General features: G+C 70.1%; 52 protein-coding genes (2 of these 52 running past the window's edge). 19 read left to right on the top strand and 33 right to left on the bottom strand.

Annotated features, from left to right (window positions below; translation table 11 throughout):
• A protein-coding gene (locus AC1PMG_RS07120) for a DMT family transporter (protein WP_481111123.1) crosses the window boundary here: on the top strand, positions 1-34 show its 3' portion. The gene continues 893 nt to the left of window position 1, outside the view; 34 of the gene's 927 nt are visible here — the last part of the coding sequence; the start codon falls outside the window, past its left edge; its stop codon occupies positions 32-34.
• A gap of 51 nt (positions 35-85) precedes the next feature.
• Entirely contained in the window at positions 86-598 is a 513-nt protein-coding gene (locus AC1PMG_RS07125) for a DinB family protein (RefSeq protein ID WP_481111124.1), read from the top strand.
• A gap of 25 nt (positions 599-623) precedes the next feature.
• On the opposite strand, the gene AC1PMG_RS07130 is transcribed toward AC1PMG_RS07125, so the two are convergent.
• Entirely contained in the window at positions 624-1,544 is a 921-nt protein-coding gene (locus AC1PMG_RS07130; protein ID WP_043092498.1) for a peptidylprolyl isomerase, read from the bottom strand.
• 101 nt (positions 1,545-1,645) lie between these two features.
• Positions 1,646-3,415 carry an XVIPCD domain-containing protein gene (locus AC1PMG_RS07135; RefSeq protein WP_481111125.1) on the bottom strand — a complete coding sequence of 590 codons (1,770 nt, stop codon included), beginning with the start codon at positions 3,413-3,415 and terminating at the stop codon, positions 1,646-1,648.
• 171 nt (positions 3,416-3,586) lie between these two features.
• Here AC1PMG_RS07135 and AC1PMG_RS07140 point away from each other — a divergent pair, with 171 nt between their 5' ends.
• Positions 3,587-3,952, top strand: coding sequence for a PadR family transcriptional regulator (locus AC1PMG_RS07140; protein ID WP_481111126.1), 366 nt, complete (start codon positions 3,587-3,589; stop codon positions 3,950-3,952).
• The gene (locus AC1PMG_RS07145) at positions 3,949-4,878 is read left to right on the top strand and encodes a sensor domain-containing protein (RefSeq protein ID WP_481111127.1); all 930 of its coding nucleotides are present in this window, start codon (positions 3,949-3,951) and stop codon (positions 4,876-4,878) included. Before AC1PMG_RS07140 ends, AC1PMG_RS07145 begins: the two co-directional genes overlap by 4 nt.
• A gap of 50 nt (positions 4,879-4,928) precedes the next feature.
• Here the strand turns inward: AC1PMG_RS07145 and AC1PMG_RS07150 are convergent, their stop codons facing one another.
• Both AC1PMG_RS07150 and AC1PMG_RS07155 read right to left on the bottom strand, forming a co-directional pair.
• Positions 4,929-6,239 (bottom strand): polyhydroxyalkanoate depolymerase, encoded by a 1,311-nt coding sequence (locus AC1PMG_RS07150; RefSeq protein WP_209029763.1) that lies wholly within the window; start codon positions 6,237-6,239, stop codon positions 4,929-4,931.
• Positions 6,240-6,302: 63 nt separating this feature from the next.
• Positions 6,303-6,908, bottom strand: coding sequence for a class I SAM-dependent DNA methyltransferase (locus tag AC1PMG_RS07155; protein WP_010344055.1), 606 nt, complete (start codon positions 6,906-6,908; stop codon positions 6,303-6,305).
• A gap of 81 nt (positions 6,909-6,989) precedes the next feature.
• Between AC1PMG_RS07155 and AC1PMG_RS07160 the strand changes: the two genes are divergently transcribed.
• A complete protein-coding gene (locus tag AC1PMG_RS07160; protein WP_481111128.1) occupies positions 6,990-7,445 on the top strand; it encodes a CopD family protein in 456 nt (151 codons plus the stop codon).
• A 155-nt stretch (positions 7,446-7,600) separates the two neighbouring features.
• Here the strand turns inward: AC1PMG_RS07160 and AC1PMG_RS07165 are convergent, their stop codons facing one another.
• The 24 genes from AC1PMG_RS07165 to AC1PMG_RS07280 all read right to left on the bottom strand — a co-directional run bounded on the left by AC1PMG_RS07165 (position 7,601) and on the right by AC1PMG_RS07280 (position 35,830).
• Positions 7,601-8,560, bottom strand: coding sequence for an acetyl-CoA carboxylase carboxyltransferase subunit alpha (locus AC1PMG_RS07165; protein WP_342072258.1), 960 nt, complete (start codon positions 8,558-8,560; stop codon positions 7,601-7,603).
• A gap of 115 nt (positions 8,561-8,675) precedes the next feature.
• Positions 8,676-9,545, bottom strand: a complete 870-nt coding sequence (locus AC1PMG_RS07170; protein WP_481111129.1) for a hypothetical protein — start codon at positions 9,543-9,545, stop codon at positions 8,676-8,678.
• Between the two features lie 55 nt (positions 9,546-9,600).
• Complete coding sequence (gene dnaE, locus AC1PMG_RS07175) at positions 9,601-13,191, bottom strand: DNA polymerase III subunit alpha (RefSeq protein WP_481111130.1); 3,591 nt, start codon at positions 13,189-13,191, stop codon at positions 9,601-9,603.
• A gap of 159 nt (positions 13,192-13,350) precedes the next feature.
• Positions 13,351-14,034: a ribonuclease HII gene (locus tag AC1PMG_RS07180; protein WP_481111131.1), complete on the bottom strand. Its 684-nt coding sequence runs from the start codon at positions 14,032-14,034 to the stop codon at positions 13,351-13,353.
• On the bottom strand, positions 14,031-15,341 hold the full coding sequence (lpxB, locus tag AC1PMG_RS07185; RefSeq protein WP_481111132.1) for a lipid-A-disaccharide synthase: 1,311 nt from the start codon (positions 15,339-15,341) through the stop codon (positions 14,031-14,033). Before lpxB ends, AC1PMG_RS07180 begins: the two co-directional genes overlap by 4 nt.
• Positions 15,338-16,129 carry an acyl-ACP--UDP-N-acetylglucosamine O-acyltransferase gene (gene lpxA / locus AC1PMG_RS07190; RefSeq protein WP_481111133.1) on the bottom strand — a complete coding sequence of 264 codons (792 nt, stop codon included), beginning with the start codon at positions 16,127-16,129 and terminating at the stop codon, positions 15,338-15,340. Before lpxA ends, lpxB begins: the two co-directional genes overlap by 4 nt.
• Positions 16,130-16,148: 19 nt before the next feature.
• Entirely contained in the window at positions 16,149-16,604 is a 456-nt protein-coding gene (fabZ, locus tag AC1PMG_RS07195; protein WP_242159360.1) for a 3-hydroxyacyl-ACP dehydratase FabZ, read from the bottom strand.
• Positions 16,601-17,623 (bottom strand): UDP-3-O-(3-hydroxymyristoyl)glucosamine N-acyltransferase, encoded by a 1,023-nt coding sequence (gene lpxD, locus AC1PMG_RS07200; protein WP_342072253.1) that lies wholly within the window; start codon positions 17,621-17,623, stop codon positions 16,601-16,603. The genes fabZ and lpxD overlap by 4 nt, the downstream gene beginning before the upstream one ends.
• Before the next feature lie 502 nt (positions 17,624-18,125).
• Positions 18,126-20,546 carry an outer membrane protein assembly factor BamA gene (bamA, locus tag AC1PMG_RS07205; RefSeq protein ID WP_342072252.1) on the bottom strand — a complete coding sequence of 807 codons (2,421 nt, stop codon included), beginning with the start codon at positions 20,544-20,546 and terminating at the stop codon, positions 18,126-18,128.
• 80 nt (positions 20,547-20,626) lie between these two features.
• Positions 20,627-21,985 carry an RIP metalloprotease RseP gene (gene rseP / locus AC1PMG_RS07210; RefSeq protein ID WP_481111134.1) on the bottom strand — a complete coding sequence of 453 codons (1,359 nt, stop codon included), beginning with the start codon at positions 21,983-21,985 and terminating at the stop codon, positions 20,627-20,629.
• A 26-nt stretch (positions 21,986-22,011) separates the two neighbouring features.
• Complete coding sequence (dxr, locus tag AC1PMG_RS07215; protein WP_481111135.1) at positions 22,012-23,217, bottom strand: 1-deoxy-D-xylulose-5-phosphate reductoisomerase; 1,206 nt, start codon at positions 23,215-23,217, stop codon at positions 22,012-22,014.
• 4 nt (positions 23,218-23,221) lie between these two features.
• Positions 23,222-24,046, bottom strand: a complete 825-nt coding sequence (locus AC1PMG_RS07220) for a phosphatidate cytidylyltransferase (RefSeq protein WP_017911571.1) — start codon at positions 24,044-24,046, stop codon at positions 23,222-23,224.
• Positions 24,043-24,783: a polyprenyl diphosphate synthase gene (gene uppS, locus AC1PMG_RS07225; protein ID WP_160970844.1), complete on the bottom strand. Its 741-nt coding sequence runs from the start codon at positions 24,781-24,783 to the stop codon at positions 24,043-24,045. The genes AC1PMG_RS07220 and uppS overlap by 4 nt, the downstream gene beginning before the upstream one ends.
• A gap of 38 nt (positions 24,784-24,821) precedes the next feature.
• Positions 24,822-25,379, bottom strand: coding sequence for a ribosome recycling factor (frr, locus tag AC1PMG_RS07230; protein ID WP_048491231.1), 558 nt, complete (start codon positions 25,377-25,379; stop codon positions 24,822-24,824).
• Between the two features lie 203 nt (positions 25,380-25,582).
• Entirely contained in the window at positions 25,583-26,305 is a 723-nt protein-coding gene (gene pyrH, locus AC1PMG_RS07235) for a UMP kinase (protein ID WP_160970848.1), read from the bottom strand.
• An 81-nt stretch (positions 26,306-26,386) separates the two neighbouring features.
• Positions 26,387-27,883, bottom strand: coding sequence for an HDOD domain-containing protein (locus AC1PMG_RS07240; RefSeq protein WP_481111136.1), 1,497 nt, complete (start codon positions 27,881-27,883; stop codon positions 26,387-26,389).
• 118 nt (positions 27,884-28,001) lie between these two features.
• Entirely contained in the window at positions 28,002-28,880 is an 879-nt protein-coding gene (gene tsf, locus AC1PMG_RS07245; protein ID WP_267102341.1) for a translation elongation factor Ts, read from the bottom strand.
• A 151-nt stretch (positions 28,881-29,031) separates the two neighbouring features.
• A complete protein-coding gene (rpsB, locus tag AC1PMG_RS07250) occupies positions 29,032-29,829 on the bottom strand; it encodes a 30S ribosomal protein S2 (RefSeq protein WP_295953284.1) in 798 nt (265 codons plus the stop codon).
• A 276-nt stretch (positions 29,830-30,105) separates the two neighbouring features.
• Positions 30,106-30,831: a fimbrial biogenesis chaperone gene (locus AC1PMG_RS07255; RefSeq protein WP_481111137.1), complete on the bottom strand. Its 726-nt coding sequence runs from the start codon at positions 30,829-30,831 to the stop codon at positions 30,106-30,108.
• A complete protein-coding gene (locus AC1PMG_RS07260; protein WP_481111138.1) occupies positions 30,831-31,151 on the bottom strand; it encodes a hypothetical protein in 321 nt (106 codons plus the stop codon). Before AC1PMG_RS07260 ends, AC1PMG_RS07255 begins: the two co-directional genes overlap by 1 nt.
• 81 nt (positions 31,152-31,232) lie before the next feature.
• Positions 31,233-32,255 (bottom strand): Csu type fimbrial protein, encoded by a 1,023-nt coding sequence (locus AC1PMG_RS07265; RefSeq protein ID WP_481111139.1) that lies wholly within the window; start codon positions 32,253-32,255, stop codon positions 31,233-31,235.
• Positions 32,252-34,621: a fimbria/pilus outer membrane usher protein gene (locus AC1PMG_RS07270; RefSeq protein WP_481111140.1), complete on the bottom strand. Its 2,370-nt coding sequence runs from the start codon at positions 34,619-34,621 to the stop codon at positions 32,252-32,254. The genes AC1PMG_RS07265 and AC1PMG_RS07270 overlap by 4 nt, the downstream gene beginning before the upstream one ends.
• On the bottom strand, positions 34,572-35,312 hold the full coding sequence (locus AC1PMG_RS07275) for a fimbrial biogenesis chaperone (protein ID WP_481111141.1): 741 nt from the start codon (positions 35,310-35,312) through the stop codon (positions 34,572-34,574). The genes AC1PMG_RS07270 and AC1PMG_RS07275 overlap by 50 nt, the downstream gene beginning before the upstream one ends.
• A gap of 14 nt (positions 35,313-35,326) precedes the next feature.
• Positions 35,327-35,830 (bottom strand): Csu type fimbrial protein, encoded by a 504-nt coding sequence (locus AC1PMG_RS07280; protein ID WP_481111142.1) that lies wholly within the window; start codon positions 35,828-35,830, stop codon positions 35,327-35,329.
• 226 nt (positions 35,831-36,056) lie between these two features.
• On the opposite strand from AC1PMG_RS07280, the gene map reads away from it, so the two are divergent.
• The 10 genes from map to AC1PMG_RS07330 all read left to right on the top strand — a co-directional run bounded on the left by map (position 36,057) and on the right by AC1PMG_RS07330 (position 47,346).
• Complete coding sequence (map, locus tag AC1PMG_RS07285; protein ID WP_267083159.1) at positions 36,057-36,833, top strand: type I methionyl aminopeptidase; 777 nt, start codon at positions 36,057-36,059, stop codon at positions 36,831-36,833.
• 29 nt (positions 36,834-36,862) lie between these two features.
• Entirely contained in the window at positions 36,863-39,463 is a 2,601-nt protein-coding gene (locus tag AC1PMG_RS07290; RefSeq protein WP_481111633.1) for a [protein-PII] uridylyltransferase, read from the top strand.
• Positions 39,463-40,458 (top strand): 2,3,4,5-tetrahydropyridine-2,6-dicarboxylate N-succinyltransferase, encoded by a 996-nt coding sequence (gene dapD, locus AC1PMG_RS07295; protein WP_152238599.1) that lies wholly within the window; start codon positions 39,463-39,465, stop codon positions 40,456-40,458. The genes AC1PMG_RS07290 and dapD overlap by 1 nt, the downstream gene beginning before the upstream one ends.
• Before the next feature lies 1 nt (position 40,459).
• Positions 40,460-41,329: a hypothetical protein gene (locus tag AC1PMG_RS07300; protein WP_481111143.1), complete on the top strand. Its 870-nt coding sequence runs from the start codon at positions 40,460-40,462 to the stop codon at positions 41,327-41,329.
• A gap of 349 nt (positions 41,330-41,678) precedes the next feature.
• Entirely contained in the window at positions 41,679-42,455 is a 777-nt protein-coding gene (locus AC1PMG_RS07305) for a hypothetical protein (RefSeq protein WP_481111144.1), read from the top strand.
• A gap of 230 nt (positions 42,456-42,685) precedes the next feature.
• Entirely contained in the window at positions 42,686-43,042 is a 357-nt protein-coding gene (locus tag AC1PMG_RS07310) for an arsenate reductase (RefSeq protein ID WP_481111145.1), read from the top strand.
• On the top strand, positions 43,039-43,497 hold the full coding sequence (locus AC1PMG_RS07315) for an N-acetyltransferase family protein (RefSeq protein WP_481111146.1): 459 nt from the start codon (positions 43,039-43,041) through the stop codon (positions 43,495-43,497). The genes AC1PMG_RS07310 and AC1PMG_RS07315 overlap by 4 nt, the downstream gene beginning before the upstream one ends.
• Positions 43,498-43,659: 162 nt before the next feature.
• Complete coding sequence (gene dapE, locus AC1PMG_RS07320; RefSeq protein ID WP_481111147.1) at positions 43,660-44,790, top strand: succinyl-diaminopimelate desuccinylase; 1,131 nt, start codon at positions 43,660-43,662, stop codon at positions 44,788-44,790.
• Positions 44,791-45,040: 250 nt separating this feature from the next.
• Positions 45,041-46,732 carry an asparagine synthase B gene (gene asnB, locus AC1PMG_RS07325; protein WP_481111148.1) on the top strand — a complete coding sequence of 564 codons (1,692 nt, stop codon included), beginning with the start codon at positions 45,041-45,043 and terminating at the stop codon, positions 46,730-46,732.
• Positions 46,729-47,346: a LysE family translocator gene (locus tag AC1PMG_RS07330; RefSeq protein ID WP_481111149.1), complete on the top strand. Its 618-nt coding sequence runs from the start codon at positions 46,729-46,731 to the stop codon at positions 47,344-47,346. Before asnB ends, AC1PMG_RS07330 begins: the two co-directional genes overlap by 4 nt.
• A gap of 76 nt (positions 47,347-47,422) precedes the next feature.
• Here AC1PMG_RS07330 and AC1PMG_RS07335 read toward each other — a convergent pair whose 3' ends face one another.
• The 4 genes from AC1PMG_RS07335 to AC1PMG_RS07350 form a co-directional block, all read right to left on the bottom strand.
• Positions 47,423-48,508, bottom strand: coding sequence for a GGDEF domain-containing protein (locus tag AC1PMG_RS07335; protein ID WP_481111150.1), 1,086 nt, complete (start codon positions 48,506-48,508; stop codon positions 47,423-47,425).
• Between the two features lie 267 nt (positions 48,509-48,775).
• Complete coding sequence (locus AC1PMG_RS07340; protein ID WP_481111151.1) at positions 48,776-49,852, bottom strand: GGDEF domain-containing protein; 1,077 nt, start codon at positions 49,850-49,852, stop codon at positions 48,776-48,778.
• 253 nt (positions 49,853-50,105) lie between these two features.
• The gene (locus AC1PMG_RS07345; protein ID WP_481111152.1) at positions 50,106-51,152 is read right to left on the bottom strand and encodes a right-handed parallel beta-helix repeat-containing protein; all 1,047 of its coding nucleotides are present in this window, start codon (positions 51,150-51,152) and stop codon (positions 50,106-50,108) included.
• An 82-nt stretch (positions 51,153-51,234) separates the two neighbouring features.
• Positions 51,235-53,619, bottom strand: coding sequence for a penicillin acylase family protein (locus AC1PMG_RS07350; protein ID WP_481111153.1), 2,385 nt, complete (start codon positions 53,617-53,619; stop codon positions 51,235-51,237).
• A 191-nt stretch (positions 53,620-53,810) separates the two neighbouring features.
• Between AC1PMG_RS07350 and bfr the strand changes: the two genes are divergently transcribed.
• Positions 53,811-54,302: a bacterioferritin gene (gene bfr, locus AC1PMG_RS07355; protein WP_026143459.1), complete on the top strand. Its 492-nt coding sequence runs from the start codon at positions 53,811-53,813 to the stop codon at positions 54,300-54,302.
• Between the two features lie 152 nt (positions 54,303-54,454).
• On the opposite strand, the gene AC1PMG_RS07360 is transcribed toward bfr, so the two are convergent.
• Positions 54,455-54,718, bottom strand: coding sequence for a hypothetical protein (locus AC1PMG_RS07360; protein WP_481111154.1), 264 nt, complete (start codon positions 54,716-54,718; stop codon positions 54,455-54,457).
• 168 nt (positions 54,719-54,886) lie between these two features.
• On the opposite strand from AC1PMG_RS07360, the gene AC1PMG_RS07365 reads away from it, so the two are divergent.
• From AC1PMG_RS07365 to AC1PMG_RS07375, 3 genes are all read left to right on the top strand, one after another.
• The gene (locus tag AC1PMG_RS07365; protein ID WP_481111155.1) at positions 54,887-55,312 is read left to right on the top strand and encodes a DUF2147 domain-containing protein; all 426 of its coding nucleotides are present in this window, start codon (positions 54,887-54,889) and stop codon (positions 55,310-55,312) included.
• A gap of 116 nt (positions 55,313-55,428) precedes the next feature.
• On the top strand, positions 55,429-56,322 hold the full coding sequence (locus AC1PMG_RS07370; protein WP_481111634.1) for a TorF family putative porin: 894 nt from the start codon (positions 55,429-55,431) through the stop codon (positions 56,320-56,322).
• A gap of 3 nt (positions 56,323-56,325) precedes the next feature.
• Positions 56,326-56,607, top strand: the 5' portion of a protein-coding gene (locus AC1PMG_RS07375) for a xylulokinase (RefSeq protein ID WP_481111156.1). 1,362 nt of this gene lie beyond the right edge of the window; only the first 282 of its 1,644 coding nucleotides appear in the window; its start codon is at positions 56,326-56,328; the stop codon falls past the right edge of the window.

Below are 56,607 nucleotides of genomic sequence, written 5' to 3' on the forward strand. Positions count from 1 at the left end.
GGGGAGCGTCGCCTTCAGCCAGCGCGCACGGTAGGGTTCGGCGCACCGCAATCGCCGTGTCCCCCTTCGCCTGGAGAACGACGCAATGACCGATTCCCTGCTCGCATCGCAGTTCGCGTTCAAGGCCTGGGCCAACGCCGAACTGCTGCAGGCGCTGGCGCAGATCGACGGCGCCGCGTATCCGGCGCAGCGGGAACGCGCGATCCGGCTGTTGAACCACACCTACGTGGTGGACCGGATCTTCGCCGCGCACCTGGACGGCGGCACGCATGCGTTCACCGCGAGCAACACGCCGCAGACGCCGGAACTGGAGGCGCTGGGTGCGGCGGTGGCCGAATCGGACCGGTGGTATGCCGACTATGTCGCCCGGATCGACGCACCCGCCTTGCAGCAGATGCTGGCGTTCCGTTTCACCGATGGCGATGCCGGCCGCATGAGCCGGCAGGAGATGCTGTTCCACGTGCTCGCGCACGGCGCCTTCCACCGCGGCAACATCGCCATGCTGCTGACCGAATGCGGCGTGGAGCAGCCGCGCGAACTGTTCACCCGCTTCCTGCACGCGCAGCAGCCGCAGCGGCGGGCCGCCGTGGGCGCCTGAGCGCGCGCGGTCGCGCCTGTCGCGACTACTTCGGCGGCGTGCGCACCGGCAGCGGCACGTTGCACAGGTCGATGTGCCCGGCCGGACGCTTGTAGAAATCGTCGCGGCGGTTGCGTCGCGCCTCGACGACCTCGCGGAAGGTGCGCGTATCCGTGCGCAGCAATTGCAGCGGGGTGCGCTCGTTCTCCGGCACATCGCTGGCCAGGCGGATCGCTCGGATCGGCGTGCGTTGCTCGGGTTTCTCGTAGAAGCCCATCGGGTCCGGCCCGCGCGGGATCACGCTGAGCAGTTCCATGCCCTTGACCACGCGGCCGACCACGGTGATGTTGCGGTCCAGTTGCCGCGGCGATTGCCCGGTGACCACGTACAGTTCGGCGCCGATGCTGCTGTCCTCGTCGTTGTTGCGGCCGGCGCCGAGGGTGCCGTAGCAGTGCGCCAGCCAGGCGGTGCCGGCCTTGGGATCGCGCGCCACCGGAAAGCCGTCGACGAAGCCCACCTGCGGCGCCCAGCCGTCGCGGTCGGGCAGGGGCTGGAACGCCAGGCCCGCGGCCGGGCGCTGGAATTCGGCGGGCAGGTGGGTCTTGGCGCTGCCCAGCGACCTGGCCTTGCCCGGCTCCTCGCCGTCGGGGTCGCCGAACTGCACCACGAAGTTGTCCTGCGCGCGGTAGATGCTCAGGCCGTCCCAGAAGTGCTCGTGGGCCAGGGTGCGAATGTTGCCGACATGCTGCGGCGCGAACGCCGGCGCCAGTTCGATGATGACCCGGCCGGTGTCCAGTTCGAGGTACAGCGTGTTCGCCGGATCCAGCGTGCGCCAGTCGCTGGGCTTGGACGCATCCAGGATCTGTTGCGGGCTGCGGTAGGGCACGGCCGGCGGCGGTGCTCCAGCCGACGCGGCGAAGGTGGACAGCGACAACGCGAGGGCGAGCAGGGAAGTGCGCAGCGGCATGAGGGCGGCCCGGTCGGTGAGCGCCCGATTCTCACCGAAGCGGCGGCCGCTGCCAATGTGCCGGCGGCATGGCGCGATCGCCGTGCCGCCGACAGCGCTGTCTACGACAGCGCGCGCTTCTGCGGTTCCTGCGCGTCCTGCAGCGGCGCCTGGTGCTGCGCCGGCGGCAGCGCGGCCAGTTGCCTGGCGCTTTCCGCTGCCGGGATGGTGGCCGCTTGTGCGGCGTCCACGTAGGCCACGCGCTTGTCGCCGGCGCTGGGATCGCCCTGCACCGCGAACACGCGGCCGTTCTCGTTGCGCAGGACGTGATCGACCTGGGTCAGGCCGTCGCGTCTGGCCGCCAGCAGCAAGTTGCTGGCGACGTTGGCGTCGTACGGGGTGAGCTTGCGCTCGATCGCCTGCTGCATCGCCTGTTGCTGCGGGTCGGCGGCGGCAGCGGCGTGCGGCTCCGGCCCGCTGCCGGTGGCGCGTGTCGGCGCCGTCGGCGACTTCTGCTCTGGCGTTTCGGCCTTGGCGTCGATGCGTTGCAGATCGCCGCCCGGCGTGCCGCCGGCGCTGTCGGCCACGCGGAACAGGCGCTCGCTCAGGCCGTACTGGGAATTGCCCAGGTTGCGCGCCAGGCCGATCGCGAAGTCCTGCGGACTTTGCTTGGCGTACTGCGCCGCCTCGTGCGCGGTCATCGGGCTGGCCTGCGCCGCGCGCTGGTACTGCTGGCGCAGCGCATCCATCTGCCGCTCGGAGAAGTGCAGGGTGAGGTCCTGGCCGGCCTTCGCCGGACCCGCGGCACCGGCCTTGCCGGCGAGCACCGAGTTGAGCAGTTGCGCCTGGTTCTCGTCGACCTTGTCGAACTTGAACTGGTAGCTGCGTTCGTCCACGCGCTCGTTGCCCGCGGCGTCGAACTGGCGGGTCATGGTCATCGGCACGTTGCCGGCGTACTGCACCTTGCCGACCAGGCTGTAGCTGCCGTCGGCATAGGTGGTGCGCACGTTCTCCCCGGTGTTGCGCTGACCGCCCAGCTCGGCCTTGAACGGGCCTGCCGCGAGTTGGGCGCGGGTTTCCGAACTCATCGTGAGGCTCTCGACCTTCTGTACGTCGCTGACGCCGGGTACGTTGGCGGCAAGCTTGCCGCTGGCCAGGAAGTCGCGATAGGCGCCCTGCGCCTGCGGCTCGCGCAGGTCGAAGCTGGCGGTGCGCATGGTCGCCTGGCCGAGCGCGTCCTGGCGGCCGAGCATGGCCTGGGCGACGTCGGTCTTGAATCCGACCGCCTCCAGCCGCTCCAGCGCCTGGGTCGGGCCGACCGCCACGCGCACGCTGTGCTCGTCCACGCGCTGCACGGCGTAGCTCATGCCGGCCGCATCGGTGCGCTCGCTGGAGGTGGCCAAGCCGCGAAACGTCGCCTCCATCGAGGTCTTGGCGAAGGCCTGGCCATCGAGCTTGACGCTACCGTCCACCGGGATGGTCTGCGGGTCGAACGGATTCACCTGGGCAGCGGCTTCGGCCTTGGCCTCGCCGGGCAGGCGCACCTCGTAGCGGCCGCGCTCGCCGACCGCCTGGGTCAGGCTGCCGTCGGCGGCCAGGCGCCCGGCCTTGAATGCGCCCTCGATGCGATGGCCCTGGGTGAACTCCATCTCCACGTTGAACACGGTCTTGCCGTCTTCCTGTTTGCTGCCGGCGCCGACCTTGCCGGTGTGCACCAAGGCGTACTCCAGCGGGCCACGCTTGGCCTCCACGGCGGTGCGGCTGTACTCGACCGAACCCGAGCCGGCCTCCGGGTCGCGCTTGACCCCACCGACTGAGAACTGGTTGCCGGAACTGGCGAAGCTGGCCTCGGTGGTCTGTCCGGGCTGTGGGGTAGCGGGCGTCGAACTCATGCGTGACCTCCTGGATGGCATGCGGAAACGGATCGGCAGGCAGTGTAGTCAGCGCCGCGTTGTCGAAACGTTTGTCGCAGCTGCGCCGGCCAGGGCGGGCGCACATGACCAACGGCACAGTGACTATGTCGAACTCGGTACTAGTATCCAGCTCAACCTAGTGAGGACGCCATGGTCGAGCCGGATGCACAGCTGAAGAAATTCCAGAAGGAGCTGAGCGCCGGCACCGTGTCGCTGGCCCTGCTGGCGGTCTTGGCCGCGGCCGAGGCGCCGCTGTACGGCTACCTCATCGCCAAGCGCCTGGAGCAGGTGGGCGAGGGCGTGCTCAGCGGCAAGCAGAGCGCGCTGTACCCGGTGCTGCGCAACCTGGAGGCGGCGGGGCTGCTGTCCAGTCATGTCGAGCCGTCGGTGGCCGGGCCGCCGCGGCGTTACTACCGCATCACCGCGGCGGGCCTGGCCACGCTGCGGCAATGGGCCGCGGCGTGGCGCGCCACCCGCGATTCCGTCGATTCCGTGCTGAAGGGGGTTTCAGAATGAGCAGCGCACACGCCACACCGCAGTCCTTGCCGACCACCATTCCCGATTACCTGGCGCAGCTGCGCGCGGCGCTGGCCGGCGCCGACCCCGCGTTGATCCAGGATGCGTTGTACGACGCGGAGGAATACCTGCGTTCGGAACTGGCCGAGCAGCCGGGCAAGAGCGAAGCCGAGGTCATCGCCTGCGTCGCCGGCAGCTACGGCGCGCCGGAGGAAGTGGCCGAGATCTACCGCGAGACCGAAGTGACGGTCAGTCGCGCGCTGAAGCCGCCGGCGCCGCCCAAGCGCAAGTCGTTGCCCGGCCGCTTCTTCGGCGTGGTCGCCGATCCGCGCGCCTACGGCAGCCTGTTCTACATGCTGCTGTCGCTGGTCACCGGCATCTTCTACTTCACCTGGTTTGTCACCGGCGTCAGCGTGTCGGCGGGCTTGCTGATCCTGATCGTCGGCGTGCCGCTGCTGGTGCTGTTCTTCGGGTCGGTGCGGCTGCTGTCGCTGGTGGAAGGGCGCGTGGTGGAAGTCCTGCTGGGCGAGCGCATGCCGCGGCGGCCGCTGTACAGCGCGCCGCAACAGCCGTGGCTGCAGCGCATCGGGCAGATGTTCACCGATGCGCGCACCTGGACCACGATGCTGTACTTCCTGCTGATGCTGCCGCTGGGCATCGTCTACTTCACGGTGTTCGCGGCCTTGCTCAGCACGTCCTTCGCCCTGCTGTTCTCGCCGGCGGCCTTGCTGGACCCGGACATCGCGCACCTGACGATCAACATGGGGAGCACGCAGTGGAGCGGCGGCGAGACCTGGTTGCCGCTGGTGCTGATGAGCGTGCTCGGCGGCCTGTTGTTCTTCGTCACCCTGCACCTGTCGCGCGGCTTCGGCAAGGCGCATGGCCTGCTGGCCAAGCACCTGCTGGTGCGCAGTGCGGCGCCCTGATGTGCTGATGCTGGATCGCCCGCGGCAGGTTGCCGCGGGCGATCCGCCGCTCAGCCGGCCTTGCGGCTGCCGCGACGCTTGAGCGGGGTGACATTGCCGGCCGCCGGCGCGCGGCTGGCGCCGGCGTTGGCGGCGATGAAGCTGCGCACCTGCGGATACACGATGTCGCGCCAGCGACGGCCGCTGAAGATGCCGTAATGGCCGGCGCCTTGCACTTCCAGGTGCTGGCGGCGCGCGGCGGGGATGCCGGTGCACAGGTCCTGCGCGGCGGCGGTCTGGCCCAGGCCGGAGATGTCGTCCAGTTCGCCTTCGATGCTGAGCAGCGCGGTGTCGCGGATCGCGGCCGGGTCGACCCGTTCGCCGTCGATCACCCATTCGCCGCGCGGCAGCAGGAACTCCTGGAACACCACGCGGATGGTGTCCAGGTAGTAGGTGGCCGGCATGTCCAGCACCGCGTTGTACTCGTCGTAGAAGCGGCGGTGCGCCTCGGCGTCCTGCAGGTCGCCCTTGACCAGGTTGGCGTAGAAATCCCAGTGCGACATGAAGTGCCGGCTCGGGTTCATCGCCAGAAAGCCGATGTGCTGCAGGAAGCCCGGGTAGACCTCGCGGCCGTGGCCGGGGTAGGCCGGCGGCACGGTGTGGATGACGTTGTGCTCGAACCAGGACAGCGGGTTGCGCGTGGCCAGGTTGTTGACTTCGGTGGGGCTGCGGCGCGCGTCGATCGGGCCGCCCATCATCACCAGCGAGCGCGGCGTGGTCTCGCCGCGCCCGGCCATCAGCGACACCGCGGCCAGTACCGGCACGGTCGGCTGGCACACGCTCATCACGTGCAGCGACTCGGCGCCGATGTGGCGGATGAAGTCCTGCACGTAGCGCACGTAGTCGTCCAGGCCGAAGTCGCCCTCGGCCTGCGGCACCATGCGCGCGTCGATCCAGTCGGTGACGTAGACCTTGTGGTCGCGCAGCAGGGTGCGCACGGTGTCGCGCAGCAGCGTGGCGTGGTGGCCGGACAGCGGCGCCACCACCAGCACCGCCGGCTGCTTCTTGAGGCCGTCCACGACCTTGGCGTCGTCGCTGAAGCGCTTGAAGCGCAGCAGGCGGCAGAACGGCTTGCGCAGCACTTCCTGCTCGACGATCGGCAGCGCGTGGCCGTCGACCTCGACATGGTCCAGCGCCCAGGCCGGCTTCTCGTAGTCCTTGCCCAGGCGGTGCATCAACTCGTTGCTGGCGGCCAGGCGCTCGGCGCCGGGCAGCGTCGACCACAGGCTGTTGGGGTCGGAGAAGATCTTGGCGTTGGCTTCGGCCTGGTGCACCCAGGGGGCGAGCAGGTTACGGGTCAGTTCGTGCCACTGGTAGAGCATGCCGGTGTTTCCATCCTGAGCGTATGCTGCCGTGCAGCATAACGCATCCGCGCTGTTTGCACCTTAATGGGGCACCAGACCAATCGTCTCCAGGGCCGCCGCATCCCCCGCCAGCGCTGGCGCCAGCCAGCAATGACTGCCGACCGGGCGCAGCCCGAGCGCACCGAACTGGCGCCGGTACCAGCGCGCCGCGCGGGGCTGGAAGCCGGCGTGGTCGCCGTCGAAATCGTCCTCGGCGGCGAAGGTCTCCAGGAACGCCACGCCGCCGCACAGCTCCACCAGGCCGGGCAGACCCTGGCGCAACTCGCGGCTGGGCACGTAGTGCAGCACGTCCGAACACACCAGCAGGTCCACCGGTGCGCACGGCCGCAGCCAGGCGAAATCGCCGAAGCGCGCCGGGTGCAGGTTGCGGTGGCGGCCGTAGCGGGCGACCGCGTAGTCGCTGCTGTCGAAGCCGAGATAGCGCAGTTTCGGCCGCAGCTTCAGCAGCGGCGCGCGCCAGGCGCCTTCGCCGCAGCCGATGTCGAGCACGCTGCGGATCGGCCGTTCCAGGTAGTACTCGGCCTGGGCCACGGCGAGCGCGACCTTGCGCGCCAGGCGCGCGGCATCGCCGATGCCGTCGCGGCGATACCAGCGCTGGAAGTAGTCGGCGTCGTACTGTTTGTCCATGCGGGCGTGTGATCCGTGCGGGCGCCGGACGAATCGGCGAAAATGGCCGCACATCCTACGCCAGCGACACGGAGCCAGCGCATGCAACTCTACCTGTGGATCAAGTCCCTGCATCTGCTGTTCGTGATCGCATGGATGGCGGCGGTGTTCTACCTGCCGCGGATCCTGGTCAACGTCGCCGAGAGCGCGGGCCAGCCGCAGGTGCAGGAGCGCCTGGCGCTGATGGGCCGGCGCCTGTACCGCTTCGGCCACAGCATGTTCGGCCTGGCGCTGGTGCTGGGACTCACCTTGTGGCTGGGCTACAAGGTGCTGCCGGACTTCCCGACCATGGTCGCCCCCGGCCACAGCGGCTGGCTGCACGCCAAGCTCGGCCTGGTGGCGCTGATGCTGGCCTACTACATCTTCACCGGCCGCTGGCTCAAGCGCGTCGGCCAGGCGCAGCCCCTGCCATCCTCGCGCGCGCTGCGCCTGTTCAACGAGGTGCCGGTGCTGGCGCTGCTGGTGGTGATCTGGTTGGTGCTGGCGAAGCCGTTTTGAGCGGGGATTGGGGAGTGGGGATTAGGGATTCGTAAAAGCGGGTCCCGTGCTCCGTGTTGCATCGCGGAGCAACCCATAGCAGTTCGGTGCCCATGGGATTCGCTCTTGCGAATCCCCAATCCCGACTCCCCAATCCCGAGGCGCCGCCCGGCGCCTCAGGCCGTCTCGTACGCGCCGTAGCTGCGCAGGCGCGCGTAGCGCTTCTGCAGCAGTTGCTCGATCGGCAGCTGTTCCAGCGCGTCCAGTTCGTTGAGCAGGACCGCCTTCAGGCGCTTGGCCATCTGCGTGGGGTTGCGGTGCGCGCCGCCGATCGGTTCGCGGATCACCTTGTCGACCAGGCCCAGCGCGGACAGACGCTTGGCGGTCAGGCCGAGTTGTTCGGCGGCGTCCTTGGCCTTGGAGGCGTCCTTCCACAGGATCGAGGCGCAGCCTTCCGGCGAGATCACCGAGTAGGTGCCGTATTCCAGCATCAGGGTGCGGTCGCCCACGCCGATCGCCAGTGCGCCACCGGAGCCGCCTTCGCCGATCACGGTGCAGATCACCGGCACCTTCAGCTCGGCCATCTCCAGCAGGTTGCGCGCGATCGCTTCGCTCTGGCCGCGCTCCTCGGCGCCGATGCCGGGGTAGGCGCCGGGGGTGTCGATGAAGGTCAGCAGCGGCAGCTTGAAGCGCTCGGCCAGCTTCATCAGGCGCAGCGCCTTGCGGTAGCCCTCCGGGCGCGGCATGCCGAAATTGCGCGCGATTTTGCTCTTGGTGTCGCGGCCCTTCTGGTGGCCGATGATCACCACGGCGCGGCCGTCGATGCGGCCGAGGCCGCCGACGATGGCCTTGTCGTCGGCGAACGCGCGGTCGCCGGCCAGTTCCTGGAACTCGTCGCAGAACACGTTGATGTAGTCCAGCGTGTACGGGCGCTGCGGATGCCGCGCCAGCTGCGAGATCTGCCACGAGGACAGGTCGCGGAAGATCTGCGCGGTGCGCACCCGCAGCTTGTCCTCCAGCGCACCCACCTCGGCGTCGACGTTGACCGCCGGGCCGGTGCTGGCGTTGCGCAGTTCCTGGATCTTGGCTTCCAGATCGGCGATGGGTTGCTCGAAGTCGAGGTAATTCGGGTTCATTGGAAGCCGTCGGATGGATCAAAGGTGGGGAAGCTTAGCCGAATGTACGGCAACTGCCCGTACGCTCCGGTGTGGAAAGGCCGGCGGGGTGCGGCTGGCTGGGGGCGGCGGCGGTTCAGGGAACGACCAGCGCACTGCGCCCGGTCAGCTCGCCGAAGGCGTGCACGAAGGTGTTGTAGGCCTCGTTGGCCGAGGGCGGCAGCGAGGCGCCCAGCGTCGCGGTGGCGGCGGTGAACGCCATCTGCGCCTGGAAGGCTTCCTTGCGCAGGGCACGCTGCGCGTCGGCGCCGGTCGCGCGCAGGTGGCGCGCGTAGAGCGCGCGCAGCGGGCCGGCATGGGCCTCGTAGGCCGGGTCCAGCGGCGGCAACGTCGCCGGGGCCTTCTCCAGCGCGAAGCGCGGCGTCACGTAACGGCCCGGCCGCGCGCGCGCGAACGCGCCGGGCTGGCCCATGCCGGTCTCGACGTAGGCGATGAAGTCGGGCGCAGTGAAGATCTTGCTGGAGATCTTGCCGCCGCTGGCATCGACATGCGCGACGACCTGCTCGTCCGGGAACGGCTCGCGCACGCCGAAGGTCCAGTCCTTGTCGATGAACAGGTCGTGGGTCTGTTTGAACGGGCCTTCGAAGGTGACGCCGTTCAGTTCGATCCGCGCGTTGATCGAACCGAAGTTCTTCGCCTTGTCCGGGCCGGTGAGGTAGATCGCGTTCGCGGTCACGTACTCGCTCAGGGTCGGATTGATCAGCCCGCCCCTGGTATCGGCGTAGACGATGAAGCGCACATCGCCCAGGCGTTCGCTGCGCAGATGGTGCTCGCCGGCCGCCAACGTCACCGGCTGCGCCTGCTGCGCCGGCACCTGCAGGGTCTTGCCGTCGAGCGTGATCGACAGCGGCGCGGCGGTGGGGTTGTCGATCTGGAAGTCGACCTTGGACGAGGAGCACGCCGCCAGCGCGAGCGCGGCAGCGAACGGGAACAGCACGGTCTTCATCGCGGCATCCTTCCTTCGGCCATGTGCAACGGGCGCGCCGCGCTGCGCGCCAGGCTCAGTTCGCCCATGGCGGGTTGTATTTGACCTTCACCGCGCGCACCGCCGGGTCGCCGCGCAGGGCATCCAGCAGTTGCGGGTCCACGCGCACCGAATGGCTGCCATTGAGGTCGAGCATGCCGGCGATGCCGCCCTGCGCCGACTGCAGCAGCAGGTCCAGGCGCAATGGCGTCTTGCCCGGGCGGTGGCGGGCGAGCAGGCCGTCGATGCGCGGCCAGGCGCTGCGCTGGCGCAGGTCCAGGCGCAGCGACAGGCGCTGCGCGTGGTGCGTGCAGATCTGTTCGTAGTCCCAGCACTGGCGGATGCGCATCGCGTAGCCGCCGTTGAATTCGTCCTCGCGCACGCCGCCCTTGACGATCAGGATGCGGTCGCGGGTCAGCAGGTGGCCGAACTCGGCGATGGCGTCGGAGAACGCGCTGCACTCGATGCGGCCCCGGCCGTCCTCCAGTTGCACGAACACCTGGCTGTCGCCCTTGCGGCGCACGCCGACCACCTGGCCGGCGAGGATCGCGCTGACCTCCGGGCGCCAGGCGCGCTTCTCGCCGTCGCCGCCACCGCCGCGGCCGCCGCCCGATTGCGCGCAGATCTTCTCCAGCGCGCTGAGGTCGCAGCCGACCAGTTCGCGCACTTCGTCGCGGTACGGATCGAACGGATGGCCGCTGAGGTAGAAGCCCAGCGTCTCGCGCTCGCCGGCCAGCAACTGGCCCAGCGGCCATTCCTTGCTCTCCGGCAGGTCCAGGCGCAGCGCCGGCACGCTGGTGTCGGCGCCGCCGAACAGCGAGTTCTGCCCGGAGGCGCGCTCGCGCGCCATCTGCTCGGTGGCCTTCATCACCTCCGGCAACTGCAGCATCAGCGTGGCGCGGTTGCTGCCCAGCCCGTCCATCGCGCCGGCGTTGATCATCGCTTCCAGCGTGCGCTTGTTGAGCTTGGCCGATTCCACGCGGGTGCAGAAATCCAGAAGCGAGGCGTACTCGCCGCCGCGCTCGCGCTCGGCCACGATCGCCTCGCAGGCGCCGCGGCCCACGCCCTTGATCGCGCCCAGGCCGTACTGGATGGTGTCCGGGGTGGCCGCCTCGAACATGTACGCCGAGGCGTTGATGCGCGGCGGCAGCACGGTCAGGCCGAGGTTGCGCACCTCGTCGAGGAAGCCGACGACCTTGTCGGTGTTGTCCATGTCCGAGGACAGCGTGGCCGCCATGAACTCGGCCGGGTAATGGCGTTTCAGCCATGCGGTCTGGTAGCTGACCAGGGCGTAGGCGGCGGCGTGCGACTTGTTGAAGCCGTAGCCGGCGAACTTCTCCATCAGGTCGAAGATCTCGTCGGCCTTGGCCTCGCCGACGCCGCCCTTGGCCGCACCCTCGCGGAAGATCTCGCGGTGCTTGGCCATTTCCGCCGGCACCTTCTTGCCCATCGCGCGGCGCAGCAGGTCGGCGCCGCCCAGCGAGTAGCCGCCGACGATCTGCGCCATCTGCATCACCTGCTCCTGGTACACCATGATGCCGTAGGTGTCCTTCAGGATCGCTTCGGTGCGCGGATCGGGATAGACGATCTCCTCCTGCCCGTGCTTGCGCGCGTTGAACGAGGGGATCAGGTCCATCGGGCCGGGGCGGTACAGCGACACCAGCGCGATCAGGTCCTCGAAGCGGTCGGGGCGGGCGTCCTTCAGCAGCCGGCGCATGCCCGAGGATTCGAACTGGAACACCGCACCGGTGTTGCCCGAGGCGAAGATGCCCTTGTAGGTCGGCGCATCGTCGAGCGGGATCGCGGCGATCTCCACCGGCGGAATGCCGGCGCGCGCATGGCGCACGTTGATCGCCTTCACCGCCCAGTCGATGATGGTCAGGGTGCGCAGGCCGAGGAAGTCGAACTTGACCAGGCCGACCTGCTCGACGTCGTCCTTGTCGAACTGGGTGACCGGGTTCTTGCCGAAGGTGTCGACGTCGTGTTCGGCGAACAGCGGGCAGAAGTCGGACAGCGGCGTCGGCGCGATCACCACGCCGCCGGCGTGCTTGCCGGCGTTGCGGGTCAGGTCCTCGAGCTGCCGCGCCAGGTCCATCAGGTCGCGGACGTCGTCCTCGGCCTGGTAGCGCTGGATCAGCTCCGGCGAGGCCATCTCGCTGTCCTTGCCTTCGCCCATCGCATCCTTGAGCGTGATGCCGAGGATGTTGGGGATCAGCTTGGCGACGCCGTCGACCAGGCCGTACGGGAAGCCGAGCACGCGGCCGCAGTCGCGCACCACCGCCTTGGCGGCCATGGTGCCGTAGGTGATGATCTGGCTGACCCGGTCGCGGCCGTACTTGCGCGCCACGTAGTCGATCACCTCGTCGCGGCGATCCATGCAGAAGTCGATGTCGAAGTCGGGCATTGACACGCGTTCCGGGTTGAGGAAGCGCTCGAACAGCAGGTTGTACGGCAGCGGGTCCAGGTCGGTGATCTGCAGCGCCCACGCCACAAGCGAGCCGGCGCCGGAACCGCGGCCCGGGCCGATCGGGATGCCCTGGTTCTTGCCCCACTGGATGAAGTCGGCCACGATCAGGAAGTAGCCGGGGAAACCCATCTTGATGATGGTGTCCAGCTCGAACTCGAGCCGGTCCACGTAGTCCTGGCGGGTCTTGCCGGGCGCCAGCGGGTTCTTTTCCAGGCGCGCGGCCAGGCCGTCGCGCGACTGGCTGCGGATCCAGCTGTCCAGCGTCTCGTCGTCGGGCACCGGATAGGCGGGCAGGAAGTAGGTGCCCAGCTGCATCTCGATGTTGCAGCGTTGCGCCAGCGCCAGGGTGTTGTCGATCGCGTCCGGGATGTCGGCGAACAGCGCGACCATTTCCTCGGCCGACTTCAGGTACTGCTGGTCGCTGTAGTCGCGCGGTCGCTTGGGATCGTCGAGCACGCGGCCGGAGGAGATGCACACGCGCGCCTCGTGCGCGGCGAAGTCGCTGGCGTACAGGAAGCGCACGTCGTTGCTGGCGATCACCGGCAGGCCGCGGGTGCCGGCGGCGTGCAGGGCGAACTGGTTGAACGCCTCCTCGCCATCGCGGCCGGTGCGGGTCAGTTCCAGGTGCAGGCCGTCGCCGAAGATGCGCTGCCAGTCGGCCAGTTGCTGCTCGGCCAGGTCGTGGCGGCCTTCGCTGGCCAGGCGCCCGGCTAGGCTCTCGCGGCCGGCCAGCGCGAACAGGTTGTCGCTGCCGGTCTGCAGCCATTCCGGGCGCAGCGCCACGCCGCCTTCGCTGCGATGGCCTTCCAGCCACGCGCGGGTCAGCAGCCGCGACAGGCTGAGGTACCCATCGCGGTTGCGGCACAGCACGGTCAGCCGCCACGGCGCCTGGGTGCCGTCGGCGATCAGCAGGTCGGCGCCGGCGATCGGCTTGATGCCCACGCCTTCGGCGGCCTTGTAGAACTTGACCAGCGCGAACAGGTTGTTGAGGTCGGTGACCGCCAGCGCGGGCAGCTCCAGCTCCACCGCGCGGCTGAGCAGGTTGGCCTGCTTGGCTTTCTTCGGGTCAGCCTGATCCGGTTTCTCGGGCACACGGATGGTCGAATCCGCCAGCGAGAACTCGGTGTGGATGTGCAGATGGGCGAAGCGGGAAGTGGACATGCGAAACCAGAGCGATGCCCGGGCAGGGTAGCGGCGGGGGGCGAGCCGGGCAAGGCTTGACAGGTGGGGGCGGGGATTCGGGAGTCGGGATTGGGGAGTGGTTGCGGTCTCAGTGGGCGGTGAGTGCGCGTGATTGCCCGCCTATCCCCGGTGAGCGTCCTACGCCAGTTGCAGCGACTCCAGCGACTCCCCAATCCCGACTCCCGAATCCCGGCCTGCCAGGGCCAACCGCACGGGCGCGAAACTGCGCCGGTGGTGGATGCAGGGGCCGTGCGCGGCCAGCGCGGCCAGGTGCGCCGGGGTGGCGTAGCCCTTGTGCAGGTCGAAGCCGTAGTGCGGGTGTTCGTCGTGCAGGCGCTGCATGATCCGGTCGCGGGTGACCTTGGCGACGATCGAGGCGGCCATGATCGCGCGGTCCAGGCCGTCGCCGCCGACCAGCGCCTCGGCGGCGCAGGGCAGGCCCTTGGGCACGCGGTTGCCGTCGATGCGTGCGAAGCCGGCCACGTGGGCCACGCCCTCGACCGCGCGGCGCATGCCCAGCATGGTCGCCTGGTAGATGTTCAGCCGGTCGATCTCCTCGGCCTCGATCAGCACCACCTGCCAGGCCAGCGCACGCTCGACGATGCGCGCATACAGCGTCTCGCGCCGCGCCGCGGTCAGCTGCTTGGAATCGTCCAGCCCGTTGATGCGGGTGCGCGCCGGATCGAACACCACCGCCGCCACCGCCACCGGCCCGGCCAGGGGACCGCGGCCGGCTTCGTCGACGCCGGCGTAGAGCCGGGAACCGGGACCCGGGACCGGGGACCCGGGAAAGAGCTGCAACTCGGGCTGTTGGCTGTTCATGCGGTGCGCCGTTCCGGGTCCCGGGTCCCGGGTCCCGGGTCCCGGCTCTCCACCAATTCCGCCACCGCATCGGCCGCGCGCGCCGAGGCGTCCTTGCGCAGCAGCAGGTGCAGGCGTTCATATTCGGGCTGCAGCGCCGCCACCGCCTGCGGGTTGCGCAGCCAGTGCAGCAGCGCCGCGGCCAGGGCGTCGGGGGTGCAGGCGTCCTGCATCAGCTCCGGTGCCAGATCGCGGCCGGCGAGGATGTTGGGCAGGGCGTAGCGGTCCACCTTCAGCAGGCCCAGCGCCTTGACGATGCGGTAGGTGAGCGGGGCGACCTTGTAGCCGACCACCATCGGCCGCTTCACCAGCATGGCTTCCAGGGTCGCGGTGCCGGAGGCCAGCAGCACCGCATCGGCGGCGAGCAGCGCGGTGCGTGCGTGGCCGTTCAGCACCTGGGTAGCAGCCGCCGGCAAGGCCGAGCGCGCGAGTTGTTCTTCGATCAGCGCCTTGCACGCGGCATTGGCGGCCGGCACCAGCACGCGCGCGTCCGGAAGCTGCTGCAGCACCTGCGCGGCGGCGGCGAAGAAGGTGTCGCCGAGTTTGCCGATTTCGCCCAGGCGGCTGCCGGGCAGGACCGCCAGCACCGGCACCTCGGTGTGCACGCCGAGGGCGGTGCGCGCGGCGTCGCGATCGGCGTGCAGCGCGATCGCGTCGGCCATCGGGTGGCCGACGAAGCGCGCGTCCACGCCGTGCTTGGCGTAGATCGGCGGCTCCATCGGGAACAGGCACAGCACCCGGTCCGCGCTGGCGCCGATCTTGGCCGCGCGCTGCTCGCGCCAGGCCCACACCGACGGACTGACGTAATGCACGGTGCGCAGCCCGCGCTGCTTCAGCCAGCGCTCCACGCCCAGGTTGAAGTCGGGCGCGTCGATGCCGACGAACACGTCCGGCCGCCAGGCCAGCAGCCGCTCGCGCAGCGCGCGGCGCAGCTTCAGCAGGCGCGGCAGATGCCGCAGCACTTCCAGCAGGCCCATCACCGCCAGCTCGCTGGCGTCGAACCAGGTCTGGCACCCGGCCTGGCGCATCGCCTCGCCACCGACCCCGGCGAACTCCGCGTCGGGGTAGCGCGCACGCAGCGCCTCGATCAGCCCCGCGCCGAGCAGGTCGCCGGAGGCTTCGCCGGCGACCAGGGCGATGCGCAGCTTGGCTGCGCGGGGAGTGGGGAGTGGGGAGTGGGGATTCGCAACAGCGGAAGCGGCGCTATCGGCACCGGCAATGCTGCCGTTGCCAATCCCCAATCCCGACTCCCGAATCCCGGCATTCATCGCAACAACGGCCGCTCGCTGGATTCGATGAACTCCAGCATCGCGCGCACGTCCTCGCTGCCTTCGGCCAGCACCGCCAGTTGGTGCTTGGCTTCGGCCAGCGGCAGGCCGGCCACGTACAGCGCGCGGTAGGCGCGCTTGATCGCGGCCACGCGCTCGGGATCGAAGCCGCGGCGCTTCAGGCCTTCGCTGTTGATGCCGCGCGGGCGCCCCAGCGAATTGCCGCCGACCATGGTGAACGGCGGCACGTCGCCGTTGATCAGCGCGCCCATGCCGAGGAAGGCGTGATCGCCGATGCGGCAGAACTGGTGCGCGCCGGCGAAGCCGCTGATGATCACGTGGTCGCCCACTTCCACGTGCCCGGCCAGGGTGGTGTTGTTGGAGAACACGCAGTGGTTGCCGACGATGCAGTCGTGGGCGACGTGGGTGTAGGCCAGGAACCAGTTGTCGCTGCCGACCCGGGTGATGCCCCCGCCGCTGCCGGTGCCGCGGCTGACGGTGACGAACTCGCGGATCACGTTGCGGTCGCCGATCACCAGTTCGGTGCGTTCGCCGGCGAACTTCTTGTCCTGCGGGTCGCCGCCGAGCGCGACGTGGCCGACCAGGCGGTTGTCGCGGCCGAGCCGGGTCGGGCCGACGATGCTGCAATGCGAGCCGATCTCGCAGCCTTCGCCGATCTCCACCTCGGCGCCGATCACGGTGAAGGCGCCGACGCGCACGCCGGCGGCGAGTTTCGCGCCGGGATCGATGATCGCGGAGGGGTGAATCAGGGGAGCGTTGGCGCTCATCGCAGGTCTCCTGCCAGGGTCATTCGCGGGTGCCGGCGCACAGCACTTCGGCGCAGGCCACGACCTTGCCGTTGACCTTGGCCTCGCCGTAGTACACCGCCATGTTGCGGATCACCCGCTTGATCTCCACGTGCAGCTCCAGCACGTCGCCGGGCACCACTTGGCTGTTGAAGCGGGCGTTGTCGACCTTGACCATGTAGAACAGCTTGGACTGCGCGTCGCGTCCCATCGCCAACTGGGTCAGGATGCCGCCGGCCTGCGCCAGCGCCTCGATGATCAGCACGCCGGGCATGATCGGCTGGCCCGGGAAATGGCCCTGGAAGTACGGCTCGTTGATGCTGACGTTCTTGTGCGCGACGATCCGGCGGTTCTCGAAATCCAGCGAGACCACCTTGTCCACCAGCAGGAACGGGTAGCGGTGCGGGAGCAGTGCGCGGATCTGGGCGATGTCCGGCAGGGGCTGATCGTGGCTCATTCCTTCTCCTTGCTGACAGACAGGATGCGACGGGCCAGGGCATCGAGCTGTTTGAAGCGCGCGGCGTTCTTGCGCCACGTGCGGTTGTCGGTCAATGGGGTGCCGGACGAGTACTCGCCCGGCTCGTGGATGGAGTTGCGCACGACCGACTTGCCGGTGACCACGACCTTGTCGCAGATCTCCAGGTGGCCGACCACGCCGACCGCGCCGCCGAGCATCACGTAGCGGCCGATCTTGGCGCTGCCGGCGATGCCGGTGCAGCCGGCGATGGCGCTGTGCGCGCCGATGTGCACGTTGTGCGCGACCTGCACCAGGTTGTCCAGGCGCACGTCTTCTTCGAGGGTGGTGTCTTCCAGCGCGCCGCGGTCCACGCAGGTGTTGGCGCCGATCTCGCAATCGTCGCCGATGCTGACGCCGCCCAGCTGCGGCACCTTGATCCAGCGGCCTGCGTCCATCGCCAGGCCGAAGCCGTCGGCGCCGAGCACCGCACCGGGATGCACGCGCACGCGCTGGCCCAGACGCACCCGGGTGACCAGGGTGACGCGGGCGATCAGTTCGCTGCCGGCGCCGACCTGGCAGTCTTCGCCGATCACGCAGCCGGGGCCGATCACGCAGCCCTCGCCGACCACGCTGCGCGCGCCGATGCTGACGAACGCGCCGATGTGCGCGCTGGACGCGACCTGCGCAGTGGGATCGATGCTGGCGCTGGGATGGATGCCGGGCGGCCGCAGCGGGGCCACGTCGAACAGCGCGGCGATCTTGGCGAAGGCGACGTACGGATCGCGCGCGATCAGCGCGGTTCCCGGCGCCGCCTCGGCATCGTCGGCACGCAGCACCACGATCGCCGCAGTGCTGTCGGCCAGTTGCGCACGGTAGCGGGGATTGGCCAGGAAGCTGAGCTGTCCCGGGCCGGCCTGCGCCAGCGTGGCCACGCCGCGCACCGCGACGCTGCCGTCGCCATGCACCTGCAGGCCGAAACGCTCGGCGATCTCGTCAGCGGTATAGGTCGAAGTATTCACCGGGGGATTCTACCGTGTGCCACCAGCACGGTCATACGTACGGCCGCGTAGGGCGCGCTGATACAGCGTGCACTGCCCGCCCCTCATCCGCCCCTACGGGGCACCTTCTCCCGATGGGAGAAGGGAGTCGCGTCAGCCCCTCTCCCACCGGGAGAGGGGTTGGGGTGAGGGGACGGTCACAAGCAACACACTCCCAGGTGCAGGATTCGGAAGGCAATGAACCATGGCTTGCGATTCGCAACGCGAGGGCGCGCCGACAGGCGCAGTGCAAGCCTCGGCATCGGGCGGGTAGTCGTACGGCCGCGTGGGGCGATCGCACGTGGCCGCTAAACAGGCCAGGATCACCTATCAGGAACGATCAACCGACTGGAGCAGAGCCCCCTTTTTGTTAAAGGGGGCGCGCCGACAGGCGCGGGGATTAGGCAAGCCAAGCCCCAGCAGGTTTTCGCGCCGCGAAAACCTGGCTGCCAGGGCAACGCCCTGGCAGCGGGTGGGCAGTTCGTCAGAACTGCCCACCAAAGGTGAACTGCAGGCGCTCGATTTCGTCGTTGTCTTCCTTCTTCAACGGAATCGCATAGCTGATCGAGATCGGGCCGACCGGGGCCCGCCACAGCAGGGCGATACCGGTGGAGGCGCGCAACTGGTTGGACTTGAAGTTGTCCACGCCATTGAACACGTTGCCGACGTCCACGAACGCCGAAATGCGCGCCGACGGGCTGTCGAACAGCTTCGGGAAGTACATTTCCGCCGAGCCCACGGTCTTGAACGAGCCGCCCAGCGGCTGGCCGCGACGGTACGAGGCGGTAGCCTCCGAGCGCGGGCCGAGGGTGTTGTCCTCGAAGCCGCGGACCGAGTTGGTGCCGCCGGCGTAGAAGTTCTCGTAGAACGGCAGGCCCGAGGCGGTGACGCTGCGGATCAGGTTGGAGCCGTTGCAGGCCTGCGGGTTGTAGGTCGTCGTGCCTTGCGCATCGCTGGTGTAGGTGCCGCAGATGTCGCGCGACACGTCGCTGCCGTAGCTGTCGCCGTAGCCGAACTCCGCGCGGGTGTTGAGCACCAGTGCCGGCGAGATCGGCCAGTACTTGGAGATCTGGTAGTTGAGCTTCCAGTACTCCACGGTCGAACCGGGCAGGGTGGCTTCCAGGCCCACACGCTGGTACATGCCGCGGGTCGGCATGAAGTAGTCGTTGCGGGTGTCGCGCGCCCAGCCGAGCTCGCTGCGCCAGGCGTGGAAGGTCTTGGTGCCGATCGCGTCGATGTAGTTGATGATCGCCTGCGGGGTGAAGCCCGGATAGGTGGTGATCTGGTTGCTGTCCACGCCGAACATCAGCGAGACGCTGTCGGTCTCGGTGATCGGCACGCCGAAGATCACCTGCGCCGCGCCGTTGGTGCTGTTGTACTGCGCGGTGCCGAAGTCGGAGTAGTCCAGCTTGCGCCACGACAGGTTGTAGCCCAGCGACACGCCGTCGTCGGTGAAGAACGGGTTGGTGTAGGAGAACGCGTAGCGCTCCTGGTAGCTGCTGCGCGAGGCGTCCACCGCCACGCGGTTGCCGCCGCCGAGGAAGTTGTTCTGCGACAGCTGCACCGAGGTGGTGACGCCGTAGGTCTGCGAATAGCCCAGGCCAAAGGTGAAGCTGCCCGAGGTGGTCTCCTTGACGTTGTAGACCACGTCGACCTTGTCGTTGCTGCCCGGCACCGGCGGCGTTTCCACGTCCACCGACTCGAAGTAGCCCAGGCGCTGCAGGCGGACCTTGGAGCGGTCGATCGCCGCCTGCGAGTACCAGGTGTCCTCGAACTGGCGCATTTCGCGGCGCAGCACTTCGTCGGAGGTGCGGGTGTTGCCGCGGAACACGATGCGCCGCACCGCCACGCGCGGGCCCGGCGTCACCTGCAGGTTCACCGCCACCGTGCGCTTCTCGCGGTCGGTGGTCGGGATCGGGGTGACCTTGGCGAAGGCGTAGCCGATGTTGCTCAGGGTATTGGTGATCGCGTCGGAGCTGTATTCCAGCAGCGCGCGCGAGAAGGTGTCGCCCGGCTTGGGGATCACCAGCTTCTCGATCTCTTCCTGGGGCAGGATGGTGTCGCCGGTGACCTTGATGTCGGAGATCTTGTACTGCTCGCCTTCGGTGATGCCGGCGGTCAGGTACATGTCGCGCTTGTCGGGGCTGATCGCCACCTGGGTGGAGTCGACGCTGAAGTCGACGTAGCCGCGGTCCAGGTACCAGGAGTTGAGCTTCTCCAGGTCGCCGGACAGCTTTTCCTTGGAGTACTGATCGTCGCGGCGGTACCAGGACAGCCAGTTGTGCTCGCGCGACTCCCAGTTCTCCAGGATGTCCTGGTTGAGGAACTTCTCGGTGCCGATCAGGTTGACGTGGCGGATCTTGGCCGCCTTGCCTTCCTTGATCGCGATGGCCACGTCGACGCGGTTGCGGTCCAGCGGGCTCACCGTCGGGGTGATCTCGACGTTGTACTTGCCGCGGTTGTTGTACTGGCGGGTCAGCTCCTGGGTCACCCGGTCCAGGCTCAGCCGGTCGAAGGTGCCGCCTTCGCTGAGGCCGATGTCGGACAGGCCCTTGAGCAGTTCCTCGCTCTTGATGTCCTTGTTGCCGGTGACGGTCAGCTTGTTGATCGCCGGACGCTCCTTGACCGTGACCACCAGGATGTTGCCCTGGCGGTCGACGCGCACGTCCTCGAAGAAGCCGGTGCGGTACAGGGCACGGATCGCCTCGGCGACCTTGGCCTCGTCCACGGTGTCGCCGCGTTCCACCGGCAGGTAGGTGAACACGGTGCCGGACGAAATGCGTTGCAGCCCGTCGACGCGGATGTCGCTGGCGGTGAAGGGCTCCGCTACCTGGGCCAGGGCCGGCAGGCTGAGGCTGGCGGCGAGGGCGAGGGCAAGCAGGCGGCGAGTGGGAAATCTCGTCATGTCACGTCCGGTAGAGGTCGATATCGTTGTTGCATGGGCGCCGGCGCAAGACGACAGCGGGTCGAGTGGATCGGCGCGGGTCATCGCAGGGCCTGGCCGAAGAGGTCGTTGTAGAACGCCAACCCCATCAGTCCTGCCAGCAACGTCAGGCCCACGAATTGCCCCGCCGCCATGGCGCGCTCGCTCAGCGGGCTGCCCTTGACCAACTCGATAAGGTAATACAGCAAGTGCCCGCCGTCCAAGATCGGGATCGGCAGCAGGTTCATGATCGCCAGGCTCAGCGACAGCAGCGCCAGGAAATTCAGGAACCAGTCCGGGCCCTGCTTGGCCGAGACGTTGGCGACCTTGGCGATGGTGATCGGGCCGGACACGTTCTTCAGCGAGGCCTCGCCGGTCAGCATGCGGCGCAGGATGCCGAGCGTGTCGCCGGCCATCCGGCCGGTCTCGCGGAAGGCGACCGGGATCGCCGCCAGCGGGCCGTAGCGCAGGGTGGCGTCGTAGGCCGGGCGGCGCTGCTCGCCGATGGCCACGCCCAGCGTCCAGCGCGGCGCGCCGGGGCCGGCGGCCTGCTTGAGATGGACGTCCAGGGCCAGGCGCTCGCCGTTGCGCTCGACCTCGATCAGGCCGTTGCCGCCGTCGCGGCCCAGGGCCTGCACCTGCGGCGCGACCTGGTCGGCGCTGGTGATCGGGGTGCCGTCCACCGCCAGCACGCGGTCGCCGGGGCGCAGCACGCCGTCGGCGGGCGAGCCGGCGGTGACGCTGGCGATGACCGCCGGCTGCAGGGTGAAGCGCCAGGTCAGGCCGGCCAGGGCCGGCACCTGCTGCTCGTCGAAGCCGACCGGCAGCTGCGACAGGCGCAGGGTCCGGGTATGGCTGGCGCCGTCCTGCGCGTCCTCGGTCTGCACCGGCACGTCCTCGCGGTCCATGGCGGCGACGGTCAGCTGCATGGCGGCCTCGCTCCAGGTGGCGACGTCGCGGTCGCCGACGCGGACGATGCGCTCGCCGGGCTGGAACCCGGCCTGCTGCGCCAGGCCCTCGGCGCGGCCGACGATGGGCGCGTAGTCCTGCTTGCCGATCACGAACATCGCCCAAAGCAACGCCACGCACAGGATCAGGTTGGCGATCGGGCCGGCGGCGACGATGGCGATGCGCTGCCACACGCTCTTGTTGTTGAAGGCCTGCGCGCGCTCGGCCGGGGCGACCTCGCCCTCACGCTCGTCGAGCATCTTCACGTAGCCGCCGAGCGGAATCGCGGCGATCGCGAACTCGGTGCCGTGGCGGTCGTAGCGCGACCACAGCGGCTTGCCGAAGCCCACCGAGAAGCGCAGCACCTTGACCCCGCAGCGGCGCGCGACCCAGAAATGGCCGAACTCGTGGAAGGTCACCAGGATGCCCAGGCTGACCAGCATCCACCAGATGGAGCCGACGACATTACCCATGCGCGTGGCTCATGGCGGCGTGGGGATCAAGCATGGGCGAAGTGGCGGGCAATGGCGAGTTCGGTGATCTTGCGCGAGTGCGCATCCGCCGCCAGCAACGCGTCCAGGGAATCGGCCGCGACCGCAGGCAGCTCGGTCAGGGCGTTCTCGACCAGCGCAGGAATCGATAGGAAACCGATCCGGCCCTGAAGAAAGGCTGAAACAGCCACTTCGTTGGCCGCGTTCAGGATCGCCGGGGCGCTGCCGCCGGCCTGCATCGCGCGCCAGGCCAGGCCCAGGCAGGGGAAGGCGTCCAGGTCCGGCGCCTCGAAATCCAGCCGGCCCTGCGTCAGCAGGTCCAGCCCGGCGACCCCGGAGGCGATGCGGTCCGGCCAGCCCAGCCCCACCGCCAGGGTGGTGCGCATGTCCGGCAGGCCCATCTGCGCCAGGGTCGAACCGTCGATGAACTCGACCAGCGAGTGCACCAGGCTCTGCGGGTGCACCAGCACCTCGATGCGCTCGGGCGCCAGCGCGAACAGGTGGTGGGCCTCGATCACTTCCAGGCCCTTGTTCATCAACGTCGCCGAATCGACGGAGATCTTCGGCCCCATCGACCACTTCGGGTGCGCCACGGCCTGCGCCGGGGTCACCGCCTGCAGGCGCGCGCGGTCCCAGCCGCGGAACGGTCCGCCGGAGGCGGTCAGCAGCACCCGCCGCACCTCGGCGCCGGTCTGGCGCGAGCGCAGGCACTGGAAGATGGCGTTGTGCTCGCTGTCGATCGGGATGATCTCGGCGCCGGCCGCGGCCGCCGCGGCGGTGACCAGTTCGCCGGCCAGCACCAGCGCTTCCTTGTTGGCCAGCAGCAGGCGCTTGCCGGCGCGGGCCGCGGCCAGGGTCGAGGCCAGGCCGGCCGCGCCGACGATGGCGGCGACCACGCTGTCGCAGGCATCGCTGGCCACCAGCTGGTCCAGCGCGGCGTCGCCGGCATGCGCCTGGGTCGACAGTCCGGCCGCGCGCAGGCCGTCGCGCAGCGCCGGGTACAGGGCCGGATCGGCGATCACCGCATGCGCGGGACGGTGCGTGGCGCACAGCGCCAGCAGCGCGTCGACGTTGCGCCCGGCGGCCAGCACGCCGGCGCGCAGGCGCTGCGGATGGCGCGCGATCACGTCCAGCGCCGAGGCGCCGATCGAGCCGGTGGCGCCGAGCACGGCGATGGTGCGGACCGCGGGGGGCTTGCTGCGTTGCGTGTTCACTGGCTCAGAACCCGAAGATGTCCTTGCCCAGCGCGAAGATCGGCAGCGCCGCCAGCACGCCGTCGATCCGGTCCAGCACGCCGCCGTGGCCGGGAATCACGTTGCCCGAGTCCTTGGCGCCGACGTGGCGCTTGAGCAGGCTCTCGAACAGGTCGCCGACCACCGAGGCCAGCACGCTGACCGCGGCCACGATCAGCAGCCCGGGCAGGTGCGGCAGGGTCACCCCGGCCAGCCAGCCGAAACCGGCGGCCACGATCAGGCCGGCCAGCAGGCCGCCGACCAGGCCTTCCACGGTCTTGTTGGGGCTGATCCGCGGCGCCAGCTTGTGCTTGCCGAACTGGCGGCCGGCGAAATACGCGCCGGAATCGGCGGCCCACACCGTGGCCAGGGCGGTCAGCAGCCAGCGGTGGCCGTTGGGCTCGCTGGCGTGGATCAGACCCAGGGCGGCCCAGGCGGGGACGATCGCCAGGGTGCCGGCGGCGAGCTTGAACACCCGCGCATAGGTGGCGTGGTCGGAGCCGAAGCGGTAGAAGCCCAGCCACAGCAAGGCCACGCACCACCAGCCGACGCCGATCAGGGTGGTCAGCTGGAACAGCACCAGCGAGCCGGCCGAGGCCCACACCAGCAGCACCATCAGCAGCAGGTTGAGCATCAGCAGGATGGTGCGCGGCAGGGTGTCGTCGACCTCGGCCAGCTTCAGCCATTCCCACAGGCCGATCAGGAAGATCAAGGCGGCCAGCGCGACCAGCCACTGGGTCGGCAGCAGCAGGATGGCGCAGATGGCCAGCGGGGCCATGATCAGCGCGGCGATGACGCGGGTACGGGTCATGCGGAAACGTTCTCCGTCGCCGCTTCGGCGACCTGCGCGCTGGTGAGGCCGAAACGCCGCTCGCGGCGGGCGTAGTCGTCCAGGGCTTGTTGCAGCACCTCGGGGCCGAACTCGGGCCAGAGGGTCTCGGTGAACCACAGTTCGGTATAGGCCAGCTGCCACAGCAGGAAGTTGCTGATGCGCAGGTCGCCGCCGGTGCGGATGAACAGGTCCGGCGGCGGCAGGTCGGCCAGCGCCATGCGCGCCGACAGCGCGTCCTCGTCGATCTGCTCCGGGCGCAGGCGTCCGGCGGCGACGTCCTCGGCCAGCGCGCGCGCGGCCAGGGCGATGTCCTGGCGGCCGCCGTAGCTGGCGGCGATCGACAGGTGCAGGGCCTGGTTGTCGCGGGTGCGCGCCTCGGCCTGGGCCATGCGCTCGCACAGCGACGGCGCGAAGCGCGAGCGGTCGCCGATGAAGCGCACGCGCACGCCGCGCCGCTGCAGCTCCTCGACCTCGCGGTCGAGCGCGTGCAGGAACAGCTTCATCAGCGCGTCCACTTCCTCCTGCGGACGCCCCCAGTTCTCGCTGGAAAAGGCGAACAGGGTCAGCGCGCCGATGCCGCGTTCCAGGCAGAAGTCGATGGTGCGGTTGACCGCGCGGGCGCCGGCGCGATGGCCGATCACGCGCGGCCGGCGGCGGCGCTGCGCCCAGCGGCCGTTGCCATCCATGATGATGGCCAGGTGGCGGGGCAGGGACATGGGGACGGGGTCGGAAGGCATGGCCGGCAGGCGCAGGCTCAGACCGCCATCAGTTCCTGTTCCTTGCCCTTGACCACGTCGTCCACGTCCTTGATCGCCTTGTCGGTCAGCTTCTGGATGTCGTCCTCGCTGGCGCGGGCCTCGTCTTCGGTGACCTTCTTGTCCTTCAGCAGATCCTTGACCTGCTGGTTGGCGTCGCGGCGGATGTTGCGGATCGCCACCTTGGTGTCCTCGCCTTCGCCGTGCACGACCTTGGACAGCTCGCGGCGGCGCTCCTCGGTGAGCGCGGGCAGATTGAGGCGGATGGTGGTGCCGGCGGTGTTCGGGGTCAGGCCCAGGTCCGAGGCCAGGATCGCCTTCTCGACCGCGCCGACCATCTGCTTTTCCCACGGGGTGATGGTCAGCGAGCGGGCGTCGGCGACGGCGACGCTGGCGACCTGGCTCAGCGGCATGTCCGAGCCGTAGTAGTTGACCTTCAGGTGCTCGACCAAGGCGGTCGACGCGCGGCCGGTGCGCACCTTGACGAGCGTATGACGCAGCGCGTCGATGCTCTTGGCCATGCGGGTCTGTGCGTCTTGCTTGATTTCGTTGAGCATCGCCGGTGTCCGTACTGAATCTGAATCGGACGATTATAGCCGGGAAAGGCGTGGGGCCGGGATTGGGGATTCGGGATTTGGGATTCGCAAAAGCGGCGCTTCAGGCGCAATGAGATGCGATAACGCGCCTGCGCCCGCAATGCTGCAGCGCGCAACGCCTTCGCGAATCCCCAATCCCGAATCCCCAATCCCGGGTCGGGGCGTCAGCCCCTTCCCTTCACCAACGTGCCGATCTCGGCGCCGCGCAGGATCTTCAGCAGTTCGCCGGGCTGGCCCATGTTGAAGATGCGCAGCGGCAGGTCGCTGTCGCGGGCCAGGGCGAAGGCGGCGGTGTCCATCACTTCCAGATTGCGGGCGATGACTTCGTCATAGGTCAGGCTGTCGAAGCGCACCGCGTCGGCGTGCTTCTTCGGGTCCTTGTCGTACACGCCGTCGACCTTGGTCGCCTTCAACAGCAGGTCGGCGCCGATCTCGATCGCGCGCAGCGCGGCGCCGGAATCGGTGGTGAAGAACGGGTTGCCGGTGCCGGCGGCGAAGATCGCGATGCGGCCCTTTTCCAGATGGCGGATCGCGCGGCGGCGGATGAAGTCCTCGCACACGTCGTTGATCTTGATCGCGCTCATCACCCGCACCTTGGCGCCGAGCTTCTCCAGCGCGTCCTGCATCGCCAGTGCGTTGATGACGGTGGCGAGCATGCCCATGTGGTCGCCGGTGACCCGGTCCATGCCGCCGGCGGCCAGGCCGGCGCCGCGGAAGATGTTGCCGCCGCCGATCACCAGCGCCACTTCCGCGCCGGCCTGCTGCGCCTCGATCACCTCATGGGCGAGGCGATTGATGATCTTGGGGTCGATGCCGTAGTCCCCGTCTCCCATCAGCGCTTCGCCGGACAGTTTCAACAGGATACGGCGATAGGCGAGCTGGGACATGGCGACCTCGTTGGGGGATGACGGGCAAACCACACGATTTTAGCCGATGCGCGCCAGCGCGTCTGTGCCGCCGGCGATGCTTCAGCGTTGCGCCTCGCCGCACGAACGCGCGGTGACGCGGTTGCGGCCGCCGTGCTTGGCGCTGTACAGCATGTCGTCGGCCGCCTGCAGCAGTTCCTGCGCACTGTTGAAGCGCTCGCGGCCGCCCTGGGTGGCCACGCCCGCGGAGAAGCTGATGCGCAGCGGTCCCTGCTTGGTCTCGGCCATCGGCCGCTGCGCGATCTCGGCGAGGATGCGCCGCATCACCCCGAGCGCGGCTTCCTCGCCGGTGTTGGGCAGCAGCACCAGGAATTCCTCGCCGCCGAAGCGCGCCACGGTGTCGCTGCTGCGCAGCAGCGGCTGCAGGGTCTGCGCGAACGCGCGCAAGACCTGGTCGCCGACCAGATGGCCGTGGGCGTCGTTGATCTTCTTGAAATCGTCCAGATCGATGAAGGCCACCGACAGCGGCCAGTCGTGGCGATTGGCCAGTTCGAACTGCTGCTTGAGCAGGGTGTCCAGCTGATGCCGGTTGAACACGCCGGTGAGGGCGTCGCGGCTGGCCTGTTCGGCCAGGCGCCGCGCATGCTGCTCGTACTCGTCGGCGCGCTGGCGCACGCGGTTGGCTTCCTGCACTTCGCGCAGGTTGCGCAGCACCATCAGCTCGCGGGCATGGCTGATGATCGCGTCGACCCGTTCCGGCTGCGCGATGCGCACGTCGAAGATCGGGCTGACCGCCGGCAGCGCCTCGGCGATGTGGCCCACCACCTCGTCGAAGCGGCGGCTGTCCAGTTGCAGGTCGCGATAGGCGCACTGCATGGCGTGGGTGCGCGCGGCTTCGGGATCGTCGCTGAGCCAGATGTCGGCGACGGCGCCGGACAGGCGCACGCAGGTGTCGAAGGGTTCGGTCGCGGCGCCGGCAGTGCCGCCGCCGCCGATACTGCGCTGCAGGTACGCGGGCAGCTTCCATTTCTGCGCCAGCCAGGCGCCGACCTCGGCGCGGTCGGCGCCCAGGTGCTCGCGCTCCAGCGCGCTCAGCCGTTGCGGATCGCCAGCCGCCTCGTGCAGCAGGGCGGCGTACTGGTCGTGGCACACGTGCAGCAGGGCCAGTGCGCCCATGTCCTGCAGCAGCCCGGCCAGCATCAGTTCCTCGTGCTTGCGCAGCCCGGCGGCCTGGCCGAGCAGGCGGCTGGCCAGTGCCGCCAGCACGCTGCGTCGCCACAGCCGTTCCTGCGGCTCGCCGCTGCCGCCGCGCAGGCTCTGCACCATCGAGAAGCCCAGGGCCAGGCTCAGCGCGGCGTTGAGGCCGAGCATGGTCAGCGCTTGGCCGAGGTTGTCGACGCGGCGCCGGCTGGCGTACAGCGGCGAATTGGCGATGCGCAGCATGCGCGCGCTCAATGCCATGTCCATGGCGATCGCATCGGCGGTCGCGGCCAGGTCCACGTCCGCATCCTGCGCCAGTTCGATGATGCGCAAGGCAACGCCGGGGGGCGAGGGCAGGTCGCGGGAGTGACTCAGGATCGCTTCGAGTTCAGGATGCATGCACTTCCGATACGGCATGGAATGAGAGGTGGGGGAGCGGCCTGTCCCGGCCTGCGCAGCGTACACCCGTAAAAAAAAAGCCGCGACAAGCGCGGCTCTTTTCTTCCCGGGAGCGGGATCAGGCCAGGCCGGCCTGCTTCATCACTTCGGCGGCGTAGTCTTCCACCACCTTCTCGATGCCTTCGCCCACCGCCAGGCGCTGGAAGCCGACCACGTCGGCGCCGGCGGCCTTCACCGCCTGCTCCACGGTCTGGTCGGTGTTCAGCACGTAGGGCTGGCCGTACAGGGTGACCTCGTTGACGATCTTGGCGATCTTGCCGCTGATGATCTTCTCCAGGATGTCGGCCGGCTTGGCCTTGTCCTTCTCCGACATCTTGGCCAGCTCGATTTCCTTTTCCTTGGCCACGAACTCGGCCGGGACGTCGGAGGCCTTGACGTGCGGCGGGTTCATCGCCGCGATGTGCATGGCGATGCCGCGGGCCAGGTCGGCGTCGCCGCCCTTGACCTCGACCAGCACGCCGATGCGGCCGCCGTGCACGTAGGCGGCGACGTTGTTGGCGCTGTCGATGCGCACCAGGCGGCGCACCTGCACGTTCTCGCCGACCTTGGCGATGACCGCGGCGCGGGCTTCCTCGACGGTCTCGCCGCCGGGCAGCTTGGCGCTCTTCAGCGCTTCGACGTCGGCGGCGCCGGAGGCCAGGGCGGCCTGGACGACGGCGTCGGTGAAGGCCAGGAAGTTGTTGTCCTTGGCGACGAAGTCGGTCTCGGAGTTGATTTCGACCAGGACCGCCTTGCCGCCGTCCTGGGCCATCGCGATGCGGCCTTCGGCGGCGACGCGGTCGGCCTTCTTGTCGGCCTTGGCCAGGCCCGACTTGCGCAGCCACTCGGCGGCGTTGTCGATGTTGCCGGCGTTCTCGGTGAGTGCCTTCTTGCACTCCATCATGCCGGCGCCGGTGCGCTCGCGCAGTTCCTTGACCAGGGAAGCAGTGATTTCCACGGGATGTCCTCACGAAAGGTGGGAAAAGGCCGGCTTGCGGCCGGCCGGTAGATCTGGGAAGCGGGCGCCGCAGGCGGCGCTCGCGAAGCCGGGCGCGCCGAACGCGCCGGGCGGCGGCTGCGCATGATCGCGCAGCCGCATGGCGCGCCGGTTACTCGGCGGCGGGAGCGGTCTCTTCGGCCTTCTTGCCGTTCTTGCGCGGGCCGCGGCCCTTGTCGTCGCCGCCCTCGGTGAACTCTTCCTCGCGCACGCTGGCGGCGTTCGGCGCAGCGGCCTTGCCTTCCAGCACGGCGTCGGCGGCGGCACGGGCGTACAGCTGCACGGCGCGGATGGCGTCGTCGTTGCCCGGGATGGCGTAGTCGACCAGGTCCGGGTTGTAGTTGGTGTCGACCACCGCGATCACCGGGATGCCGAGCTTCTTGGCTTCCTTGATGGCGATGTCTTCATGGCCGATGTCGATGACGAACAGGGCGTCGGGCAGGCGGTTCATTTCCTTGATGCCGCCCAGCGAGGCTTCCAGCTTGTCGCGCTCGCGGCGCAGGGTCAGCACTTCGTGCTTGACCAGCTTGTCGAAGGTGCCGTCGGTCTCGGCCGCTTCCAGTTCCTTCAGGCGCGCCACCGACTGCTTGACGGTGCGGAAGTTGGTCAGCGTGCCGCCCAGCCAGCGCTGGGTCATGAACGGCTGGCCGCAACGCTCGGCTTCTTCCTTCACCGCGTCGCGCGCGCTGCGCTTGGTGCCCAGGAACAGGATGGTGCCGCGCTTCTGCGCGACGCTGGAGATGAAGTTCATCGCGTCGTTGAACAGCGGAACCGTCTTCTCGAGGTTGATGATGTGGATCTTGCCGCGCGCGCCGAAGATGTACGGCGCCATCTTGGGGTTCCAGTAGCGGGTCTGGTGGCCGAAGTGGACGCCGGCTTCCAGCATCTGACGCATGGTGACCTGGGGCATTGCAGTGACTCCTGATGGGGAACCGGCCGTGCGCGGGCAGGAATGAGTGAAGCGCGCGCATGACGGCGGACTAGCGGGTCCGCACGACGATTCCGGGGTTGGGCCTCCCTGCTGTCTCCGTGGCCGAACTCCTTGCGGAGCACCCCGGCACGGGCGATGGCAGCAGGTGTGAATTCGCCGGTGCGTCCGGCGTGGACGGTCCATCGGCCCATGACAGGCACGACGAAGCCGCGCACTATACCTGGCGGAGGGCGGTGGCGCAATGCGCCGGGCGGTTCACTCGGCCGGCAGCGGCTGCAGTGGCGCCTGGTCGTCGAGCCGTGCCGCGAAGCGGCCGCCGAGCGCGGCCGCGGCGGCCGGCAGCGGCCAGCGCTTGTAGTCGCCGGCCAGGATGTAGCCGGCGAGGCTGGGGAACAGGGTCTGGGTGCGGCCGTCGGCGCCGACGAAGCTCAGGTCGCTGAGCCGGGCGTGGGCGCCGCCGCGGTTGTGCACCACCAGTTCCGGCCCGCGCGCGCCGGCGATCAGGTGGGCGCTGAGGCGCGGTGCGGCTGCCGGGTCCGCGGGGCTCAGGAACACCGGCGTGGAATAGCGCAGCAGCAACGGAGTGGCCTGCGTGGCGGGCGCGCCAGCGTCGGGTGGGGCGGTGCGTTCCTCCAGCACCAGGCGGTAGGCGCCTTCGTTGGCGCTCGCAGGGCCGGTACGCACCAGCCGCAGCAGTTGCCGCCCCTGCGCGGGGATGTCGATCGATTGCGGGCTGGCGCGGACCTCGTCGGTGCTCTCCAGGTCGTCCATCCCGTCGGTCTGCTGCCAGCGGTACACCGTGACCTGCGCCTGCCAGCGGCGGTCCTGGGTATTGCTCAGCCAGATGTCGGTGCTGGTCTCGCCGGGTGCCAGTTGCACCAAGGTCGGGCTGATCCGCACCCCGGCCGCGCCGGCACTGCCGGCCAGCGCCAGCAGCAGCACCGGCAGCAGGCGCGCGCGCGAGCCGCGGGCGCGGCCCATCAGAACGCGACCGTGGCGTAGCCCGCCGACGTGCGCGGCGTGATGCCGGCGGCGGGCAGGCTCAAGGCCAACGCCATGCCGGCGCCGGGCGCGGGTGTGCCGTCGATGCTGACCTGGTAGGCCAGCGGGCGGTTGCAGGCGACCATCGGCACTGCTCCGGGCTGCGGACGCGCCGGGGCGCCGACCTCGCAACTGCGTTCGATGCGGATACCGATCCGCAACATCGCGCCGCCGGTGCCGACGGCGGGTTGCGCCGCCGCGTCGACGCCGGCCACGCACAGGCTCGCCAGCAGCAGCGGTCGCAGGAACGGCGCAGTCATCAAGCGGGACTCCGGGGAGGACACAGCCAATAGCGGCCCTCGCCACGACAACTTGACCGGCACGCTGGCGCCGTTCAGGCCTCAGTAGGTGACGGTGACCTTGACCACGTCGCTGTAGCTGCCCGGGGCGGGTGTCTGCCGGGCCGGGACCTGTCCGTACAGGGTCAGCGCCTGTGCGCTGCCGGTCCCGGTGCCGGTCTGGGTATCGGTATTCAGGGTGCTGCCCCAGCGTTGGGTGCGCGCGGCGTCGCGGTACAGCTCATAGGTCAGGTACTGGCCGCTGGCGCTGCGCATGCGGCGCACGTTGCCGCTGGCGTTCTGGCCATTGTCCAGGCTCACCTGCCAGGCGGTGCGGTAGCGGCAGTTCATGCTGAGCACGGTGGTGTAGTTCAGCGGGTTGTCGATCAGGCCGGACCGGGTGCCGAAGTCCAGGTCGGCGATGCTGGCGATGGTGCAGGTCGGTGCGGCGGTGGCGCTGGCCACGAACGGGAACTGCACCGAGGTGCCGCCGCCCTTGCCGCCGGTGGTGCAGGAGGCGGGAATCACCGCGGGGTTGCCGATCAACGGCTCGTCGTAGCGGTACTGCAGGTTGGTGTACACGCCGCTGAAGCTGTTCTGGTACAGCCCGGTGGCGATGCCGCTCTGCAGCGGGACGCGCGCATAGATGGTGTAGGTGGCGGTGCCGGTGCCGCCGGTCGCCAGCGACGAGTAGGTCAGATCCACCTGCAGCGGGGTGGAACCGCTCAGCGCGCTGCCCCAGATCAGGCTGCGCGCGCTGTCGCGGTAGAGCTGGAAGCCGAGGCTGTCGTTGAGCGGGTTGAGCATGCGCCGCGGGGTGATGCCGAGGCCGGCACCCTGCGCGCCCTCGCCGATGTTCAGGCACATGCGTACGTAGATCGTGCCCAGCACGCTGATCGCGCCGGTCTGGCAGGTCACCAGGATCTGTGCGGTGGCGTCGGTGGCGGCGCTGTCGGAGAGGGTGCCGAAGCTCACCGCCGTGGCCTGCGCGGTACAGGTGGTGGTCGCGGCAGCGCGCTGCGGCAGCAGCGCCGCGGCCACCAGCAGCAGCGCCGGCAGCCATATCCGCCAGGCGCGCGCGCTCACGGCGTGCGCTCCGGCAGGCAGCGCAGCGGACCCGGCCGGGTGGGCGGCGCCTGCGTCGGGCGCTCGATCCGCAACCGGCAGCGGCTTCCTTGCATGTCCACCTCCAGGTCGTTGCGGCCGGGTTCGAGCCCTTCCACGTAGGCCTGGCCATCGTAGCCGACCACGGTGTCGACGCCCGGTCCATGCACCCGGCTGCCGACCGGCAGCGGCACGCCGTCGGCATCCTGCAACTGCACCAGCACGCCATCGCTGCGGCGGATCGGGAACGCCACCACCACTCCGGCGCGGTCGCGCGGCACCACGATCTGGTCGACCTGTTCCGGCCGCAACTCGGGCGGCAGGCGCATCGGATCGATCGACAGCCGGTTGTGCTGCCAGGCCAGCAGCGGCGTGACCAGCAGGAAGCCACGCGCATCGGTGCGGCCGATCGGCCGGTTTTCCAGCAGCACCGGCACGTCGGCGACGCCGCCGGTGGAGACCAGGGCGAAGGCCTGGTCGAGATCGCGGCCAGGGAACCAGCCGCCGCCGATCCAGGCCACGCCGCCCGACGCTTCCGCATAGCCGTAGCGCTGGCCGCCGGCGCTGGCGATGCCGCCGGCGTAGCGGGCGCTGTCGCCACGCCAGCTGGCCTCGGCCAGGCCGCCGCCGCCATCCTGCCCGCCGCGCGCCTGCAGCCGCCAGCCGCTGCCGCCGTCGGCGGCCGCCGCCTGGCTGAGCTCGGCCGTCGCACTGGTGCGTTCGCCGATGCGTTGCACGGCGACGCCGGCCTGGCGGCGGCCGTCCAGCGCGATCGACCAGCCCAGGTACACGCTGCGGTCGCGGGCCTGGTCCAGGTTCTGGTTGATGCTCAGGTTCAACGACGACTGCCGCGGCAGGGCGCGGGTCCAGAACAGGCTGGCGTAGCGTTGGTCGCCGCTGTCGGGGTAGGCCAGGCGCACGTAGCTCAGGGCGATGTTGCCGACGCCGTCCCAGGTGCTGCCGAACAGGGCGCGCTCGCTGATCCGCGGCGGCGCGGCGCCGTAGCGCGCGGCCACGTCGCGGTAGCCGGCCTGCGCGCGCTGGGTGTCCATCGCCAGGTTGAAACGGCCGTTGTTCCAGCGGTAGCTCAACGCGTACTGCAGGCCTTGCTGGCCAGCCGCACCGCCGTGCGCCAGCGAGGCGCCGAACACGCCGGCGCGCGGCATCAGCCACAGGCCGCCGACGCCGGCGTTGCGCACGCCGGCGCCGGCCTCGGCATGCGCCTCGGCGGTGAAGCGCGGGCCGATGCCGCGCCGCCAGCTGGCGCTGCCGACGGTGTCGCCGGCATAGGCGAAGTCGGCGACGCCGTAGTCCTCGCGGACCCGGCCCAGCGCCAGCGACCAGTCGGTCAGGCCGCTGGCCAGCAGATCCTGGGTCGCATAGAACGGAAACGCCAGCGAGCGGGTGCGGCCGTAGGCGTCGGTGATCACCACCTGGGCGTTGCCGGCGCCGTCCACGCCCGGCGCGGCAGACAGCTGGAACGGCCCGGCCGGCAGTTGTGCGCCGTACTGGCGGATGCCGTTGACGTACAGGTCCACGCTGGACGGCACCGCCACTTCGCCGAGGAATTCCGGCAACGGGGTGATCGCGCGATACGGCTGCAGGCCGAAGTCGCTGCCTACCCGCACGCCGCCCAAACGCAGGGTGCGGCTCCAACTGGTGCTGCTGCTGAAGGTATCGCCCAGCACCACGCTGGTCATGCGCTCGGGCAGCGACCACTGCCATTGCGTGTCCAGGCGGATCGCCTGGGCACGCCAGTCCTGCTGCGGGTCGCGGTACAGGCGGCCGACGAAGGACTGCCGCAGCAGGCCCTGGCCCAGGCCGAACACGCGCAGCTCGCCGCTGGCGGTGAGATTGCTGGCGCCGCCCTGGCGGCTGGCGTAGAGGTCGTAGTCGAGCAGGGCGCCGGGCGAGCTGGTCGCCGGCAGCGACGGCACGCCGCCGCGCGCGTCGATCCGGGTGGTGGCGACGTCCAGCAGCGCCACCGGCGCGTCGATCGTCACCTGTTGCAGGCTGGCGTCGTAGCGGAAGCGCACGCCGTCCAGGTCGCCCAGGGCGATCGCCGCGCTGGCGTCACTGCCGTCCACGCGCAGGCCGAGCTGGCGCAGTGTGGCGGCGCTGGCACGCAGTTGCTCGCCGTCGCGCTGGAACTGGAACAGGCCGGGCTGACGGGTCTGGTTCAGGGTGACCTCCAGATACAGGGTCTCCTGCGCCGGAGCCGTCGCCTCAGGCCGGGGCGGGGGCTGCGGCTGGGCGACGGCGAGCGCGGCGCTGCCGGCCCACAGCGCCAGCAGCAGTTCAGGGCGCCGCGGCGTCCACGACCAGCGACTGCGCGCGCGGCTCGCCATTGATCCTTGCCTCGAACGTTCCCTGGGTCTGCGCCAGCGCCGCCGGCAGCGGCCAGCGCTTGCGTTGGCCCGGCAGCACGTAGCCGGCCAGGCCCTCGGCGATGGCGCTGCGGCGGCCGTCGCCGGCGACGAAGTGCAGGTCCACCAGCTGCGCATGGCCGTTGCCTTCATTGCGCACTTCCAGCGCCGCGCCCGCGCCGTCGCGGACCAGCCGCGCGCGCAGTGCCGGCGCGGTGGCCACGGTCGGCTGCAGGAACACCGGCACCGAATAGCGCAGCACGAACTGCAACCCGGCGCTGGCGCTGGCGCCGGCATCCTGGCTGGGCAATTCGTCGACCAGGATGCGATAGGCGTCCTCGCCGGCGGTGGGTGCGGGATCCAGGCGGATCACGCGGACCAACTGCCGCGAGTGCGGCGCCAGTTGCAGCATCGGCGGGCTGAGCGCGATGCGCTCGCTGGGGTCGAGCACATCCTCGCCATCGCGCTGCTGCCAGTGGAACACGCGCACCTGCGCGCGCAGTGGCACGTCGCCGCTGTTGCTCAGCCACAGGCCCTGCGCGGTCTCCTCGGCACGCAGCGACACCGAGGTCGGCGCCACCTGCAGGCTCGCGGCGACAGCCGCGCCGGCCGCCGTCAGCCACAGCGCGGCAAGCGCCGGCAGGCGCAGGAAGGAATGCAGTCGCGAACGCATGCAGGCGGCTCCGGTTACCAGGTGACGGTGGCGGTGACCACGTCGCTGTACGAACCGGCAGGGTAGTTGGTGCTGGCGACCTGGCCGTAGACGGTGATCGGTTGCACTGCACCATTGCCGGTGCCGGCCTGGGTGTCGGTGCCGATGGTGGAGCCCCAGTTCTGGGTGCGCGCGGCATTGCGGTACAGCGCGTACGGCACGCGTGCGGTGTTGCTGACGTCGGCGCTGCCCATGGTGCGGGTGGTGACCGTGGCGCCGGAGCCGGAACCGGCGTTGAGCGCGATGTTGTACGGGGTGCCCGAGGTGCAGCGCACGTTCAAGGTGCCGGTGCTGTTGATCGCGGTCTGGGTGGAATTGATGCTGCCGAAATCGACATCGGTGGGCGCGGTCTGGATGTCGCAGACGCTGGTGATCTGGATCTTGACGTTGAAGGTGCGCGAGTCGGACTGGGCCCAGGCCAGGCCGGTCCCGGCGGCGAACAGCACGAGGAAGGCGAGAACGCGATGGAAAAGGTACATGGCAGGGTTCTTCGGTGAGGGCGGACAACCGCCGGTGTCACCGTTAGTGCAAAATGCGCGCCAGTTCACATTTTTATGGATCGTTATCCAGTTTTCACATGGGATGACGACCACAGGACGCCGTGTTCAGTGCGATGAAGGCGGCGGCGACCGCACCGGCGTGCCAAAAACCCGGCAACGCGTCCGGCGCGTTCAGCCAGCGCCTGGATGAGCGATAATGACGCCCATGACCGTCAATCTGAAAACTCCACAGGACATCGAGAAGATGCGCGTGGCCGGCCGCCTGGCCGCCGAGGTACTGGACCTGATCGGACCGTACGTGAAGCCCGGCGTCACCACCGCCGAGCTGGACCGCATCTGCCACGACCATATCGTCAAGGTGCAGCAGGCGGTGCCGGCCAACGTCGGCTATCGCGGCTTTCCGAAGACCGTGTGCACGTCGGTGAACAACGTCATCTGCCACGGCATCCCCAGTGAGGGCAAGGTCCTGAAGGACGGCGACATCGTCAACATCGACGTCACCGTGATCAAGGACGGCTGGCATGGCGACACCAGCCGCATGTACTGCGCGGGCACGCCGTCGGTGATGGCGCGGCGCCTGATCGAGGCCACCTACGAGGCGATGTGGCGCGGCATCCGCGCGGTGAAGCCGGGCGCCACGCTCGGCGACGTCGGCCATGCCATCCAGCAGTACGCCGAGAGCGAGCGCTTCAGCGTGGTGCGCGAGTACTGCGGCCACGGCATCGGCAAGGTCTACCACGACGAACCGCAGGTGCTGCACTACGGCCGGCCGGGCGATGGCCTGGTGCTGAAGCCGGGCATGACCTTCACCATCGAACCGATGATCAACGAGGGTACGCGCTACACCCGCGTGCTGCCGGACGGCTGGACCGTGGTGACCAAGGACCGCAAGCTCTCCGCGCAATGGGAGCACATGGTCGCCGTCACCGAGGATGGGGTGGAGGTCCTGACCCTGTCGCCGGGCGGCCTCGGCGAACCGTGAGCCTGCTGCCGGCCGGTGCCGATGCCGGCATGCCCGATGCCGGCGTCGACGACGCCGGTTGGGCCGCCGCGGTCCGGCAACTGCTGGCGCAGACCGATGCGCGGCTGAGCAAGCGCTTCGACCAGGGCGATGACATCGATCGCCTGCTGGCGCTGCGCGCGCGCGCGCTGGACCAGTTGATCCGCCACGCCTGGAGCCGCTGCGTGCCGCGCGAGGCCGGGCTGGCCCTGTTCGCGGTCGGCGGCTATGGCCGTGGCGAACTGTTCCCGCGCTCGGACATCGACCTGCTGGTGTTCGGCGACCTCGATCCCGCCGACGAACCGGCGCTGGCACGGCTGTTCCCGCTGTTGTGGGATGCCGGCGTGCCGGTCAGCCATGCGGTGCGCTCGGCCGCGCAGTGCACCGCGGCCTGCGCCGACCAGACCGTGCTGACCGCGCTGATCGAGGCGCGCCCGCTGCAGGCCGACGCCGCCGCCAAGGCGGCGCTGGCGGCGGCCATCGCGCCGCAGCGGGTGTGGCCGCCGCGCGAATTCTTCATGGCCAAGCGCGAGGAACTGCAGGCCCGCCACCAGCGCTTCGGCGATACCGCCGACAACCTGGAACCGGACATCAAGGACGGCCCCGGCGGCCTGCGCGACCTGCATACGCTGGGCTGGATGGCGCTGCGCGCCTTCGGCGTGCGCGACCTGGAGCCGTTGATCGGGCTCGGCCATGTCGGCGGCGACGAAGCCGCCGCGCTGCGCCGCGAGCGCCGCGAACTGGCGCGCTTGCGCTACGGGCTGCACCTGGTCGCCAACCGACCGGAAGAGCGCCTGCGCTTCGATTACCAGAAGACCCTGGCGCAGCGCCTGGGCTTCTCCGACGACGTCGAGAGCCTGGGCGTCGAAAAGATGATGCAGCGCTTCTACCGCAGCGCGGCGATCGTGCGCCGGCTCAGCGACCGCCTGCTGCAGCGCTTCGAGGAACAGTTCGACGGCGAAGCGCAGCCGCAGCCGCTGGACGGCGGCTTCTCGCTGCGCCGCGGCTACCTGGCCGCCGACGACGAGCGCTGGCCGCAGGCCGACCCGGTGCAGGTGTTCGCGCTGTTCGCCACCTGGGCCGCGCACGGCGAGATCCGCGGCCTGCATTCGCTGACCGCGCGCGCGCTGGCCGAGGCGCTGCCGCATCTGCCGGCCTACGCCAGCGCCAGCGCGACCGCGCGCGAGCGCTTCCTGGCGCTGTTGCGCGGCCCGCGCGCGGTGCAGACGCTGACCCGGATGGCGCGGCTGGGCGTGCTCGGGCAGTGGATCCCGGCGTTCGCGCAGGTGTCCGGGCGCATGCAGTTCGACCTGTTCCACGTGTACACGGTCGACCAGCACACGCTGATGGTGCTGAAGAACATGGCGGTGTTCGCCAACGCGCGCGCCGACGAACGTTTCTCCATCGCCCACGAAGTCTGGCCGCGGCTGCGCAAGCCGGAACTGCTGCTGCTGGCCGGCCTGTTCCACGACATCGCCAAGGGCCGCGGCGGCGACCATTCCGAGCTGGGTGCGGTGGATGCGCGCGCGTTCTGCGCCGTGCACGCGCTCAGCGCCGCCGATACCGAACTGGTCGCCTGGCTGGTCGAGCAGCACCTGCGCATGTCGGTGACCGCGCAGAAGCAGGACATCGCCGATCCTGAGGTGATCCATCGCTTCGCCAGCCTGGTCGGCGACCGCGAGCGCCTGGATTATCTGTACCTGCTGACCTGCGCCGACATCGCCGGCACCAGCCCCAAGCTATGGAACGCGTGGAAGGACCGGCTGCTGGCCGACCTGTACTTCGCCGCGCGCCGCGCCCTGCGCGAAGGCCTGGAGCATCCGCTGCCGGTGGCCGAGCGCCTGCAGGAGGCGCGCGAGGCCACGCGTGCGCTGATGCACATCCAGGGCCACGACGACGCCATCATCGACCGCCAGTTCGCCGGCATGCCGGACGAGAGCTTCCTGCGCTTCCGTCCCGAGCAACTGGCCTGGCAGGCGACCTCGCTGATGGAGGTGGAACTCGGCGGCACCCTGGTCAAGGTGCGCCCGGTCACCCCCGACGACGCGGCGCTGGAAGTGTTCGTGTACTCGCCGGACCGCGACGGCCTGTTCGCGGCGATCGTGATGACCCTGGACCGGCTCGGCTACGGCATCCATCGCGCGCGCGTGCTCGACGCGCCGCACGGGGCGATCTTCGACACCTTCGAGGTGATGCCGGCCGACGCCTTCGCCAGCGGCGACATCGCGCAGTTGCAGGCCGGACTGCGCGAGGCGCTGGCCGGCGATCTGGCGCGGCTGCGCCCGGCGCGGCGGGTGGTGCCGCGCCAGCTGCGGCATTTCCGCTTCGCCCCGCGCATCGAATTCCGCGAAAGCCTCGACGGCCGCCTGACCCGGCTCAGCCTGGTCGCGCCGGACCGCCCCGGGCTGCTGTCGGACGTGGCCCAGGTGCTGCGCCGGCAGCACCTGCGCGTGCACGACGCGCGCATCGCCACCTTCGGCGAGCGCGCCGAGGATCTGTTCCACATCACCGACGAGCACAACCTGCCGTTGCCCGACGCCGCCCGCCAGGCGTTGCAGGCCGCGCTGCAGGCCTGCCTGGACCCCGATACCCCGCCTGGAGACCCCCGCTGATGGCCACCAAGAAGCCTGCCGCCAAGAAGTCCGCTGCCAAGACGGCGGCCCCCAAGAAGACGGCCAAGCCGGTTGCCGCAAAGCCTGCGGCGCCGACCGTGGCGAGCAAGCCGGCCAAGCCCGCGCCGAAGCCGCTGCGCGCCAAGCCGGTGGCCGTGCCCAGCGCCGATGAGCTGAAGTTCACCATCGACAGCGCCTTCGAGCGCCGCGCCACGCTGACGCTCGACGAGATCGAGGGGTCGACCCGGCCGGTGGTCAATCGCGTCATCGATGGCCTGGAGAGCGGCGAGTTCCGCGTCGCCGAGCCGGACGGGCACGGCGGCTGGAAGGTCAACGAGTGGCTGAAGAAGGCGGTGCTGCTGTATTTCCGGGTCAACGAGATGGCCGTGGTGGAAGCGCAGCCGGCGCCGTTCTGGGACAAGGTGGAAGCGCGCTTCGCCGGCTATCACGAAGCCGAATTCCGCAAGGCCGGGGTGCGCGTGGTGCCAGGCGCGGTGGCGCGCCGCGGCAGCTACTTCGGCAAGGACGTGGTGCTGATGCCGAGCTTCACCAACATCGGCGCGCACGTGGGCGAGGGCACCATGGTCGACACCTGGGCCACGGTCGGTTCCTGCGCGCAGATCGGCAAGCACTGCCACCTGTCCGGCGGCGCCGGCATCGGCGGCGTGCTCGAGCCGCTGCAGGCCAGCCCCACCATCATCGAGGACCACTGCTTCATCGGTGCGCGCTCGGAAGTGGTGGAGGGCGTGGTGGTCGGCCACCACAGCGTGATCGGCATGGGCGTGTTCCTGGGCCAGAGCACGCGCATCTACAACCGCGCCACCGGCGAGATCTCCTACGGCTACGTGCCGCCGTACAGCGTGGTGGTGTCCGGACAGCTGCCCGCCAAGGACGGTTCGCACTCGCTGTACTGCGCGGTGATCGTCAAGCAGGTCGACGCCAAGACCCGCAGCAAGACCAGCGTCAACGACTTGCTGCGCGGGTTGGCCGACTGAGATGCCGGCGGCGGTGCCGGACCTGGCCGAGGCCGCGGCTTACCGGCACCCGTCCGCCGCCTGGTACGGGCGCGCGCTGCCGCGCCTGCTGCATGCGCCTGGCTGGACCCGGCTGCGGCGTGCGTTGGCGCAACGCTGGCCGCTGCCGGCGCTTGCGAGCGACGTGCGCGAGGTGGTCTACCTGAACTGGTGGGTCGACGTGCGTCACGCCCCGCCACCGCCGCCGGGCTACGCCCGTGTCGTCCACCAGGGGCGTACGCCGTACACCATCCTCAGCTATCGCCATGGCCATTTCGGTCCGGCCCTGGCCGGGCCGCTGCGGAAGCTGCTGCCATCGCCGCTGCAGAGCAACTGGCGGTGGTACCTGCGTCGCGTGGACGAGGCGAGTGCCGGGCCGGTAGTGCTGTTCGACTGCAACGTGATGGATGGGCTGGCCTACGTGGCCGGCGCACGCGCTGCCAGCGACGCCATGCAGCCGCACCTGGCCGCGCGCTTCGTGCACGCGTTGCGGTCCGATGGCAGCGGCCGTACGCAGATCGAGCCGGGGCAGGGCAGCGCGCCCGCGCTGCAACTGCACTGGCAGCCTGCCGAGGCCTGGCACGATGCCGACTGGACGCCGGCGTTCGCCACGCGCGAGGCCCTGCTGCGCTTCCTCACCTGCCAGGACGAGGCCATCGCGCGGACCTGCGACGGACGCTGGGCCAGCACCCGCATCGCCCTGCCGGTGGACCCGGCTACGCTGCAGCCGTTGCAGTTGACCGGTGCGCTGGGCTGCCCAAGGCTGCAGGCAATGGGCGTCGCACTGGAGGACGGATTGGCCTTCCGCCTGCCGCGTGTCGCGTTCCGGGTGGTGTCCGAACGGCTGCTCTGAGCGCCTGCCGCCTGGGTAACGCCGGCAGCGTGCAACATGTTCGAGCGGTTCCGTCGCATGCCCGCGGCACAGGGCCATGTGCGCCGGTTGCACCGCAGCGTCGCCGTGCCCTGTTGCGTCGACGCTCGCCTCCGCCTTGGTGATCGACGGCGCAGGAGATGGACGGCCGGCCGTCGGTTGAACCAGGCGATCCCGCGGCCGGTCAGGAGCGCTGTGCATACCCGACGTACATGGGTGGCCCGATACGCTGGCGCACGCGATTGCGCCACTGCCGCCACGTCAGGGTGCGGAACGGTCGAGGCCTGGCGCCACGCCGCCGATCGCTGCCACGAACGAACAGGAGAGACCGATGCGTACGATCATGTGGGCTTGCTGGATGACGGCGGCGTTCGCGCTGTCCGGGTGCGGCCGTGAGGGCACGCCGGCGCCGACGGCGCCCAAGCAGGGCGACACGCCTGCGGCGGCCGCCGCTGCGCCCAATCCGGCGCCGGCCGCGACACCTGCGCCGGCGCAAGCGCCTGCGACGACGGCGGGGGCTGCCGGCGCGGCGGGCGCGCCGCTGTCCTGCGCCGACGAGATCGGCGCCGACGCCGCGGCGGCGCGTGTGGCCACCTGTCGCTCGGTGTCGCCGGCCACGCACCCGCCCTGCAACGCCGCCAACAGCTGCGCCATGATCGACGACGAGATCGCGCGTAGCTGCGCGCTGCTCGGCCGCGACGGGCCGACCACCGCCGGGTGCGGCCCGGCCGCCGACAGCCCGCAGGCCGCGGCCGACGTGGTGCGGCGCTACTACGCGGCGATCAACGCGCGCGACTACGCCACGGCCTGGCAGCAGTGGGGCGAGGACGGGCGCCCGGGGCAGTCCTACGAGGCCTTCGAGGCCGGCTTCGCGCAGACGCGTGCGGTGAAGGCGACGATCGGCACGCTGGGCGCCAGCGATGGCGCCGCCGGTTCGGTGTACCAGCCGGTGCCGGTCACCGTGGAGGCGACGCTGGCCGACGGCACGCGGCAACGCTTCCGCGGCGACTACGTCCTGCGCCGGGTCAACGGCGTGGACGGCGCTTCGGCGGCGCAGCTGCGTTGGCGGATCGACTCGGCCAAGCTCCAGGAAGTGCCGGCGCAGTGAGGCCTGGCGGCGTCTTCTTGCGCCTGGGAGGCCGATGGCGCGCGCGGCGGGTAAGATCACGCGCGCTGCTGCCTGTCGATGACGGCATGCCCGGTTCGTCTCCTGATGGCATCGCCCGCCGAAAGGCTGTGCGCGGCGCTTTGGGTGCGATCTGTCCTGGGCCGACCGACCCTCACCCCAACCCCTCTCCCGGTGGGAGAGGGGCTTCATTCGCTTGAAGGGATGTTTCGATGACGACGTTGTACGGATTGAAGAACTGCGACACCTGCAAGAAGGCGACCAAGTGGCTGGACCGCTTCGGCGTGGCCTACACCTTCGTCGATTACCGCGAGCACAAGCCGACCCCGGAGACCCTGCTGGACTGGGCCGGCCAGGCCGGTGGATTCGATGCGCTGGTCAACAAGTCCTCCACCACCTGGCGGCAACTGCCCGACAACAAGAAAGCCCCAGGTTCGGATGCCGAATGGAAGCTGGTGCTGCGCGAATATCCGCAACTGATCCGGCGGCCGGTGGTGGTGACCGACGATGGCCGGCTCAGCCAGGGCTTTTCCGACAACGGCTTCAAGCAGCGATTCGGGATCGCGTGAACATCCGCCCGTACCGGGCCGACGACTGGGCGCGCCTGTGCGCCATCCACGATGCCGCGCGCCTGGAGGAACTGCAGGCGGCGGGGCTGCCGGAGGCGTTCCTGCCGCTGCCGATCGCGGCCGAGCGCGAAGGCCTGTTCGACTACCGCGTGCAGGTCGCAGAAGCGCAGGGTCAGGTGCTCGGCTTCGTCGCCGACGATAGCGGGGAACTGGCCTGGCTGTACGTGGATCCGGCCGCGCGCCGGCGCGGCGTCGGTCAGGCGCTGGTGGCCGCAGTGCAGGGTGCCAGCCCGGTCGGGCTGACGCTGGAATTGCTTGAGGGTAATGCCGCGGCGCTGGCGTTCTACCGCGCCTGCGGTTTCGTCGAAACCGGCACGCACGGCGGACGCATGCCCGGCAACGAAGCTTTCGCGGTGCGCGTGCAATGCATGCGCTGGCCGGGCATCGCGCCGTAGCGACGGCTGGCGCCGCGCTCGCGCACCCGTCCGGCGATCCCGGCAGATGCTTCGAATCCGCCACTCCCACTCGTACACTGCACGCCGTGCGCCGCCGGCACGCGACGCTGCCGCCGCCGATCCGCATCGCGTCTTCCTCGTGTTTTCCAACGGTGTCCCTGCATGTCCGATGTCCTTGAACTCGCCTGCGACCTGATCGCCCGCCCGTCGGTCACCCCCGACGATGCCGGGTGCCAGGAACTGATCGCACAGCGGCTGCAGCGCGCCGGTTTCGCCATCGAGCGGCTGCGCTGCGGCCAGGTCGACAACCTGTGGGCGACGCACCGTGGCGGCGACGGTCCGGTGCTGGCGCTGCTCGGCCATACCGACGTGGTGCCGCCGGGGCCGCGCGAGGCCTGGAGCAGCGATCCGTTCGCGCCGCAGGTGCGCGATGGCGTGCTGTACGGGCGCGGCGCCGCCGACATGAAGGGCAGCGTGGCCGCCTTCGTGGTCGCCGCCGAACGGTTCGTGGCCGCGCAGCCGCAGCACCCGGGCACGCTGGCGCTGCTGCTGACCAGCGACGAGGAAGGCGATGCGATCGACGGCGTGCGCCACGTGGCGCGGCTGTTCGCCGAGCGCGGCGAACGCATCGACTGGTGCATCACCGGCGAGCCCTCGTCCACCGAACGGCTCGGCGACCTGCTGCGGGTCGGCCGTCGCGGCAGCCTCTCCGGTGCGTTGCGCGTGCGCGGCGTGCAGGGGCACGTGGCCTATCCGCACAAGGCGCGCAACCCGATCCACCTGGCCGCGCCGGCGCTGGCCGATCTGGTCGCGCGGCATTGGGACGACGGCTATGAGAGCTTCCCGCCGACCAGCCTGCAGATCTCCAACGTGCATGCCGGTACCGGCGCCAACAACGTCATCCCCGGCGAACTGCAGGTCGCCTTCAACCTGCGCTACACCCCGCACTGGGATGCGCCGCGGCTGGAAACGGAAATCGCCGCGCTGTTCGATCGCCATGGCCTGGACTACGAGCTGCGCTGGCACCGCAGCGGCGAGCCGTTCTACACCCCGGAAGGCACGCTGCGCCGGGTGGCGCGCGAGGTGCTGGGCGAGGTCGCCGGCGCGCCGCCGGAGGAGAGCACCGGCGGCGGTACCTCCGATGCGCGCTTCATCGCGCCGCTGGGCGCGCAATGCATCGAGGTCGGCCCGGTCAACGCCAGCATCCACCAGGTCGACGAGCACGTGCGCGTGGCCGACCTGGAGGCGCTGCCGGAGCTGTACCTGCGCCTGATCGAACGGTTGCTGCGGTAACAGTTGCGCCGGCCCGCGCGCCGGGTTACGGTCGCCCCATGACCTCGCTGTCCGCCCTCCGCTCGATCAACGCCAACGGCCGCAATAATGCGCTGGCGAATAATCGTGCGCGGCCGATGCGGGTCTGCGACTAGGCGCTACCAGAAACACCACGCCCAGCCACCAGAAAACCCGCATCGGCCGATGCGGGTTTTTTTGTGCCTGGGTGTCTCCCCTTCGCAACCACCACCCCACGATCAGGAGCTTTCCCATGTGTTCGATCTTCGGCATCTTCGGCCTGCAACCGGGCGACGACCTGCAGGCGCTGCGGCGGCAGGCGCTGGACTGCTCGCAGCGGCAGCGCCACCGCGGCCCGGACTGGAGCGGCGTGTATGTCGACGACGGCGCGATCCTCGTCCATGAGCGCCTGGCCATCGTCGACCCGGCCGGCGGCTCGCAGCCGCTGCTCTCCGACGACGGCCAGCTGGCGCTGGCGGTCAACGGCGAGATCTACAACCATCGCGAGCTGAAGAAGGAACTCGCCCAGCCCTACGCCTTCCAGACCGGCTCGGACTGCGAGGTGATCAACGCGCTGTACCGCGAAACCACGCCGGACGCGCTGCTGAACCGCCTCAACGGCATTTTCGCCTTCGCGCTGTGGGACAAGGCCGCCGGGCGCGTGCTGATCGCGCGCGATCCGATGGGCGTGTGCCCGCTGTACTGGGGCCATGACGCGCAGGGCCGGCTGCGCGTGGCCTCGGAGATGAAGTCGCTGGCCGATAGCTGCGCCGACGTCGCCCAGTTCCCGCCGGGCCACTACTACGACAGCGCCAGCGGCGAACTCGTGCAGTACTACCGCAAGCCCTGGCGCGACTACGCCGCGGTGCAGGGCGTGGAGGTCGGCAAGCAGGAACTGCGCGAGGCCTTCGAGCGCGCCGTGCATCGCCAGCTGATGACCGACGTGCCGTACGGCGTGCTGCTCTCCGGCGGCCTGGATTCCTCGCTGGTGGCGGCGGTGGCGGCGCGTTTCGCGCGCAAGCGCATCGAGGAGAACGACGAGGCCGAGGCCTGGTGGCCGCGCCTGCACTCGTTCGCGATCGGCCTGAAGGGCTCGCCGGATCTGGCCGCCGCGGCGATCGCCGGCGAGGCGCTGGGCACCGTGCACCACGGCTTCGAGTACACCTTCGAGGAAGGCCTGGACGCGTTGCCGGAAGTGATCCGGCACATCGAGACCTACGACGTCACCACCATCCGCGCCTCCACGCCGATGTTCCTGCTGGCGCGGCGGATCAAGGCGATGGGGGTGAAGATGGTGCTGTCCGGCGAAGGCAGCGACGAGATCTTCGGCGGCTACCTGTACTTCCACAAGGCGCCGAACGCCCGCGAATTCCACGAGGAACTGATCCGCAAGCTCGACGCGCTTTACAACTACGATTGCCTGCGCGCCAACAAGTCGATGATGGCCTGGGGCGTGGAGCCGCGCGTGCCGTTCCTGGACGTGGAGTTCCTGGACGTGGCCATGCGCATGGACGCCCAGTACAAGATGGCCGGCACCCGCGCCGACGGCAGCAAGCGCATCGAGAAGGCGGTGCTGCGCGAAGCCTTCGAGGGCTACCTGCCCGAGTCGATCCTGTGGCGGCAGAAGGAGCAGTTCAGCGACGGCGTCGGCTACGGCTGGATCGACGGGCTGAAGGCGCATGCCGAGGCCCAGGTCAGCGACCGCGAACTGGCCGCGGCCGACAAGCGCTTCCCGGTGAACCCGCCGCAGACCAAGGAAGCCTATTACTACCGCAGCCTGTTCGAGCGCGTGTTCCCGACCCCGGCTGCGGCCGAAACCGTGCCCGGCGGCAAGTCGATCGCCTGCTCCTCGCCGGCGGCGATCGCCTGGGATGCCAGCTTCGCGACGATGGCCGATCCCTCAGGTCGCGCGGTGGCCGGGGTGCACGCGCAGGCGCTGGGGTGACCGTCGCCAGCCTGCTGGCGATCGCCGGGGCGCTGACGCTGGGGGCGATCAGTCCCGGCGCCAGCTTCCTGCTGGTGGCGCGGCTGGCCGCGGGGCGCTCGCGTGCGGCCGGGTTCGCCGCGGCACTGGGCATGGGCGTGGGCTGCGCGCTGTTCGCGTTGGCGGCCTTGTTCGGCCTGCAGGCGTTGCTGGAGCGGGTGCCGGCGCTGCATCGCGCGTTGTCGGTCGCCGGTGCCGCCTACCTGCTGTGGCTGGCCTGGCGGGCGTGTCGGACGCCGGCGTCGGTGGCCGCCATTGCGCCGGAACAGCAGGTGCCGGCCGTGCGCTCGGCCTTCGTTATGGGCCTGGCGACCCAGCTCGGCAACCCGCAGACCGCGCTGGTGTTCGCCGGCCTGTTCGCCGCGCTGCTGCCGGCGCAGCGCGTACCCGCCGAGTACGTGGCGCTGCCATTGCTGGCCTTCGCCATCGATGCGGCCTGGTTCGCGCTGGTGGCAGGGTTGCTGTCGGCACCGGCGCCGCGGCGCTGGTGGCTGCGCGCGCGGCGGCCGCTGGACCGGCTCAGTGCGGTGCTGATGAGTGGCCTGGGCCTGCGCCTGCTGTGGCGGGCGGTGTAGCCGCAAGCGCAGGCGTGTCGCGCTGCTCCGGTAGCGTGCGTGTGCGACGCCGGCGATGCGTGCCGTGCGCCTTCCGCTATGCCGGATCCGTGGTCGGCGCCGCGCTGTCGAGGGCGCCGTGCACGGCCGCCATGGCGGCGGGCCCTGTGGCGCTGTCGAGGCAGATCCGGCTCTTGCCGTCGCGCTTGGCGGCATACAGCGCACGGTCGGCACGCTTGAGCAGATCCGAGACGTCGCCGTCGGGATGCATGCGCGCGACCCCGGCGCTGAACGTGAAGGCCACGCCCTTGGCGCGGGTCTGTCGCACGCGTTCCAGCAGCCGCTGCAGCAGGGCATCGGTCTGCGCGTCGCTCATGCCGTCGAGCACGATGCCGAATTCCTCGCCGCCGAGCCGGCCGACCCGGCAGCCGTGCTCAAGCCCGGTCAGTTCGGCGGCCAGCGCCAGCAACACCGCATCGCCGACATCGTGGCCATGGCGGTCGTTGACCTGCTTGAAATCGTCGATGTCCAGCATCGCGAACTGCAGCGTGCCGCGGCGACCGCGCTCGGCCGCCAGCGCATGCAGTTGCGCCATCAGCGCGCGCCGGTTGGCCAGCCCGGTCAGCGCATCGGTCTCGGAGATGCGCCGGTAGTCTTCCTTCAGGCGGTAGGTGATCAGCATGCTGCGCGCGAAGGTGCGGTTCATGGCCAGGCCGATCAGCGATACCGCGACGACCAGCAGACCCAGCAGCATCGGGTCGCTGGCGGCCGCCGGTGGCAGCGCCCGACCGGTCAGCATGATCGTCCAGGTGTATGCCAGCGCCAGCAGGTAGTCGCGCGTGAACGGGAACAACAGATTGATGCCCAGGCACAGGGTGACCGTGGTCGGCAGCCACCAAAATTCGCCGTGTGCGCCCATCTGCCGCAGTTCGATCTGGTAGGCCCACGACAGCAGCAGCACGTACAGCGCGCCGCTCAGGCGCCAGTGCCAGAAGCGGCGGACCAGCAGGGTGCAGGCGGCGGCGCCGAGCAGCGCGGCCAGCAGTATCAAATTGACCAGGCCCCAGGGGCGCTGCAGATACGGATTGAACAGCAGCGTCGCGACCCAGATCGACAGGGTCAGCGCTTGGATGGCCGTGGTCGACCGGCCCAGCAGGTGGCGGATGTGTTCCGGGTACGTCATGTGCTGCCCAACGGCGCGTCCCGGCCGGTTCGTGATGTGCGGACGCCGACGCGCACGCGATGGATCGATGGCAGCGTATCGGCATGCCGGCGTGGCGGCTTGAGTGGCCGCAGCGCCTGCGGTTCAGCCTGTTGGTGCCGCACGCAGCGGCGGTGAAGCGGGGTGGGCGTCTGCGCTGTCTGCGTCGGGCTGATGCGCGTGCGCCACGAGCGAGTGCGCTGCGGGGCGGCAGCGTGCGCCGCCCCGCGGGGCCGTTGGTGCTGCGTGCTACAGCGACGTGGCGGCCGGCAGCGCGGGATCGCCCGCGAACGCCGCGGGCGTGCCGGCCGACACCGGCATGGCGCCGTCCAGGCGTAGGCTGCCGTTGCCCGCCTGCCGGGCAGCGGACAGCGCGCGGTCGGCGCGGGCGAGCAGGTCGGACAGTTCGCCGCCGGCCGGCAACGCGGCCAAGCCGACGCTGCAGGTGAAGCTGGCGCCGTCCACGCGCAGGCCGCGGATGCGCTGCTGCAGCCGCTGCACCAGCGCGCTTGCCTTGTCCTGCGACACGCCCTCGAACAGCAGGCCGAACTCCTCGCCGCCGAGGCGGCCGACGCGGCAACGCGGGTCCAGCCGCACCAGTTCCGTCGCCAGCGCCTGCAGCACCGCATCGCCGACGTGGTGGCCGTGCTCGGTGCCGATCCGCTCGAAGTCGTCGATGTCCAGCATGGCCAACTGCACGGGGTGCTGGGCGCCGACCGCTGCCTGCAGGTCGGCCATCAGCGCGCGCCGGTTGGGGATGCCGGTCAGTGCGTCGGTCGCGGCCAGGCGCCGATAGCCTTCCTTCAGCGCGTGGTTGCTGCGCATGGTGGTGACGAAGATGCGGTTCAGCGCGAACCCGACCATGGTCACCGCCGCCACCAGGATCTCCAGCAGCGGCAGGTCGGCGGACGCCGGCACCAGGCTGTCGTGCCAGCCGAGCATGATCGCCCAGGTGCAGGCCAGCGCCAGCAGATAGTCGCGCGCGTGGCAGAACAGCACGCTGTAGCCCAGGCTCAGGGTCACCGCCACCGGCAGCATCCAGGTCGCGCTGGCGCCGCCCATGTGATGCAGTTGCAGCCGGAACGCGGCATCGAATGCGATCACCGACAGGAAGGCGCCCAGCCGCCATTGCCAGGACCGCCTGGCCATGCGCATGACCAGGCCGCTGCCGAGCATGGCGACGAACGCCAGCGCGTAGCGCGCGTCCAGTGGGTGGCTCAGGTAGGGGTTGCACAGCAGCAGCGCCAGCCAGACGCACAGGGTCAGGCCCTGGATCGCCAGGATCGGCGTGTCGAGGGTGCGGCGGACATGAAGGTGGTAGTTCATCTGCTCTCCCAGAGCGCCGCGGCACTCCAGCGTCTGCGGCACGGCCGGTCGGTGGTCCAGCGCGGTCCGTCGGTCGCTGGGGCGTCGTCACCGGTTAGCGGCCGCTGCAGGCAGAGCTTTAATGGATTTGTCGCAGTATTACGCCGCCCGCCTGGGTGGTGGTCCGACACCCGACTGGACGCAGCCGGGCGTGCCTGCCCGACCTGTTCAAGGCCGGCCGGGTGGCGTGCGCAGGCGCGGCAGCCGCGCGCGCTTACTCGAAGCGCACGCAGTGGCCGTAGCGTTCGGGCTGGATGTCGATGCCCGAGGCATCGGCCTGGTTGCTCTTGCGCCACAGGTTGGGGCGGAACTCCGGGCCGGTGCAGTTGGCCGCGCTGTCCACGCCGATGGTGTAGGTGTAGGGATTGCCGCGGAAGGTGTTGTTCTCGAACGTGTTGTCCTGGCTCATGCTGTTGTCCCAGCACAGGATCTGCGGCGTGCGCTGGCGGATCGAGCAGGTCAGGTAGAGCCCGGCGCCCTTGTTGTCGATGAACTGGTTGCCCGCGAACAGGTTGCGCCGCGCGTCGGCCAGGTACACGCCCTGGCTGCCGTTGCGCTCCAGGCGGTTGTCGCGGATCTCGCTGTCTTCCAGGTGCTCGGTGGTGATGCCGGCGGCGACGTTGTCGTGGATCACGTTGTCGATCAGCTTGACCTTGGCGGTGCGGTTGAACGACACCCCATCCCAGGTCGCGCCGGAGACGTCGTTGTGCGCGATCAGCAGGTCGCGGCTGTCGAACTCGCTCAGCAGGCAGGCGCTGCGGCACTTGCTCACCCGCAGGTGGGTCAGCTGGATGTCCTGGCCGTTGCGCACCACCACCAGGCTGTTGCTGAGGTACGGGCGCTCGGGCATGAACTCCTTGTCGATGGTGCCGCCGACGATCTGCAGCTGCTCCAGGCGCACGTCGCGGATCGGCCGCATGGGGCGCTCGTTCTGGTAGTCGCCGATGACGATGGTCGGTTGCTGCACGTGGTCGCGCATGCGCAGCACGGTGCTGTCGCCCTGGCCGCGCAGGCGCAGGCCGTCGCGCTGGATCGAGATCAGCTTGCCGACCGGGAACTCGCCGGCGCTCAGGCACACGGTGGCGGGTTTGCCGTCGTTGGGGACGCGGTCGATCGCGGCCTGCAGATCGTCGCCGGGTTGGGCGCGCACGCTGCAGTCGGAGGCGGCTGCGGGCGCGTCGGCAGCTGGCGTGGCACAGGCGGAAAACGACACGGCCGCGGCAAGCGGCAGCAACAGGGCAAGCAGGGGAGGGCGCTTCATCGGTAGGCGGACTCGGCAGTGGGGGAAGGGGGAAGGCAGGCCGGCGTCTGCGGTCGGACGCCGGCGCGGAGCCGATCGCGGGTCATTGTGGTGCGGACGGGCTTAATGTCAGCGTGTGCCGGGTCGGGCCGGGCAGGAACTTTGTGGCGCGGCCCTGCACCCAGTCGGCGTGGCCGGCCCCCCAGAACGGCGACAGCGGGTGGCCGCTCTGGCCGCCGGGCATGTGCACGATGCCGTCGGCCTCGTGGCCCGGTGCCACCACCATGCGCTCGGAGGCGCCGAACGCCGGGCGCTGCACCCGCGGCATGTCGTCGTCGCCGGGCAGTGGCGTGTCCGGCATGCACAGCCAGCCGCGCAGCGGCGCCGGCAGGCCCTGCGCCAGCGGATGGCAGATCGCCGCACGGTTCTCCTGGCCCCAGCGGCGCGTGTCCAGCGGGCCTTCGGCCTGCAGGTGCGTGCGCACCTCGGCGGCGGCGTCCTCCAGCAGCGCCTGCCAGCTGCCGTAGCGGCGCGGCAACAGGTGCAGCGGCTGTTGCTGCAGCAGCGGCCAGGCCACGCCTTCCAGTTGCGGCAGCGGCGGTGGCGCGGTCTCTGCGTTCGATCCGATACGGGCCGGCGCGATCAGGCCATCGCGGATGCGGGTCAGCACCGCCAGGCGCCACGCGCGGACCAGGGTATAGCTGACCGAGCCGGTGCTGGCGCGGCCCTCCCAGTGCGCGGCCGCCTGCGACACGGCGTGCAGCGCCGGCGTGGCCGTGCCCGCGTCGCGTTGCTGCAGCAGCGCCCACCAGCGCTGCAGGAACAGCGCGCGGTCGTCGAGCTGGATCGCCAGCAACTGCTGTTCGTCGAGATGGGGGTGCAGGCGCAGGTCGTCGCGGATCTGCTGGGCGCGCGCGCCCAGCGCGTAGCCGCCGTCGCCGAGCGGTACCAGTTCGGCGCCGCCGACCGCGCGGGCATTGGCGGTCCACAATTGCCCGTCGACGGGATCGATGCGCTGCGGCGACTGGCTGGTGGACAGCGGCCATGGCGCGCAGCGGGCATCCGCCGGCACCGTCGCACGCACGTCGTGCATCACCGCATCGGCCGCGCAGTGCGGGCCGCGCAGCGGCAGCGGGCCGAGCACGCGCCAGCCGATGTGGCCGTCGCGGTCGGCCAGCACCAGGTTCTGCGCCGGCGTGGCGATGTGCTGCGCACGGGCGAAGGCATCGGGCAGGGTGTCGGCGCGGGCGAAGTCGGCCAGTCCCAGATTCAGTGCGCCGGGCAACTGCGCGGCCCAGCGCAACGCCAGCGCGCTGCCGTCGGGTTCGTGTTGCAGGATCGGGCCATAGGCGGTGTCTTCGACCTGCAGTTCGGTGTCGGGGGCGCCAGAGACCTTGATGCGTTCGCGATGCACGGTGACCGGCGTGCAGCCGGGCTGCGCCACCGCGGCGCACGGGGTGAGCCGGTACCAGTCGGCGGTATCGGCATAGCTGTTGGTGAACCCCCAGGCGACGTGACCGTTGCTGCCGACGATCACCGCCGGCAGGCCGGGCAGCGAGAATCCGGACACGTCCACGCGGCCGCCCGGCGCCTGCGCATCGGCATAGCGCAGGCGCACGCGGAACCACAGGCTGGGCGCGCGCAGGCCCAGATGCATGTCGTTGGCGACGATGGCGCGGCCGTCGGCGGTGCGGCTGCCGGCGATCGCCCAGTTGTTGCTGCCGGGCGCGCTGGTGGCGGCCGCCTCGGTCGCGGCGGTGGCTGGCGCGCCTGCCAGGCGGCGCAGATCGACCTGGCCGGCGTCAGGCAGCGCCGCGTCGCCGCGCACGCTGCCGTCCAGTGTCGCGTCCCAACTGCTGCCTTCATGGCGCAGCAGGGCGTACAGCGGCGCCGGCAAGCGCTGCTGCAGGCGGTACAGGGCCAGCTTGCGTTCGAGCTGCTTGCCCTGCAGGTCGAAGTACATCGCCTGGCCGGCCAGCGCCGAATCCACCGGCTGCCAGTCGCGTGGCGCGGCGAACAGCATCAGGTAAGGCCACGGCCGTACCCGCAACGCGTGCAGGCCCTGGTTGACGCCGGCGCTGTAGGCCTGCAAGGCCGCCGCGTGCTGGCCGGCGAACGCGGCCAGTTGCGCGCTGCTGCGCGCGCGCAGGCGATGCGCCCGCCGTGCCTTGTCCACGTCCAGCGCGTGCGGACCGACCAGCTCGGACAGTTCGCCGGCGGCGGCGCGGCGCAGCAGGTCCATCTCGAAGAAGCGTTCCTGCGCGTGCACGTAGCCGAGTGCGCGCATCGCATCGGCCTCGTCGGCGGCATCGATGGTGACCACGCCCAGCGCGTCGCGCTGGATGCTTGCCGGCGCGCGCAGGCCTTGCAGCGGGGCCTTGCCGTCGAGCGTGGGCAGGCTGCCGCGCAGCAGCAGCCAGATGCCCAGCGCCACGGCCGCCGTCAGCAGCAGCGTCCCCAGCAGCAGGCGTTTCCATCGACCGCGCATCGTCTCTCTCCGGTGGGCAAGTCTCCGATTCTAGACACGACTGCGTGTCGTTCCCGCGTAGGCGCGGCGCGCTGTGCGCGGGGTCACGCATCGCGGATGTGCGAGTCGGGATGTGAATGATTCCGATTGGAACGCGGCGCAGCGGCATCGGGCACTATGGCGCCCTCAGTCGACCCCACGGAGCCCGCCCCATGAAGGGACACCCCGACGTTGTGCAATGCCTCAAGGAGCTGCTGCGCGGCGAACTGGCCGCGCGCGACCAGTATTTCATCCACTCGCGGCGTTACGAGGACCAGGGCCTGCTGGCGCTGTACGAACGCATCAACCACGAGATGGAAGAGGAGACCGAGCACGCCGATGCGCTGCTGCGGCGCATCCTGTTCCTGGAGGGCGATCCGGACATGCGCCCGCATGCCTTCGAACCCGGGCGCACGGTCGAGGAGATGCTGGAGAAGGATCTGAAGGTCGAGTACGAAGTGCGCGCCAATCTGGCCGCGGGCATGAAGCTGTGCGAGCAGCACGGCGACTACGTCAGCCGCGACGTGCTGCTGGCGCAGCTGCGCGACACCGAGGAAGACCATGCCTGGTGGCTGGAGCAGCAGCTCGGCCTGATCAAGCGCATCGGCATGGCGCTGTACCAGACGTCGAAGATCGACGGGCACGTGTCCGGCAAGGACGCCTGATCCCTCCATGCGCTTCCCGTTTGCGGGAGGCGCCGATGCACTGAGCGGGACCCATCCCCGCCATCGCGGCCGTGCCATCGCCGGCCGCTTTTGACCCGCCGATCGTGCCGGTCGCCACCGCTCTCGCTGGTCCGCACCGGCGCTGCCGACCCTCATGGGCGACAGTGGATATAGCGGTGTCGCGGCGGTTGCTGCTGCAGCAAGGCGGCAGCGACTGCCGACACGCCTTCTTCCCTCCTCATTTTCCTGACGCCGCCGATCGGGTTTGGCCGCGCGCGACTGCGTGGCTGGATGCCGCGGCTGGCGCATTCGCCCGGTTCGCAGTGCGACGCCATGGCGATCGGGCGAACCGATCTGTCGTCGCCGTCCTCGCCGATGACTGTTGCAACGCCGCAAAAATCGACCGTCGCACGCATGCTGCTGCACCCGCGAACCCTTGAAATCCAGGCGTTTGCGCGCCTCGTCAGGTCCGCAGCGAAGGACGTGCGGACAATGCTTGCAAAACGGTAGTGATCGCTATACGGTAGTTTTCACTACTTAATTGCGCGATGGCGAGGGGGCGTTCGATGCAGGCGAGTCCGGGAATGAAGCGGTACGGCGCGGTCGGTGTGGTGATCGCGGGATGGCTGCTGGCGACTGCGACGGCGTGTGCGGCGCCGGCCGCGGCGCAGGGGCTGTGGCTGACCGCGGCCAAGGACGCGGTGGTGGAGTTCGCGCCGTGCGCGGATGCGGCCACGGCCTTGTGCGGACGCATCGTCTGGGACAAGGACGCCGGCACCGCCACCGATACCTGCGGCGTGCAGATCGCGCGTCTGGGGCGCGAGGACGGCGATACCTGGCGCGACGGCTGGGCCTTCGATCCGCGCAGCGGCAAGCGCTACAAGGCCACGCTGCGCGCCAGCGGCAAGGCGCTGGACCTGCGCGCCTTCGTCGGCGTGGAAGTGCTCGGCGAGACGGAACGCTTCACCCGCGTGCAGGCGCTGCCCAGCACGCCGGTCTGCGCGACGTGATTCACCCGCCGCGCGCGCAACGCGCCGGCGTCATCGACGTGCGGGCCGGCGACGGCCGCCGCGCGTCCCACCTTCCTCAGCGAACAGGGGAGATTGAGATGACTGCAGTCCGCTTCATGGCGACCCTCGCGGGCGCACTGGCCGTGCACGGCGCGTGCTGTGCCCAGGCCCAAGCCCAGCAGGCCGACACCGATGGCATGGTCAATTACGAGTTCCAGAACCAGATCAAGCTGATGAGCGAGCAGCGCACGCGCGGCGTGTCCGACTCGCTGATGCGCCCATCGCTGAAGTGGACCACCCAGTTCGTGCACGCCAGCGGTTTCGTCGCGCTGCTGGAGGTGGCCAAGGTCAGCAAGAAGCAGTTCCTCGATGGCGACGGGTTGGGCATCACCGCCGCGGCCGGCTACCGTTTCGGCAATCCCGATGCCTGGCATGCCGGCGTCGGCCTGGCCACCGAGCGCTTCCCCGGCGCCAGCTTCCTGGCCCCGCACCAGATCGATCTGCAGACCGGCACCCCGGCGGATGTCCGTCGTACCGACTACGACAGCAATTTCGGCGTGCTCGAACTCGGCTACGGCGCGATCGAGGGCCGTGTGCTGTACGTGTTCTCCAAGACCTACCGCGGCGCCGACACCGGCGGGGTGTGCGCGCAGATCCTGCAGTTCGCCGCCGACCCGACGGTGGCGCTGCGCTGCTTCGCCCGTGGCGAGCACGATTCGCGTGGCACCCTGCTGGGCGATCTCAACTACCAGACCCCGCTGCTGCCGTCTGTGCTGCCGTCGACCACGCTGCGCCTGCATGCTGGCTACCAGAAGCTGCGCAACTTCAGCGAGGGCAGCTTCGCCGACTACCAGATCGGCGTCACCCACAAGCGCTGGGGCCTGGACTGGAACCTGGACTGGGTCAGCACCCGGGTCAACGCGCACGAGCTGTACTGGGTGCAGGACGGTGCGCGCATCCGCAAGACCGACGGCGACACCCTGGTGGCCTCGATCGGCTACACGTTCTGACCCATGCGCAGCGAACTGCTCGATGCCGACCGGGGCGGCGACCAGCCGCTGGTGCTGGCGGTGGACCTGGGAACCTCCGGCTGCAAGTGCGCGCTGGTCACCCTGGACGGCCAGGTGATCGCCTGGGCGTTCGAACCGGTGCCGCTGCACGTGCACGGCGTCTGCGCCGAGCAGGATCCGCGCGACTGGTGGAACGCCTTGCTGGTCACCGCGGCGGCGGTGCTGCAAGGCGGCGAGTCGTTGCGCCGGCGGGTGACCGCGGTGTGCTGCTCGACCCAGGGCGAG

Source organism: Xanthomonas sp. NCPPB 2250 (genome assembly GCF_056725265.1).

Coding starts and splice junctions, on each gene's coding strand:
- lpxB (WP_481111132.1), bottom strand. CDS start 15,341: ATGAATGCCGGGATTCGGGAGTCGGGATTGGGGATTGGCAACGGCAGC.
- dnaE (WP_481111130.1), bottom strand. CDS start 13,191: ATGTCCACTTCCCGCTTCGCCCATCTGCACATCCACACCGAGTTCTCG.
- AC1PMG_RS07160 (WP_481111128.1), top strand. CDS start 6,990: ATGCAACTCTACCTGTGGATCAAGTCCCTGCATCTGCTGTTCGTGATC.
- AC1PMG_RS07365 (WP_481111155.1), top strand. CDS start 54,887: ATGAAGCGGTACGGCGCGGTCGGTGTGGTGATCGCGGGATGGCTGCTG.
- AC1PMG_RS07300 (WP_481111143.1), top strand. CDS start 40,460: ATGCCGGCGGCGGTGCCGGACCTGGCCGAGGCCGCGGCTTACCGGCAC.
- uppS (WP_160970844.1), bottom strand. CDS start 24,783: ATGTCCCTGCCCCGCCACCTGGCCATCATCATGGATGGCAACGGCCGC.
- AC1PMG_RS07345 (WP_481111152.1), bottom strand. CDS start 51,152: ATGAAGCGCCCTCCCCTGCTTGCCCTGTTGCTGCCGCTTGCCGCGGCC.
- frr (WP_048491231.1), bottom strand. CDS start 25,379: ATGCTCAACGAAATCAAGCAAGACGCACAGACCCGCATGGCCAAGAGC.
- AC1PMG_RS07260 (WP_481111138.1), bottom strand. CDS start 31,151: ATGACTGCGCCGTTCCTGCGACCGCTGCTGCTGGCGAGCCTGTGCGTG.
- AC1PMG_RS07150 (WP_209029763.1), bottom strand. CDS start 6,239: ATGCTCTACCAGTGGCACGAACTGACCCGTAACCTGCTCGCCCCCTGG.
- AC1PMG_RS07180 (WP_481111131.1), bottom strand. CDS start 14,034: ATGAACAGCCAACAGCCCGAGTTGCAGCTCTTTCCCGGGTCCCCGGTC.
- AC1PMG_RS07360 (WP_481111154.1), bottom strand. CDS start 54,718: ATGCGTGCGACGGTCGATTTTTGCGGCGTTGCAACAGTCATCGGCGAG.
- AC1PMG_RS07145 (WP_481111127.1), top strand. CDS start 3,949: ATGAGCAGCGCACACGCCACACCGCAGTCCTTGCCGACCACCATTCCC.
- AC1PMG_RS07255 (WP_481111137.1), bottom strand. CDS start 30,831: ATGGGCCGCGCCCGCGGCTCGCGCGCGCGCCTGCTGCCGGTGCTGCTG.
- dapE (WP_481111147.1), top strand. CDS start 43,660: ATGTCCGATGTCCTTGAACTCGCCTGCGACCTGATCGCCCGCCCGTCG.
- AC1PMG_RS07340 (WP_481111151.1), bottom strand. CDS start 49,852: ATGAACTACCACCTTCATGTCCGCCGCACCCTCGACACGCCGATCCTG.
- AC1PMG_RS07370 (WP_481111634.1), top strand. CDS start 55,429: ATGGCGACCCTCGCGGGCGCACTGGCCGTGCACGGCGCGTGCTGTGCC.
- AC1PMG_RS07350 (WP_481111153.1), bottom strand. CDS start 53,619: ATGCGCGGTCGATGGAAACGCCTGCTGCTGGGGACGCTGCTGCTGACG.
- AC1PMG_RS07290 (WP_481111633.1), top strand. CDS start 36,863: ATGCCCGATGCCGGCGTCGACGACGCCGGTTGGGCCGCCGCGGTCCGG.
- AC1PMG_RS07270 (WP_481111140.1), bottom strand. CDS start 34,621: ATGGCGAGCCGCGCGCGCAGTCGCTGGTCGTGGACGCCGCGGCGCCCT.
- fabZ (WP_242159360.1), bottom strand. CDS start 16,604: ATGAGCCACGATCAGCCCCTGCCGGACATCGCCCAGATCCGCGCACTG.
- AC1PMG_RS07275 (WP_481111141.1), bottom strand. CDS start 35,312: ATGCGTTCGCGACTGCATTCCTTCCTGCGCCTGCCGGCGCTTGCCGCG.
- AC1PMG_RS07135 (WP_481111125.1), bottom strand. CDS start 3,415: ATGAGTTCGACGCCCGCTACCCCACAGCCCGGACAGACCACCGAGGCC.
- asnB (WP_481111148.1), top strand. CDS start 45,041: ATGTGTTCGATCTTCGGCATCTTCGGCCTGCAACCGGGCGACGACCTG.
- AC1PMG_RS07140 (WP_481111126.1), top strand. CDS start 3,587: ATGGTCGAGCCGGATGCACAGCTGAAGAAATTCCAGAAGGAGCTGAGC.
- AC1PMG_RS07220 (WP_017911571.1), bottom strand. CDS start 24,046: ATGACCCGTACCCGCGTCATCGCCGCGCTGATCATGGCCCCGCTGGCC.
- AC1PMG_RS07335 (WP_481111150.1), bottom strand. CDS start 48,508: ATGACGTACCCGGAACACATCCGCCACCTGCTGGGCCGGTCGACCACG.
- map (WP_267083159.1), top strand. CDS start 36,057: ATGACCGTCAATCTGAAAACTCCACAGGACATCGAGAAGATGCGCGTG.
- bfr (WP_026143459.1), top strand. CDS start 53,811: ATGAAGGGACACCCCGACGTTGTGCAATGCCTCAAGGAGCTGCTGCGC.
- AC1PMG_RS07305 (WP_481111144.1), top strand. CDS start 41,679: ATGCGTACGATCATGTGGGCTTGCTGGATGACGGCGGCGTTCGCGCTG.
- lpxA (WP_481111133.1), bottom strand. CDS start 16,129: ATGAGCGCCAACGCTCCCCTGATTCACCCCTCCGCGATCATCGATCCC.
- AC1PMG_RS07130 (WP_043092498.1), bottom strand. CDS start 1,544: ATGCCGCTGCGCACTTCCCTGCTCGCCCTCGCGTTGTCGCTGTCCACC.
- rpsB (WP_295953284.1), bottom strand. CDS start 29,829: ATGCCCCAGGTCACCATGCGTCAGATGCTGGAAGCCGGCGTCCACTTC.
- AC1PMG_RS07240 (WP_481111136.1), bottom strand. CDS start 27,883: ATGCATCCTGAACTCGAAGCGATCCTGAGTCACTCCCGCGACCTGCCC.
- rseP (WP_481111134.1), bottom strand. CDS start 21,985: ATGGGTAATGTCGTCGGCTCCATCTGGTGGATGCTGGTCAGCCTGGGC.
- bamA (WP_342072252.1), bottom strand. CDS start 20,546: ATGACGAGATTTCCCACTCGCCGCCTGCTTGCCCTCGCCCTCGCCGCC.
- AC1PMG_RS07310 (WP_481111145.1), top strand. CDS start 42,686: ATGACGACGTTGTACGGATTGAAGAACTGCGACACCTGCAAGAAGGCG.
- AC1PMG_RS07165 (WP_342072258.1), bottom strand. CDS start 8,560: ATGAACCCGAATTACCTCGACTTCGAGCAACCCATCGCCGATCTGGAA.
- dapD (WP_152238599.1), top strand. CDS start 39,463: ATGGCCACCAAGAAGCCTGCCGCCAAGAAGTCCGCTGCCAAGACGGCG.
- AC1PMG_RS07125 (WP_481111124.1), top strand. CDS start 86: ATGACCGATTCCCTGCTCGCATCGCAGTTCGCGTTCAAGGCCTGGGCC.
- AC1PMG_RS07280 (WP_481111142.1), bottom strand. CDS start 35,830: ATGTACCTTTTCCATCGCGTTCTCGCCTTCCTCGTGCTGTTCGCCGCC.
- AC1PMG_RS07155 (WP_010344055.1), bottom strand. CDS start 6,908: ATGGACAAACAGTACGACGCCGACTACTTCCAGCGCTGGTATCGCCGC.
- pyrH (WP_160970848.1), bottom strand. CDS start 26,305: ATGTCCCAGCTCGCCTATCGCCGTATCCTGTTGAAACTGTCCGGCGAA.
- AC1PMG_RS07170 (WP_481111129.1), bottom strand. CDS start 9,545: ATGAAGACCGTGCTGTTCCCGTTCGCTGCCGCGCTCGCGCTGGCGGCG.